Source organism: Psychrobacillus sp. PGGUH221, assembly GCF_042055255.1.
Lineage (GTDB): Bacteria > Bacillota > Bacilli > Bacillales_A > Planococcaceae > Psychrobacillus.
The window spans coordinates 1-57,671 of the sequence record NZ_JAQMHQ010000014.1; the positions used below are offsets into that span (position 1 = coordinate 1).

52 protein-coding genes and 1 pseudogene are annotated in these 57,671 nt (G+C 32.7%); 29 read left to right on the top strand and 24 right to left on the bottom strand.

Annotated features, from left to right (window positions below; translation table 11 throughout):
- Positions 1-125 precede the first annotated feature (125 nt).
- Positions 126-281, top strand: a pseudogene (locus PGC35_RS20185) (JAB domain-containing protein); the annotation flags it as partial.
- 122 nt (positions 282-403) lie between these two features.
- On the top strand, positions 404-796 hold the full coding sequence (locus tag PGC35_RS20190) for a hypothetical protein (protein ID WP_375220443.1): 393 nt from the start codon (positions 404-406) through the stop codon (positions 794-796).
- A gap of 566 nt (positions 797-1,362) precedes the next feature.
- Here the strand turns inward: PGC35_RS20190 and PGC35_RS20195 are convergent.
- The 5 genes from PGC35_RS20195 to PGC35_RS20215 form a co-directional block, all read right to left on the bottom strand.
- Positions 1,363-2,382, bottom strand: coding sequence for a DUF4179 domain-containing protein (locus PGC35_RS20195; protein ID WP_375220444.1), 1,020 nt, complete (start codon positions 2,380-2,382; stop codon positions 1,363-1,365).
- Positions 2,372-2,899 carry a sigma-70 family RNA polymerase sigma factor gene (locus PGC35_RS20200; RefSeq protein WP_375220498.1) on the bottom strand — a complete coding sequence of 176 codons (528 nt, stop codon included), beginning with the start codon at positions 2,897-2,899 and terminating at the stop codon, positions 2,372-2,374. Before PGC35_RS20200 ends, PGC35_RS20195 begins: the two co-directional genes overlap by 11 nt.
- A 233-nt stretch (positions 2,900-3,132) precedes the next feature.
- A complete protein-coding gene (locus tag PGC35_RS20205) occupies positions 3,133-3,546 on the bottom strand; it encodes a hypothetical protein (protein ID WP_375220445.1) in 414 nt (137 codons plus the stop codon).
- Positions 3,547-4,197: 651 nt separating this feature from the next.
- On the bottom strand, positions 4,198-4,785 hold the full coding sequence (locus PGC35_RS20210) for an AAA family ATPase (protein WP_375220446.1): 588 nt from the start codon (positions 4,783-4,785) through the stop codon (positions 4,198-4,200).
- 339 nt (positions 4,786-5,124) lie between these two features.
- Positions 5,125-5,814 carry a hypothetical protein gene (locus PGC35_RS20215; protein WP_375220447.1) on the bottom strand — a complete coding sequence of 230 codons (690 nt, stop codon included), beginning with the start codon at positions 5,812-5,814 and terminating at the stop codon, positions 5,125-5,127.
- 2,159 nt (positions 5,815-7,973) lie between these two features.
- On the opposite strand from PGC35_RS20215, the gene PGC35_RS20220 reads away from it, so the two are divergent.
- From PGC35_RS20220 to PGC35_RS20265, 10 genes are all read left to right on the top strand, one after another.
- Positions 7,974-9,788 carry a dynamin family protein gene (locus PGC35_RS20220; protein WP_375220448.1) on the top strand — a complete coding sequence of 605 codons (1,815 nt, stop codon included), beginning with the start codon at positions 7,974-7,976 and terminating at the stop codon, positions 9,786-9,788.
- 15 nt (positions 9,789-9,803) lie between these two features.
- Positions 9,804-12,092 carry a dynamin family protein gene (locus tag PGC35_RS20225; RefSeq protein ID WP_375220449.1) on the top strand — a complete coding sequence of 763 codons (2,289 nt, stop codon included), beginning with the start codon at positions 9,804-9,806 and terminating at the stop codon, positions 12,090-12,092.
- Entirely contained in the window at positions 12,089-12,556 is a 468-nt protein-coding gene (locus PGC35_RS20230; protein WP_375220450.1) for a hypothetical protein, read from the top strand. The genes PGC35_RS20225 and PGC35_RS20230 overlap by 4 nt, the downstream gene beginning before the upstream one ends.
- Positions 12,557-12,561: 5 nt before the next feature.
- Positions 12,562-12,807, top strand: a complete 246-nt coding sequence (locus PGC35_RS20235; RefSeq protein WP_375220451.1) for a hypothetical protein — start codon at positions 12,562-12,564, stop codon at positions 12,805-12,807.
- Positions 12,808-12,859: 52 nt separating this feature from the next.
- Entirely contained in the window at positions 12,860-15,988 is a 3,129-nt protein-coding gene (locus tag PGC35_RS20240; RefSeq protein WP_375220452.1) for an ATP-binding protein, read from the top strand.
- On the top strand, positions 15,988-16,518 hold the full coding sequence (locus PGC35_RS20245; protein ID WP_375220453.1) for an HNH endonuclease: 531 nt from the start codon (positions 15,988-15,990) through the stop codon (positions 16,516-16,518). The genes PGC35_RS20240 and PGC35_RS20245 overlap by 1 nt, the downstream gene beginning before the upstream one ends.
- Before the next feature lie 20 nt (positions 16,519-16,538).
- Positions 16,539-16,961, top strand: coding sequence for an SMI1/KNR4 family protein (locus tag PGC35_RS20250; protein ID WP_375220454.1), 423 nt, complete (start codon positions 16,539-16,541; stop codon positions 16,959-16,961).
- Between the two features lie 302 nt (positions 16,962-17,263).
- The gene (locus PGC35_RS20255) at positions 17,264-17,479 is read left to right on the top strand and encodes a hypothetical protein (RefSeq protein WP_375220455.1); all 216 of its coding nucleotides are present in this window, start codon (positions 17,264-17,266) and stop codon (positions 17,477-17,479) included.
- 40 nt (positions 17,480-17,519) lie between these two features.
- Positions 17,520-18,989 carry a PDDEXK family nuclease gene (locus tag PGC35_RS20260; RefSeq protein WP_375220456.1) on the top strand — a complete coding sequence of 490 codons (1,470 nt, stop codon included), beginning with the start codon at positions 17,520-17,522 and terminating at the stop codon, positions 18,987-18,989.
- 516 nt (positions 18,990-19,505) lie between these two features.
- Positions 19,506-19,802: a hypothetical protein gene (locus PGC35_RS20265; RefSeq protein ID WP_375220457.1), complete on the top strand. Its 297-nt coding sequence runs from the start codon at positions 19,506-19,508 to the stop codon at positions 19,800-19,802.
- 600 nt (positions 19,803-20,402) lie between these two features.
- On the opposite strand, the gene PGC35_RS20270 is transcribed toward PGC35_RS20265, so the two are convergent.
- From PGC35_RS20270 to PGC35_RS20300, 7 genes are all read right to left on the bottom strand, one after another.
- On the bottom strand, positions 20,403-20,933 hold the full coding sequence (locus tag PGC35_RS20270) for a DUF4269 domain-containing protein (RefSeq protein WP_375220458.1): 531 nt from the start codon (positions 20,931-20,933) through the stop codon (positions 20,403-20,405).
- A gap of 360 nt (positions 20,934-21,293) precedes the next feature.
- Entirely contained in the window at positions 21,294-21,566 is a 273-nt protein-coding gene (locus PGC35_RS20275) for a PqqD family protein (protein WP_375220459.1), read from the bottom strand.
- Between the two features lie 10 nt (positions 21,567-21,576).
- Positions 21,577-22,380 carry a nucleotidyltransferase domain-containing protein gene (locus PGC35_RS20280; protein ID WP_375220460.1) on the bottom strand — a complete coding sequence of 268 codons (804 nt, stop codon included), beginning with the start codon at positions 22,378-22,380 and terminating at the stop codon, positions 21,577-21,579.
- A 191-nt stretch (positions 22,381-22,571) separates the two neighbouring features.
- On the bottom strand, positions 22,572-23,351 hold the full coding sequence (locus PGC35_RS20285; protein ID WP_375220461.1) for an ABC transporter permease: 780 nt from the start codon (positions 23,349-23,351) through the stop codon (positions 22,572-22,574).
- Position 23,352: 1 nt separating this feature from the next.
- Positions 23,353-24,129, bottom strand: coding sequence for an ABC transporter permease (locus PGC35_RS20290; RefSeq protein ID WP_375220462.1), 777 nt, complete (start codon positions 24,127-24,129; stop codon positions 23,353-23,355).
- Positions 24,122-25,084 carry an ABC transporter ATP-binding protein gene (locus tag PGC35_RS20295; protein WP_375220463.1) on the bottom strand — a complete coding sequence of 321 codons (963 nt, stop codon included), beginning with the start codon at positions 25,082-25,084 and terminating at the stop codon, positions 24,122-24,124. Before PGC35_RS20295 ends, PGC35_RS20290 begins: the two co-directional genes overlap by 8 nt.
- Entirely contained in the window at positions 25,077-25,805 is a 729-nt protein-coding gene (locus PGC35_RS20300; RefSeq protein ID WP_375220464.1) for a CPBP family glutamic-type intramembrane protease, read from the bottom strand. Before PGC35_RS20300 ends, PGC35_RS20295 begins: the two co-directional genes overlap by 8 nt.
- Positions 25,806-26,229: 424 nt before the next feature.
- On the opposite strand from PGC35_RS20300, the gene PGC35_RS20305 reads away from it, so the two are divergent.
- The 10 genes from PGC35_RS20305 (at position 26,230) to PGC35_RS20350 (ending at position 37,813) form a co-directional block, all read left to right on the top strand.
- Positions 26,230-27,114: an NAD-dependent epimerase/dehydratase family protein gene (locus PGC35_RS20305; protein WP_375220465.1), complete on the top strand. Its 885-nt coding sequence runs from the start codon at positions 26,230-26,232 to the stop codon at positions 27,112-27,114.
- Positions 27,111-27,959, top strand: a complete 849-nt coding sequence (locus PGC35_RS20310; RefSeq protein ID WP_375220466.1) for an AAA family ATPase — start codon at positions 27,111-27,113, stop codon at positions 27,957-27,959. The genes PGC35_RS20305 and PGC35_RS20310 overlap by 4 nt, the downstream gene beginning before the upstream one ends.
- The gene (locus PGC35_RS20315; protein ID WP_375220467.1) at positions 27,956-29,260 is read left to right on the top strand and encodes a DegT/DnrJ/EryC1/StrS family aminotransferase; all 1,305 of its coding nucleotides are present in this window, start codon (positions 27,956-27,958) and stop codon (positions 29,258-29,260) included. Before PGC35_RS20310 ends, PGC35_RS20315 begins: the two co-directional genes overlap by 4 nt.
- A 152-nt stretch (positions 29,261-29,412) precedes the next feature.
- Positions 29,413-30,870 carry a hypothetical protein gene (locus tag PGC35_RS20320; RefSeq protein ID WP_375220468.1) on the top strand — a complete coding sequence of 486 codons (1,458 nt, stop codon included), beginning with the start codon at positions 29,413-29,415 and terminating at the stop codon, positions 30,868-30,870.
- A gap of 14 nt (positions 30,871-30,884) precedes the next feature.
- Positions 30,885-31,541, top strand: coding sequence for an NUDIX domain-containing protein (locus PGC35_RS20325; protein ID WP_375220469.1), 657 nt, complete (start codon positions 30,885-30,887; stop codon positions 31,539-31,541).
- Positions 31,542-31,553: 12 nt separating this feature from the next.
- Positions 31,554-32,831: an ATP-grasp domain-containing protein gene (locus tag PGC35_RS20330; RefSeq protein ID WP_375220470.1), complete on the top strand. Its 1,278-nt coding sequence runs from the start codon at positions 31,554-31,556 to the stop codon at positions 32,829-32,831.
- Position 32,832: 1 nt separating this feature from the next.
- The gene (locus tag PGC35_RS20335) at positions 32,833-34,287 is read left to right on the top strand and encodes a hypothetical protein (protein ID WP_375220471.1); all 1,455 of its coding nucleotides are present in this window, start codon (positions 32,833-32,835) and stop codon (positions 34,285-34,287) included.
- Between the two features lie 30 nt (positions 34,288-34,317).
- Positions 34,318-35,418: an amino acid--tRNA ligase-related protein gene (locus PGC35_RS20340; protein ID WP_375220472.1), complete on the top strand. Its 1,101-nt coding sequence runs from the start codon at positions 34,318-34,320 to the stop codon at positions 35,416-35,418.
- An 82-nt stretch (positions 35,419-35,500) separates the two neighbouring features.
- Positions 35,501-36,859: a dihydroorotase gene (locus tag PGC35_RS20345; RefSeq protein WP_375220473.1), complete on the top strand. Its 1,359-nt coding sequence runs from the start codon at positions 35,501-35,503 to the stop codon at positions 36,857-36,859.
- Positions 36,860-36,886: 27 nt separating this feature from the next.
- Complete coding sequence (locus PGC35_RS20350) at positions 36,887-37,813, top strand: PEP-utilizing enzyme (RefSeq protein ID WP_375220474.1); 927 nt, start codon at positions 36,887-36,889, stop codon at positions 37,811-37,813.
- A gap of 86 nt (positions 37,814-37,899) precedes the next feature.
- Here PGC35_RS20350 and PGC35_RS20355 read toward each other — a convergent pair whose 3' ends face one another.
- From PGC35_RS20355 to PGC35_RS20365, 3 genes are all read right to left on the bottom strand, one after another.
- Positions 37,900-38,604, bottom strand: a complete 705-nt coding sequence (locus PGC35_RS20355; protein ID WP_375220475.1) for a site-specific integrase — start codon at positions 38,602-38,604, stop codon at positions 37,900-37,902.
- 870 nt (positions 38,605-39,474) lie between these two features.
- On the bottom strand, positions 39,475-40,371 hold the full coding sequence (locus PGC35_RS20360) for a P63C domain-containing protein (RefSeq protein ID WP_375220476.1): 897 nt from the start codon (positions 40,369-40,371) through the stop codon (positions 39,475-39,477).
- A gap of 5 nt (positions 40,372-40,376) precedes the next feature.
- Positions 40,377-40,817, bottom strand: a complete 441-nt coding sequence (locus PGC35_RS20365; RefSeq protein ID WP_375220477.1) for a transposase — start codon at positions 40,815-40,817, stop codon at positions 40,377-40,379.
- A gap of 430 nt (positions 40,818-41,247) precedes the next feature.
- Between PGC35_RS20365 and PGC35_RS20370 the strand changes: the two genes are divergently transcribed.
- Genes PGC35_RS20370 through PGC35_RS20380 form a run of 3 tightly spaced genes read left to right on the top strand, consistent with a single transcriptional unit; the run spans position 41,248 to position 42,767 of the window.
- Positions 41,248-42,261, top strand: a complete 1,014-nt coding sequence (locus tag PGC35_RS20370; RefSeq protein WP_375220478.1) for a hypothetical protein — start codon at positions 41,248-41,250, stop codon at positions 42,259-42,261.
- 52 nt (positions 42,262-42,313) lie between these two features.
- Entirely contained in the window at positions 42,314-42,481 is a 168-nt protein-coding gene (locus tag PGC35_RS20375; protein ID WP_375220479.1) for a hypothetical protein, read from the top strand.
- Between the two features lie 43 nt (positions 42,482-42,524).
- Positions 42,525-42,767, top strand: coding sequence for a hypothetical protein (locus tag PGC35_RS20380; protein ID WP_375220480.1), 243 nt, complete (start codon positions 42,525-42,527; stop codon positions 42,765-42,767).
- Between the two features lie 371 nt (positions 42,768-43,138).
- On the opposite strand, the gene PGC35_RS20385 is transcribed toward PGC35_RS20380, so the two are convergent.
- From PGC35_RS20385 to PGC35_RS20405, 5 genes are all read right to left on the bottom strand, one after another.
- Positions 43,139-44,308, bottom strand: coding sequence for a restriction endonuclease subunit S (locus PGC35_RS20385; protein ID WP_375220481.1), 1,170 nt, complete (start codon positions 44,306-44,308; stop codon positions 43,139-43,141).
- A 58-nt stretch (positions 44,309-44,366) separates the two neighbouring features.
- Positions 44,367-45,920 (bottom strand): type I restriction-modification system subunit M, encoded by a 1,554-nt coding sequence (locus PGC35_RS20390; protein ID WP_375220482.1) that lies wholly within the window; start codon positions 45,918-45,920, stop codon positions 44,367-44,369.
- Positions 45,907-46,512 carry a restriction endonuclease subunit S gene (locus PGC35_RS20395; protein WP_375220483.1) on the bottom strand — a complete coding sequence of 202 codons (606 nt, stop codon included), beginning with the start codon at positions 46,510-46,512 and terminating at the stop codon, positions 45,907-45,909. The genes PGC35_RS20390 and PGC35_RS20395 overlap by 14 nt, the downstream gene beginning before the upstream one ends.
- Before the next feature lie 126 nt (positions 46,513-46,638).
- Positions 46,639-49,386: a type I restriction endonuclease subunit R gene (locus PGC35_RS20400; protein ID WP_375220484.1), complete on the bottom strand. Its 2,748-nt coding sequence runs from the start codon at positions 49,384-49,386 to the stop codon at positions 46,639-46,641.
- Positions 49,387-49,557: 171 nt separating this feature from the next.
- Positions 49,558-49,692, bottom strand: a complete 135-nt coding sequence (locus PGC35_RS20405; protein ID WP_375220485.1) for a hypothetical protein — start codon at positions 49,690-49,692, stop codon at positions 49,558-49,560.
- 119 nt (positions 49,693-49,811) lie between these two features.
- On the opposite strand from PGC35_RS20405, the gene PGC35_RS20410 reads away from it, so the two are divergent.
- Positions 49,812-50,276 carry a hypothetical protein gene (locus PGC35_RS20410; protein WP_375220486.1) on the top strand — a complete coding sequence of 155 codons (465 nt, stop codon included), beginning with the start codon at positions 49,812-49,814 and terminating at the stop codon, positions 50,274-50,276.
- Entirely contained in the window at positions 50,277-50,885 is a 609-nt protein-coding gene (locus PGC35_RS20415) for a hypothetical protein (protein ID WP_375220487.1), read from the top strand. It abuts the gene before it with no gap.
- A gap of 103 nt (positions 50,886-50,988) precedes the next feature.
- Here PGC35_RS20415 and PGC35_RS20420 read toward each other — a convergent pair whose 3' ends face one another.
- Together PGC35_RS20420 and PGC35_RS20425 are read right to left on the bottom strand one after the other, a co-directional pair.
- Entirely contained in the window at positions 50,989-52,536 is a 1,548-nt protein-coding gene (locus PGC35_RS20420) for a zinc-ribbon domain-containing protein (protein ID WP_375220488.1), read from the bottom strand.
- Entirely contained in the window at positions 52,470-53,072 is a 603-nt protein-coding gene (locus PGC35_RS20425) for a zinc-ribbon domain-containing protein (RefSeq protein WP_375220489.1), read from the bottom strand. The genes PGC35_RS20420 and PGC35_RS20425 overlap by 67 nt, the downstream gene beginning before the upstream one ends.
- Positions 53,073-53,298: 226 nt before the next feature.
- Here PGC35_RS20425 and PGC35_RS20430 point away from each other — a divergent pair, with 226 nt between their 5' ends.
- Positions 53,299-53,844, top strand: a complete 546-nt coding sequence (locus PGC35_RS20430) for a hypothetical protein (RefSeq protein ID WP_375220490.1) — start codon at positions 53,299-53,301, stop codon at positions 53,842-53,844.
- Positions 53,845-54,073: 229 nt separating this feature from the next.
- On the opposite strand, the gene PGC35_RS20435 is transcribed toward PGC35_RS20430, so the two are convergent.
- Together PGC35_RS20435 and PGC35_RS20440 are read right to left on the bottom strand one after the other, a co-directional pair.
- Positions 54,074-55,405 carry a hypothetical protein gene (locus PGC35_RS20435; RefSeq protein WP_375220491.1) on the bottom strand — a complete coding sequence of 444 codons (1,332 nt, stop codon included), beginning with the start codon at positions 55,403-55,405 and terminating at the stop codon, positions 54,074-54,076.
- 16 nt (positions 55,406-55,421) lie between these two features.
- Positions 55,422-56,750, bottom strand: coding sequence for a replication-relaxation family protein (locus tag PGC35_RS20440; protein WP_375220492.1), 1,329 nt, complete (start codon positions 56,748-56,750; stop codon positions 55,422-55,424).
- A 698-nt stretch (positions 56,751-57,448) separates the two neighbouring features.
- Here PGC35_RS20440 and PGC35_RS20445 point away from each other — a divergent pair.
- The gene (locus tag PGC35_RS20445) at positions 57,449-57,544 is read left to right on the top strand and encodes a putative holin-like toxin (protein ID WP_375220493.1); all 96 of its coding nucleotides are present in this window, start codon (positions 57,449-57,451) and stop codon (positions 57,542-57,544) included.
- Positions 57,545-57,671: the final 127 nt, after the last annotated feature.

The following is a 57,671-nucleotide window of genomic DNA, read 5'->3' on the forward strand; positions in this document are numbered from 1 at the left end:
AACATAAGGGCAGATAAGCACATTTTTTTAAGTCGAAAGATAAAGTAAGTTACATAACAGTGAAGACATGTAGTCAAAGCAAAGGAAGCAATTTCAATGTAAATTCTACACTTTACTATTGATAAAACCCATCGCCTAGTAGCGAAGATATCGAAGTCACAAAACGCATACAAGAAGCCGGTATCCTACTAGGAATTGAACTACTTGACCATATCATTGTGACTCCAAGTACGTTCTTAAGTCTAAAAGAAAAGGATATATGTAAAAACAAGAGGGGGTAATCCCCTCTTGTTTATCTGTTTATAAATTCAATTACTTTGTTAGTTCATATAAAAAATCTACTATTTAGATACTATTTATGCCTAATATGCATATATTAATAAAAAATCAAAGGGTGAAGAACATGAATGTTAAAATTAGAAAAGATAGTTGGACTGCCGATGAAGACAATATCCTTAAAAAGATAGTTTTAGAAAAAATAGAAAAAGGACTAACCCAAATTTCTGGATTTGAAGAAGCAAGCATCTTGTTAGGTCGCTCCAAACAGGCTTGTGCATTCAGATGGAATAAAAATCTTCGCCCATTCCTTATTAAGAAAGAAGCAACTCCTAAAGAAACGCCACTTAAAGAGAGTTCTGGTTCATCGTCTATTCAAAACCATTTGGAGCTGGCAATGGAAAGTTATGACGAGATGAAACAATCGTATGCTCAAATCTCTCAAGAATACAACTTATTAAAAAGAGATTACGAGCAATTAGTAAATTGGGTCAAGCAAGGAATTACGCAAATAAAATAAAGAAGCACACTATCTTAAATTGTGTGCTTCTTTGTATAGTATATTTAAAATTTATTATAAATCAAAAAGATTGGTTATTTCGGAAAGCGAATCTTCAACTAAAGCACCCGTTAGTTTAAGTGCAATGGTTCACAATCTTTTTTTATTTAGAGGGTTCCAACATAGCAGTACATTAAAGCAAAGATAAAAATAAACGTTAAGACTGCTCCTAAAATATTTTGGTTATGAGTGCTTTTTCCACTCTTTAAGTTCTTCAAAAAAGTAGTAAAATTTAAAAACCATAAAACTCCTAATAATGGTACTACAAGCAAAAGCATTAATAACATAAGTTAGTCCGCTCCTTCCCATTTACAGAACCTTCTTAAACTAAACGCACCCATTAGTTGAATAAGAAAAAACATTATTGTATTTCTGTCGCATTTGTTTATAGTTCAATCTATGAAACAATATTATCTGGGTCAATAATGGCTTTCAGAGTCTTTAGTTCTAATTTCTTAGCCAATTCAATCTAAGCAACCCGTTACTTTAAGTACAATACCTTCCATTTTTTCAACACTAATTCATTATTATTTTTTTAAGTCGATGACAATAGGCTCAAGCTCAATTTCGAGATGACCTTTTCCATAATTAAGACTTGCAATTTGAATAGGCTGAATGATGAGTTTACTAGCTCCCTCTTGAATTGTACCGAAGTCGCTTGTTCCTTTATATGTTTTGTAGTCATTAGTTGTCTTTCCACCGCCACCAGTTCCATTCACATACACATTACCGAGGTCATCTGTTACATGGAAAACAGGTGTCACACTTTCCCACTCTGTTAGGAGTTCATCAGTTACCACTTGTTCATAGCTAATAATAGTGGATACATCAGTGTACTCAATAGATTGAAGCGTAAAGCTCACATTTTCCTGCTGTACGGTTTTATTCAACAACTGTAAATCACCTTCTAAACGATTCAGTGTAAAGGCAAATGACCAATCCCCTTTTACTTCGAAATCATTTGAAGGACTGTAGAAGGATTCTGGCTTCCAAGTGACTTCGATTTTTTCTGGGTGTTGATTATCTTTGAAATTTGGGGTGAAAGTTGATAATCCCGCATAGCGATTCTCACTAATTTTCGTAATCCTAAATGTGCCGCCACTACCACCTGCTTCACGAACGTAAAACCAATTTGGTGCTCGTACATCCATGCGTTCATCAAAATTATAATCGGTTTCAATTGCGAAAGACACAGTAACATTTGTGCCGTCATAAACCGCATTGTCAATCATTACCGTAACACCATTACTTTTTTGTACGAGACCGATTTCAGTCGAGAATTCCCCAAAATCTTTGTAGTGTTGCTCTTCATCATTAAAAAAATTAATGACATTATCCATAAATGGAATTTGTGATGCAATAGACGGAAAAGCAAAAGCAACTGAAGTAATAGATAACCCTAAAATCATTGCTGCCGCTACTAATGGATTTTTAAATCTTCTATTTTGTTTCTCTGCTTTGGCTTTTTTTACACCAATTTTAGACCTTTCATATAATTCTTTTGGAATCTCTATTTTTTGTAATTCTTGATTTATTTTATTTCTCACAAATATCAGCCTCCTTAAATCCTTTGCGAAGTTTAGTTAATGCACGATATAATACTGATTTTGCCGTCCCAAGTGGTATTTCCAGAATCTCTGATATTTCTTTTAATGTATGATAATGATAAAACCTTAGTAGAACAATACTTTTTTCATCCGCTTCCAATGCTTCTATCAAGTCTTGTAATGATATAGAAAGAGGTATATCCTCACTAACTGTTCCTATAAATTTCTCATGCTCTGGTTTTAACTGAACCACTTTTTTATTCTTTTTAATTATATTCATTGCACAGTTCATCGTAATTTTCATCAACCATGTTTTAAAATACTCTGGTTTTTCCAATGTAATTATCTTTTTAAATGCTTGAAATGCTACTTCTTGTACAACATCTAAAGCATCGTCTTTGTTTTTTACATATACATAAGCCATTCGATAAATATCTTCTTGATATTGCTGGAAAAGCTTTAAAAAGGCTTTGTCATTTCCTTTTTGAGCTTTTTTTACTAATCTAATGATTGTAATTCACCCTTTCTCATTTTGTCCTACATCTATTAGACAAACCAAAGTCTAATTTGGCTTAAACTCTTTAAATTTTTTTAAACAAAAAAATCGTCCAAATTAAGGACGATTATTTTATCCATTTTAATAGCCTTCTTGTTAAACTAAACTGCCCCGTTGTTTAAGTATATGACTTCACAATCTAATACTTAAAATGATTTCACAATATCATTAAAATATGAGTATGTTTAATAACATTAATCCTCATTTGAACTATGCATTCTAAATTCCCCAATTATAGTATTACCATCTGATTTATACAGTGGGATTGAAACGTAACCGACAGTTTTTATCGTTTCTTGTTGAGCTAAAGCTTCTTTCGGTGATGAAAAATTAGGTGTTAAATCTTGAGCTTTTACATATCCTACCAACCCATTTTCACCTTTTGTCTTAATTAAGTCTGGCTCATGACCTACTTCACCGGGTCCAGAAGGTATAATTGGAGTTCCATAAGTTTGTCCTTGCTCATTGATAGCAAACTCAGTATTATTTTCATTGCCCGTAATTATATTTTCCGTTGATTTTTCAAATTTAACAACAAAATTTATTATACCTCCAATAAGTACCATTGCCGTGATTATCCATACAATAGATCGTTTTCTCAGTTTCATATTCACTCAATCCCTTTCTTAAATATTCCCATGATATTATTAACCCTAATACAAGTTGAAATTCTCAATTCCCTTTTTTTACATCAAATATTCTTTCAACTAAACTGCTGCGTTAGTTGAAGTACAATCATTCACATACTCTTATCATTACTCTGCATGTTGTGGTACAATTCCACTCTCTTCTACCGATGTGCTACTTCCTGTTTTCTTTGATAACTTGCAATGAATTAGCTACCCAAAAAAATTATTGTAATGATTGCAATAGTAAATATGTTAGGTTCTATATCTGAAATAATAGTATATAAAATCAAAAACCTAAGAAACATAGCCATACTACTAATATTTGTACTTGTAAAAAGTTTAGAAAAAATTTTCAATAACAACACTCCACTCTATTGATTTACGTGTTGTTGACATTAACTTTTTATTCAACTAACCAGCACCATTAGTTCAAGATAAAAGTGCCACCCCCAGACTGAAAGTAAAGCACCCCTTTTGTTCAATAGTTTACATATATTAACTTATTCAACACAATCGACGAAAAACCTTCTTCTTCAACTAAACTGCTTTGTTAGTTCAATAAGAAAAAAGAGCTGCCTAATCAACTCTTGATTTTTAACTAAAGCACCCGTTAGCTTAATAATGAATTTCTTACAGAAAGTTATTTTTCTTTAAAAATTCCAATGTCCATTCTACCACCTGTTCAGATGTTTTATTATTCACGTCTAAGAATTTAGTGTTAAATTGCATAAACCAGTCTTTTTCAAACTTGTATAGTTTAATATTTTTTTGAAATGCATTTCTTCTTTTGCCAAGGTCACTATGTTTCCTTTTGTATAACGTTTCTTCACTAGCATCTAAATATATAATAATATCCGAACGACACCTACGTAATTCTTGAAGTTCATCTTTCAATAGTTGTTCAATATCCCAGTTAAAACCATTGGCGATAGGGAAATGTAAGGTATAAAACTCAATATCTTCTGGACCTCTATCAAATATAACTTTTCCATCTGGCAAATTGTTAAATCGATTAATTTCTGACTCAATAAATAATCGTTGGTTTTCAACAAACCCATCTTTTGTATAAATATCAAGATTCTTATTCTCCCTTTTCTCAACTATGGGATAAGGGTTTTCATATGTAAAATATAAACCATCAATTTGTTCCTCTAACTTTTTGGTTAAGGTTGTTTTTCCTCCCGCCATTCCACCTTGAATTGATAAAATCCTTTTCACATTTACACCTCCTACCGTTATAAACTTCTTAAACTAAACTGCCCCGTTAGTTTAAGTGAAACATTTCACAATCTCCCTACAATATTTAATCACGTATCGTTTTTTCTGAGTGATAGTCCAAATAATAAAAGCCATTTCCTATCAACTGATAATGAAGCAATCCCACTAAGAAATTCTTCAGCTCATTTTAATTTCATAAATTCACTACTATCGTACTCATTTAAAATACTTGATAGTCCTTTTTTGCTTGTTCCATAAAGTCCTTCATTATCATACGATCATTCCTTTTAAAATGATTATCATAACTATGTTTGATTCCATATACTCAAGTAGCTTAAATTATTCTTTCCTATCCTCAAAGTAATTCCTTACAAATTCTCTAATAAAATTTTCTCGCTTCAGTAAATCTTCTTCCTTCCGGAATAGACCTACCTTTTTAACCCTTTGCTCCAGGGGCAACTTATCCCATTCAGCTATCGCTTTTTCTTCTATTTCATAGCGCTTTCGAACAGATGAAATCATGATATCTGTCTTTTCAGCTCTTATCTCTTGTGCTGTTTTGGGAACGGGCAGCCTATTTAAGAATTGTTGTTCTAACTCTTTTTGTTTTGTATCCAACTCAAGAATTAATCTTTCTTCCACTTCTTTTTGCATTCTTGCTAATTGACGACTAATTTCTTGCATCATTAGTGACTCACTCACCCATGGTGAGTCACCAAAACCTTCAGCTGGAAATGTCCTTACTTCTATATGTTCTGAGAGCACATTAAAAATGGCGTCCAAACTCCACTTTAGAGTTCTCTTATTTATAATAAATATGGCAATGGCTAAGTCTAATTCATCGTATACCTTCTTATTCGTTTCTGCAGTTCTTTGAATGTAATGAATGCCTTTGCTTTCGAGTTCTTTAAACCATTTATCTACCGTGTTATAATGAACGGACTCTTTAACAGTCGTTTCTTCTTCGTATCTTTTTTGTATCTCCTCGGTAAAATCACGTATTTGCCAAACTGCCTCTTTTAACTCCATCAACAAACCTCCTACATTTAAAATAAGAATAGTTCACAAATGGCTTGTTCCTCATTAATGAACTAACCGTAATGAACCAATGAACAACTACAAACCATAACTCTTATCGCACTAATAAATCTTTAACCACTTGTAGAACACTTAAAAAATTTATTCATATGTTCACTTGTGGAGCACTAACCATCTGTAGACAACAAATACTTAACATCAAAATAAAATGAAACCAGCTTACAAAAGCTCCAGCATCCAGATAATTTCACATTAAGAAAGACTAGTGATTCACTAGTTACCGGGGAATCCTCACCAAGTTTTGTATTGGAACACCTGTGGATCATTGCCCAATTATAGGCCATAATTGTTATGAAATTATGAATCACTAATGAATTCCTAGCCACTTATAGAACACTACAAGATTTATTTAAAGCTTCACTAGTGGGGCATTAACCACTGATAGATCACAAATATCAACTTATAAACTTAAATGGCACAAGCTTGTAATATCTCAGACACCCCAAGAATTCGATTTTAACACCATAAGTGATCAATACTCACCGATGAAACATCATAACTCTTTTATAAATTATCCTTCGTGAATTATTGCCCACTTATAGACCAGAATTGTTTTGTAATTATGAATTAGTAATGAATCCCTAACCATCAGTGAATCACTGTATTTATTTGAATCCCACTAAATAATTCTAATTCGACAAAATAATAAAATCCCCTTTAATTTCAAGAGATTATTACTTATTAACCTTACTTCATTTCACGATGTAGTAGAGCTCTATAAATGAGATATTTGTTAATCTAAATCACGCTGTAACGTTTTATGCCAATCTTCTAAATACATTATGTTGTCGGGATAAAAACCGACTCTTGAACTGTCCATGCGGAAGAATTTTTATATTAGTAAAGGAATCAGAAGAAACCTCTAATCACTAATGAAGGGTTTTTAATACGGAACCTATATAAAAGTTAACTTACTTCTTTATAGTAGTTATCTACACTCCCAAACACGGGTTTAGTGAAGTATAGAAAGGGAGTGTATACACCATACCACCCGTATATGAGTTTTTATTCAGTCATCACACGGATTTGGAATATAAATTAGAAGGTGGTCAGAAAAATAACAAAATAGAGTATGTGATTCTATGTAATTGAAATTCCTAGTTTCCGGTTAAATACTAATAAGAACTTAATGCGGTAATTATTGCGACATTGATTGAATCAAATACGCCATCATTGCTGCATTAATTGCTTCCATGAGGAAAGTTGCATCGAATTTCTGACAATCCAGGGAAAACAATACATGGCTTTTGAAAGAACCGAAATATGATTATCTGCATAAAATTGTTTTATCGAATCACGACACACTATTATTTTTACGCGCAAAGACATGGAAACGATTAAATAATTCCCCCAACTTGCAGGGGAGACTACCGCTATTATACAAACAGGTAGTACAAGTCAGAGCGGAGGCTTCGACTGGGAAGTAGAGTGCCAGTTCTAGTTAGTTGGAACAATATGTGAAAAGACCATTAATACCTGAAGGGGACTTATCCAACATTACAAAAGACACTAGCAATCTTTTTATAAGTGGCATGTTCCCTATGAAAATCGAAAACCCTTGGCAATCTGAAGTATTTAGAAGTTATGAAGCGTAGAAAGGAGGAACCAATCTCTACGACTAATAGAATAGTAGACTCACAAAATGCAACAACTATCACCAACTTGCATTACTCCCAAACTAATTATTTTAGGTGCTTTACGAAAGGAAAGAACGGAGATTTAAAGAAGATAGAAGAGGTTGTCCAAAATGTAAATTAAAAACGACTTTTTGAAGGTAATCCTCTCTTTTACTTTTCCGAAAGTGTATAAGGTTGAAGGATATTCTTCTCATATCATAAGCTTGTAGGATGTAAGAGGAAGTGCTAATATAATCGAATTTTCACAGAAAAATTCTTAGCAATTGGGGCAACCACCAAATAAAATCACAACCAAGAGATATTCTTGTGTAAAAAGGAATGCTCCTTATATTATAATCTGTTGTTTTAGTCCTATAAAAGGAATTATAAAAACATATCTAAAGGTGTTTAAATTGTAAAATAAATGTATAATTACTAATAGTATAAAGACACATAGATAAAGGTTGTGTAAAATTGGCGAGCGAAGGTTTAATACCTAGTATAAAAATGGAACAAAAAAAGCAGTTAGTTAATATTAAACTATATGAACTATATCTTGAACTTGAAAGTTTCATATGCGAAGGTTTTCTACTAAAAGACCGTTTAAGAAATAAGATGCCTAAAATACTAAGAGTAAAAATATTACGCGAATTAAATGAAAACTTATTTGTACAATACTATTTATTTGAAGAAATATCCTTTTTTAATGAAAAGAAAACATGGAATAAAAGTGTAAATAATGAAAATCGTATAATATTGCGTGATGAAGATAGGGTATACCTCCTAAATAAATATGGAGTTAGTATTCATCAACTCAAATTCGTAAATATTTTAGCGGTTGAACTGGTAATAAAAAAATTCGATAAAATAGGATTACTCGCTGCGTATCACATGGAATACTCAAGATTTCTAAAGCAGCTAGAGATAACAGAACATCCATTAGGGACAATGGATATTCTGTTCAAAGAGAAGTATTTGAAAGCACTTGTTTACTTGCTAGGCGAACTATCATTAAGCGAAACGAATTTCGAAGATAGTTTAAATATTTTTGCGAAGAAACTAGATATATCTGTGAAATTCCCCCAAAAAAATATGAAAGAATATCATGACATTACAAATGTGGAAGAAGTTTGTACAACTAAGTACGTTTTAACGAGTAAAAAAATTACAGTTGAAAATTGGAATTATATTTTACTTGCGGATCTATTACTATTATGTCGTGGTATTTTTGAGGAATATATGTTTGAAACGGAACTTCAAAAGCTTTTCAAATTATTGAAAATGAGTCGACATGAGTTTAATGAAGTTTGTATGTTTATCAATGAATTAAAACTCGAATCATTTGAGACATCAAATGAATTTTTAAAAATTACTAAATATGAAAAGCTGAGATTCTTATACAATCAATTTAAAGAAAATGCATACAAATTACATAGGCCTAATCGAATTGCACTCGTTGTAGGGACGATGAGTTCAGGAAAGTCAACACTCTTGAATAGTATTATTGGAAAGGATTTTTTCCCGTCAAAAAATGAAGCTTGTACCGCCAAAACATACCACTATTTGTGCCATACATATCGCAATGACTTTACAGTAACATTTAATGGCTCTAGCAAAGTAGAAGTATTTGATAATTTGACGAATTTGGTTTTAGAGAACTGGAATAATTCAAATGATGTTCTGCAGGTTAATATTGAAGGTCCAATAAGCCCAGTATTTAATGTTCCCGAGAAGTTAACTTTTATAGATACTCCAGGACCAAATAACTCTGGCGAGAGTAAGCACGCAATTGTAATGGAGAATGCATTAAAAATGGATTATCATACAATAGTTTATATAATGAATGCGACGCAGATTGCTACTATTGATGACTATAAGTTGTTGAAAAAAATTCAGGAACACTTGAAAAGTAATACTCATCAAAACATTATTTTTGTTGTAAATAAAATTGATGAGTATGAAAATAATGAAATCGAATCCTTGATGGAGTTAAAACAAGAGGTACTTATGTATTTAAAAACAAATGGGTTTGAATCTCCAAATGTCATTTTTGTATCCGCATTAGCAGCAAAGCTTGCACAAAAGGCACTTTCACAACAAAAGCTCACACGTAAAGAAAGAGCGAAACTTTCTTCGTTTGAAGATTTATTTTCAGATGAAGCGTACTACCTACCAAATCTTTCAACGGTAAATGTAAAGCAAGATAATCTTCAAGGAAACAGTAAACATCAAAACTTAATACAAATTATTGAGCATTCAGGTGTCGCACAAGTGCTGAAATGTATTTAAAGGAGACTATAAATTGTGAATATTTCAATGAAGTATAATCCGTACAAATTAGAAACAATGCTAGCAACAGCAGATTTGGATTTAATGAAAGAAACGAAATTTAGTAAATATCAAGGTGAACGACTCCAGGTATGGGTAGAGCATATATTTCCATTACTCGAAGAAGTATTAAACGATGATACTTATAGATTAATTTTTACTGGTACATTACCTGACTTTGAAGATGTTCTTTTAACTGCACAACGATACACTGATACATATGGAGATGTTTCGATTGATGTAGAACATATTGCTGTAGAAGAAGTAGAAGATAAGTTCACTGTATTGGAAGAACTTGTTGATTTGATGCAAGAGGGTCCATTTGAAAAGTTACGAGATCCGAAAATTCAACATAACTTTGAAAAAGCATTAAATAGTGAATTTGAAATTGCTGTTATTGCAACGATGAGTTCTGGGAAATCAACACTAATTAATGCAATGTTAGGCCGCGAGTTAATGCCTTCAAAAAACCAAGCGTGCACAGCTAAAATTTCGAAAATCCGAAATAGTGCAGCCGATAACTTCTCGGCTATAGCATATGATACCGACGGTTTGGAGTTTAAGTCTATTAAGAATGCAACTGTAGAAGATTTCAAAGAATTTAATAACGATTCGGCGATCTCTTTAATCGAAATTGAAGGAAATATTCCATCTATTAGGTCAGGAAAGATGAACTTAGTATTAGTAGATACACCAGGACCAAATAACTCTTCTGATTCATCACATCGTCTACACACTTTATCTGTTATCAAGAATGATGATAAGCCCATGGTCTTATATGTACTTAATGGAACACAACTAGAAACAGATGATGACTTAGAACTTTTACGTACTGTTGCGGAGGCAATGGCAGTAGGAGGCAAGCAATCAAAAGATCGTTTTATATTTGCTATAAATAAAGCCGATGAGTTTGATCCGGAAAGTGGCGAAAATTTAGAAGATATTATTTTTAAAGTAAAAAGTTATCTTGAAAAAATTGGTATATATAATCCTAATATCTATCCGATTTCTGCACAAATGGCAAAGGTGATTCGTAAAAGTCAAAATGGTCTACCGATGACAAAAAAGGAATTAAGTACACTAAATTCACTGAGTTTATTTACGGATCAAGAAGCAATGCACTTCAATAATTATGCTCCACTTAGTCCTTCTTTAAAAAATTCCATTTATGAAAGAGTATTGGAAGCAAGAACAAATAATGATGAACAAATTGAAACACTATACTATACTGGTGTGCCGAGTGTAGAGGCTGCGATTAATGAATACTTAGATAAGTATGCAGTTTCTTCTAAAATCACGAATGCTGTAAATACATTTAAACGTATCGTTGAACAAGAGAAGTTTATGCAAAGTTTACAGGAAGAACTAGAAAATAATGAAGAACAACGAGAGCAAGTGTTAGCGTCAATGGAACGAATTGAAGAACAACTAGCTCATGGCGTTCAAGCGACACAGTTTAAAGAAAAAATTCGAAAAATGAACTTCAATGTAGCCCAATACTTCGATGATTTAAATGAAAAAGTATTCGGAGAGAGAGTAAATCTGTTAAACGAAGAATTACGTGGTGATCGGATGCGCAAAATTGAAGCTGATACCCTTTTATATAAAATGGAAAAAAATATTTTAATGTTGCAAGACGATGCGGTAACAGATTTAGAAAAAATTATTTCTACTTCTTTACGTGAAAATGCTGAACGGTACTTAAATGAGTATCAGGAATATGTTTCGGGAATCATGGATTTCGAAATGAGCTCGATACAAATTGCAAACTGGGATAAAGCAATTACAGCGGACACACCAGATATCACGAGCTTATTGAATGATTTTTCTTATATAGAAGAAGAAGTAGTCGGAAAGCGTACAGTAGTAAATGAAAATAAAAAGTGGTATAAGCCATGGACTTGGCGTGAGGAAAAAGAATTTGAGGTGGATGTTTATGGCGATGTAGAATATGTAGACCTAGCAGAAGTACGTGACTCATTTATGGTGCCAGTTATAAAGTCACTTCGTACAAACTTTAAAAATGCCGAAAGTTTTATGGAGAGTGAACTAAATAGACTTCAAAAATTCTTTATCGAAGAAATTGACCGTTTAGATAAAGTAATGAAAATACGTGTAAAAGAAATCAAAAAGTTATCACTAAACAGTAAAATATTAGTTGAAGAAATGGAACAAAAACAAAAACAAAAAGAGTGGCTAAAGCACTTTACAGAAAGATTAGACAAAGTATTAGAACTAGAAGAAAAGGTAGGGATATCTAAATGAGTACACGTCTACAAGAAGCTATTCAACAAGTTGATATTGAGAATATACAGACAGCTTTATTAGCCTATATTACTTCAGATCCGTTAGATAAATCCGGAGAAATAAATTCAGCATTACAACATATTGATGAAAAAGGAATCAACATTTGGGATACACATAATAAACGTGATTTAATAATAAACCCAGCTGAATGGACCAAAAGCTATTTCGGAAAACTTCAATCTCATCTTATTACCAATTTTTCAAAAGAACGTTTTGAACTTTTGATGAAAGTTGGTCGAGAAGCCTATAAAGAAGAGTTAAATCATCAAGAACCTGTAAAATCACTTCCAAAAAAGTCACAATTGACAAATGAAACTCATATCACAGGTGGTTCATCTGGTGTGGGAAAGTTTCTAGTGACCGGGGTAACAATCGTGGCTCTGGCGGCTATCGTATACCTAGTCGTAAAAAAAATACTATAGAGAAATTGATTCTTAAAACAAAAGAAGGATTTTTTGAAGGTTTGTATGGTGGTAGGGATCTAGAGCGTGAAATTAATTATTTTAAAGATATAAACGTAAAGCTTGAAAACACAGTTGATACATATAAAAAAAACCTGAATGAAGTAAATTCAACTGTTGAACTATATAAACTTGAAATCAAAGCAAAAAATAAACGTATTCAATATTTAGAAGAACAATTACAAATATTAAAAGACTCGAATCAGTCATAAATTAAAAGTCCTCGTTACTGACGTAGGGCTTTATTTTTAAGGGGTGTATTAGATGGAAATAATGACTTTACGTGAAGTGCGTCAACTACAACAATCATTAAATATAGCTTCACTCTATTTAGAACGCAAACACTTACATAGTTTACCAAAGCGCGAAGTACTAGCAATGCCAAATCATATTGCAAAAATTACAGTACAACAAAATATACGCCTATTCCAAGTAACGAAAATAATTTACGACAAAAATGAAGACGTAACAGAAAAACTCGTGAATATATATAACACTGTTGGAAGCTTAGACAGTTCACTTATTCTTATTCTTGATAGTGACGGAGAAGAAGTGTCACTTTATATAGGTATACAATCTAAGCATGTTCTATCAGCACAGGATGCTCTTGAAAAAAGTTTTAAAGGGAATTTTCCTGGTACAGAATTAAAAAACCTGAGAAACGCTCAAATTCAAGAAGTGATGGATGAAGTACTTGAAGGAAAAAATGTAAAACATCATCGTTCGATTTGTAGTGTAACAGGGGTTCCAGCACTAAAAGATATTGAAAATAAAGGCTATATTCAAGGTCTTGAAAAACTAATCGATGCTATGAGAGGCGAGAAATTTTCAGCCCTATTTTTAGCCAATGCAATTCCACAAAATGAAGCTTCAACAGTTCGTCATGGATATGAAGAATTGTATTCAAGTTTAGTACCATTCAAAACAACCGATTTAACTGCCGGGAAGAATGAAAGCTCTGCATTAACCAAAGGTATCAGCGAGGGGATAACGAATACGATTAATGATAGCCTGACGAAAACACAAAGCTATACAGATGGTGCTTCAAGTGGGATATCTGACACATTCAATGAAAATAATGGCGTAAATATGTTGAAAGGAATGTTGACAGGTATTTTTGGAGGAAAAGTAGGTAGTTCAAAAGGGATAACGACAAACAAAAATACAAATGAATCAATAACTAATGGTTCGTCAGCGACAGAGGGAACTTCGAGCGCAACTTCAAAAACGGCAAACTCCAATAATACTTCTACTGAAGGTATTTCTAGTACGATGCAAGTACACTTAGAAAATAAGACAGTTTCGGAAATGCTTGAAAAGATTGATAATCAATTAGATCGTTTACAAAGTGCTGAAGATTTAGGTTTATGGCATTATGCATGTTACTTCATTGCAGATGATGAACAAACCGCACGAGTTGCTGCCACAAATTATCAATCGCTTATCCGCGGAGACAACTCGGCGATTGAAGGTGCAAGCATTAATATGTGGAATAAAGACCACAAAAATAACCACAAAATCTCAGGTTACTTACGTAAATTTAGCCATCCGCTATTAAATATGACAGATGACTCTACAAGCTTGCCACAAATGACAGCTGGTACACTCATTAACGGTCGAGAACTTGCAATTGCCTACGGGTTACCTCGGAAATCTGTGAGTGGAATACCTGTAATCGAAATGGCTGAATTTGGTCGAAATGTACTTCAATTGGGGGTTAGTATAGAAGAAACAAAAATTCAGTTAGGCAATATTTATTATATGGGACAAACAGAACCCTCAAAAGTTAATTTAGATCTAAAAAGCTTAGCAATGCATACTTTTGTTACTGGTTCAACGGGTTCAGGAAAATCTAACACAATTTATCAAATGCTTGGTGAACTGAATAAACAAAACGTGAAGTTTTTAATTATTGAGCCAGCTAAAGGTGAGTATAAGAATGTCTTTGGTGGTCAATCAGATGTAATAGTACTTGGGACAAATCCAACGTATGCACCATTGTTAAAAATTAATCCGTTTCGCTTCCCAGAAGAAGTACATGTGCTTGAGCACATAGAGCGATTAATTGAAATCTTCAATGCTTGCTGGCCGATGTATGCAGCTATGCCGGCAGTATTAAAAGAAGCTGTTGAACTTGTATATGAGCAAGTAGGTTGGGACTTAGAAAGCTCGCAAAATTTTGAAACATATCCAGTTTATCCTACTTTAAAACAACTTGTAGAAATATTGCCAGCTGTCATTAATGAATCAGGCTACTCAGAAGAAGTAAAGAGTAACTACATAGGAGCATTAGTAACTCGTGTAAAATCATTAACAAATGGCCTTATAGGAAAAATACTTACTGATGATGAAATTGACAACGGTCTGTTATTTGACAGTAACTGTATTGTCGATTTAAGCCGCATTGGTTCAACAGAGACAAAATCGTTGTTAATGGGAATTTTATTTATGCGTTTGCAAGAACATCGCATTGCAAAAAGTTCAGGGATGAATGAACCTCTTAAACATATTACTGTTTTAGAGGAAGCTCATCATTTATTACGTAAAACCTCAAATGGACAGTCGGATGAAGGAGCTAATTTACAAGGGAAGTCAGTTGAGATGATTACGAATGCCATCGCTGAAATGCGTACATATGGAGAAGGATTCATTATTGCAGATCAATCACCGAATTTACTCGATACCTCAGTTATTCGAAATACGAACACAAAAATTATTATGCGCTTACCAGATGGGCAAGACCGATCTGAAGTCGGGACATCAGCAAGTCTAAATGAAGAACAACTAAATGAAATTCCCAAGTTAGAAACGGGTGTGGCAATAGTTTATCAAAACAACTGGTTGCAACCAGTGCTATGCAAAATTGAGCATTACAACAAAGATCGTACATTTAACTACTCATATGACATCAAAAAAGAATTAAAATCTAAACGAGGTGCAACGACTCTGCTTGTAAAATTGCTGTTACTAAATGAATCAATCGTTAAAATCATCCCAGATGATGAAACTATTAACAGCTGCATCGCTAGTTTGGCAACAACAAACTTACCAACCCATATCTGTACACAATTAGTACATCAACTAGAAGTTTTGCGTGATAAAGGGGAATTTTATTTTTGGCAACAAGAAGCTTATGATGAACGCGCGCAGCTGATCAGTCTTTTAGTAAACGGTCAAAAGATTTTAGCCTATGCAAAAGTGGGGCGCAATATCGATCAACTCCATCAAAAATGTGAGCGTGCGCTTGCACGTTATGTAGAAACAACAGAAAAATCATTTGTAATGAATATCATTCAAGCAATTTTATATGTTGCAGGATTATCTAATCGAGCTGATGAACTGCTATATCATGAATGGTATAACAATAAACAAGAAGAGGTGGCGAATATCTAATGATAGAATCTTTAGCGGCTGTAGAAGCAGTACAAGAAACAACAGGCGAAGTAAAAGATGTTAAAGAAAGCGTACAAGAGAAACAAACAGATATGAAAAAAAGCCCAATTACACATCTTGAAACACGCAATCAAAGCCTTGAAGGAGGCATTCACCCAATTACAGGAGTTCCATTTGAATACAAACAAATAGAACTTCCGAGTGGCGAAAATATAGAAGGTGTATTCCCGGAATTCGAAACAAAATTTGAAGCAAAGCTAGATGAATCACAGTATTTAGAAAGTGACGCACGTCATTTTAAGGAAGTAAATAGCCAACTTAAGGAAGCAGTAGAAAGTGATCAGTTAATGGGAGATACTTTCTCTGAAGAACAACTTCAGCTAATTATGGCTGATGAAACACCAGAGGGCTATGTATGGCATCATTCGGAAGTACCGGGTGAACTGCATTTAGTTGAGAAGACAATACATGATTTAACCGGTCACACAGGTGGAAGATTCCTATGGGGTGGCGGTTCTGATTTTAGATAATTAAATTTGGAGGCGATTAGATGGAATGGATACTTCAAAAACCATTACAATCATTACAAGAAGTAAAACGATTTGAGGAAAAATACGAGGTAAAATTCCCCAAAAGCTTTAACGACGTAGTTATAGCATACAACGCAGGCAGACCGCGACCAAACGTTTTTGACACAACGACAAAAAAAGAGATTGTGGCAAAGGCATTATTATCATTTGATGCACACCATCTCGAAAACATTTGGGAAACGACAAGTAACTTGCAAAAACGCTTACCAGCTAATATTATCCCGTTCATGAGCGACCAATTTGGTAACTACATTTGCTTCGAATTTGATCCATTAGAAGACGAACCCCTAGTAGTTTTCTGGCATCACGAGCTTGGCTTGGATCAAGTCCAACAAGTCGCACCAACATTTCGCCAATTTTTAGCTAATTTTTATGGAATTTAAGTAAAAACATGTAGACGTTCTATTACTAGGTGTAGGTATACATGGGGATATAGGTATTAATGGACTTGGTACATCGTTTTCAAGTAAAGAAGCCTGGTGAAAATATGAACTGACCTAGCGATATGAGGCACATATAAAAAACACCTATTTAGGCTAGTCCATTCACCTATTACTCTATACAACAGGCCTCAACATATAATAATGCTTTTCCATAATAGATGCTAAAGTTAAAGTACGCCATAGGATTTATTAAAAATTCAATTGAGATGAATTTTAATATAAAAGTTGGAAATAATTTAAACATGGATAAAAACGTACAATTTGAAACCAAACAGCAAATTATAAGTTGTTATAAAATGATATTAGACAAAACTGGTGAATTCCCTGAATATTCTGATTTAATTAATGAAAACTGCAAAGGAATATTAGGGAAAATAATTGAGTTTGGAGGTATTCAATTCGTATTTGACGCATTAGATTATAAAAAAAAAACTGAGGCCATACAAATATTGGAATGATATAACTAATTTACTTAATGTTTTAGGGGAAATTACAGAATTGATAGGGCATTTTCCAAGCACCAATGATTTAATTAAAATTAAGGAAAATGGGATTATTAGTGCCATTCATCAACACGGCGGACTTTCAGCAATCTATAAAGAGATGAATGTTACCGTTAAGAGAATGAGATGGGAGACATTAGAAGATGTCGTTAATGTATATAAAAATTTATATGATGAATTAGGGAGAATGCCCACTTTTCATGATTTAAAAGCGAGAAACCTTCAAAGTATCCGTAATATGGTAAAAAAATTTGGAGGTATTCAAACAATTTATAAAAAATTATGTATTGTACCTACAATAAAACCTTACGGGTATTGGAATGATATTGAAAATGTGATAAAAGAACTTCGAAAAATTGAAGAAGAAATCAAACACTTTCCATCTTCAGATGAATTAAAGAAAATGGGAGGGAATACAAGCTTAATAACTGCAATTCAAAAAAAACATGGGGGATATAATAAGGTCCGCGATTTTTTTTCTGAACCTAGTAAGCATGTTCCCCCCGCATATTATTCTGATTTTGAAAATGTCTTAGCTGTAATAGAAATCTGCACCCAAAAAGTTGGTCACTTTCCAACAATTGTTGAATTAGAATCATTTCGTCCAGGAATTAAATTTGGAATACTAAAATATCATGAGGGATATAAAAAGGTTCGTAATCTACTAAACCAAAAACATCTATCAGTACCTCCAGGGTATTGGAAGAATTTTGATAACATTCGTAATGAAATAGAATTACTTATAGATAAACTAGGAGGATTCCCTACAATTAAAGATATGAACAGGTATGGACCCCCAGGTTTGAGCACAGCTATAGCTGTCCATGTTGGTGGAGTTACTATACTAAGAGAAAAACTTGGTATCCCTCCACGATTTAAATCACAATTTGAAAAAAGAATAAAAAGTATTCTAGATGCTTATGTAGAGGATATAACCTCTATTGATAATAGAAAAAAACAATTAAATAATGACTTTGGAATCAATTTAATACACCCTATAACAAAAAACTATATGGAACTTGACAGATACTATCCAGATTTTAAGGTTGCCTGTGAGGTCCAAGGAACTCAACATAATGAAGAGGTAGAATTTTTTGCAAAACAGAAGGGGTTAAGCGCTAAAGATTACCTCGAACAAATTAGACTTGTTGACAAATCCAAGAAAGAACAATGTGAAGCACAAGGAATACAATTAATCTATTTTTACGATTGGATGACAGTGGAAGACATTATTAGTGTAGTAGAAGGTTTCTTACCTTTACGTAAAGTACCATCTAAAATTGAAATATTTCCAGAACTCAGAGATACTAAGGAAGAAATATTAATTGTATTAAAAGCGTTAGAGAACGAGACAGAAGAATTAAAGGCAAAAGATATTAAAAATTTTTCGAGACCATTCTATGAAAGAATGTTATCTATTTTCGGAACTACTGCTAATGCAATAAAAGCTGTTAGATTAAAATGAGTATTAGCTACTGTTTTTATCGACTGGAACAAGCAGAATCTGTAGCCTATATCATGTCAAAATACTATGGATTAGATACAGACCTAACTTCGACTGGCTATATTGCTACATGGACGTTATGTCTATGCAGAAAAGCACTTTCAAAGGGTTTTTCTGCATAGACCTTTTTGGGGTAAAAAGGATTAATAAATGGCTAAATTTCATGAATCCCAATAAATTTTTTATAGCTTAGTTTACATAACATCAGAATCATGAAGTATTTATCTTAATTCTGATAAATAAAAAAAGATCGGCTACCCTGTAAGATAGCCAATCTGTATGAATTACCCGCCAATTTTAAATGGAATTTAATTTTCATAAAACGAAGAAGAATTGATCTTAGTTGAAAACGATCAACTCCTTAAAGAAGGACAATTATATTTATTTGTTACAAAATACTTGGAAGAAGAAAATTGGCATACGTTAGTACCTGTTTATGGGACAAGCTTCGTAAAGATTTGAAGGGAGAGAGTGTATATGAGCAATAAAATTATACAAGAGATGAATAGAATCGAAATACCAAAAGAACTTAGTGAAAGAAGTAAAATAGGGGTTTCAAAGGCAAAATTAGAGATGGGAAATTCTAGATTTAGATGGTCTTATATTATTGGACCTGCAATAGTAGCTTCATTAGCTTTAGTAATTTTTATGCCTAGCTACTTTACGAATGATTCGTCGCTGGAAAATCCTATTATTAAAACGATTGAATATAGTAGCACCTTTGACTTATCGGATACTGAGGATGAGTTTAAAAAACAGATAGAGGCGATATAGGAGTTCATCCAGATGGGAGGAGTATTCAGTATGTAAAAAGGATTCATAAATGGATGCTTGTGGGTGTGCGAATTAAAGTTAGTGGAAGTTTAGTAGTAAGAAGCTCTTATACTCTCTAATTGGCGTTTGTTTAGTAGGTTCTTCTCTCTTATGAAGAAATGGGCGAAGATATTTATTCCATCTAAATGCACAAGCTATTTTGGAGCGACCTAGCAAGAGGCTTGCCTCTTCAAATCCAGAAATTTGCGTTAGTCCTTGTTCAACTTTTTTTTAAACTATCTCTTTAAGAAGAATGTCTTCATTAACAGTCCAACTATCTTTTCTAATTTTAACATTCATGTTTTTCACCCTTTGTTTTTTACTAATATATGCTAAGTGGGATTAAAAGAATCTTAATATTAGGCTCTTTTTTTCTACAACTAAAGAGTCAAGTTAGTTGAATAAGCAGTAGGAATTCAACCACTGAGGAAGATATTTTTAGCCCACTGAACGTATTACTTGACAAGAGCATTATTTTTAGCAGAGAAGAGAGGTTTTATATCGCAATTGACAAAAAGTGTAGACTAGACAAGTTAGGTCTTAAATAGCATTTAAGATTAATTAAATAATTTCTTTATTTTTTCCGAATTCTAAAAGGGCAGAGTATGGATCGCCTTCTAAATTTAAAAGTTTGCAAAAAGCATGTTCCGTTTTAAGCCCTAGTTTTTTTAGAATAATTACTTCGTCTCTAAAACTAGGGTAATACTTCAGTATTGAATTTTCAATTATCATATGGAGATATGCATGTTGTTCTTTTACTGGTTGAGGTTGACCAAATAGTTCAAAGTCGAACTCTTTAAATCTAAAATTTGCTTTAATTACTGGAATATTTCGGATTGATAGTTCTTTTAGTGAGAAATCTTTTTGGTCTCCATATAGCGCAAACACTTTTTTCTTAAAAGAAGGAAAATCTACAACATTCATAATAATATCTAGATCGGAACTTTCTATATCAATTTCTAAAGGTAAAGTACCACAAAGAATGGGGGAATACTCAGATAAATTATCCATGATTTCCAAATTTTTGATAACTAAATAAGCTCTCTTTTGTTTTGTATTGCCGAATTGTAAGTAATCAATTGTTTCAAACATAAAATTCCTCCCATTAAGGACATTTAATCACATATATTGTTAATTGTCATCGGATCTTATTGTTAGCTGATAAGTTATTTCTGTAATAAACATTTCGAACAGAAAGTCATAGAGAGAGGGGACGTATTAACTAACCGGGTAGGTTAGTTGAATAGAAAGAGGGGCATTAAATTGGTTATAGTTATATTAATGATAATTAAAGGGATTGATACAATTATCTAAAGATCATTAAATATAAAAAAGCTGATTTTCTGTCCCTTGAGAAAATCAGCTTTTTGGTTAAATTATTGGAAGAGATTTACCGTTCTATTATTGGCATTTCATTTATAACAATTTATTTTTGGGAAATAATTTGTGCAACTAATTACATTCTTCTATAGCATTGATTTCTTTTAAAAAGTTAATGTAAGTGTGTACATCCTTTTTAATAATTTCTTCGTTAATATCATATTGACTATTTACTTCTTGAACTATCTTTTCTGAAGAAATTTTATCTTCTAACAGATCCCATATAGTTAATCCTAATTCATTTAGCTCAAAGGCATTACCACCACTAAGTAGCAGGTGCTTATTAGCAATATTCCGTACTCTAAAATCCATATTTTGGGTATAATATATAGTAGAAATAACCAACACTCCTATTTCATAATTTATATTTTCTAATTAATTTATTTATAAACTTTATCCGTTTCTTGCAATTCTCTTCTATTTTTTGAAAGTCTTCTCTCTCAAAAAATAACTTTTGAAATTCTTCTAAAATGGTTTTAGTTTCAGGGTCGATAATGCTTAAATTTTTCATATTTATATATGCCCATTTGTCTCTATCAGTACTTACACCTTTATATGATAAATAACTTAATAATGATTTTATCATTGCCGTATTTAAGATGATGTAGGCTGTTTCATATTCACCTTTCTTCATGTTACCTACTATATCTTCATACATGAGGTCGATAATATTTACATTCCAACGATTTAATAAAGTAAAATAATTATCTTTATTAAGGCTATTTAATAAATCATTAAAGCCTTTAAAGTTGATTAAAGGTTGTCCCATAATGAAGCGATGAAAGAATGAAAAGATAGATTCAATATTTATATTTTCATAATTTAAGCTGTTTGCAGTTCTTAATTTGGTGTCTGAAAGATTAATGCTGTCCAGTTGTTGAAGTATAGAGTAAATAGCTGTGATGTCCCAAATTTCAACATCACATTGCAATTCATTGATTAAAAAGAACTCAGTTTTTCGATGTTTTTTCTCGTATTCAGTTTCGCGATAACTATTAAATGAATCGGTCAAAATAAAAACATCAAGGTCTGACTTTGAATTCCCTATCCCTTCGATAAGAGATCCACTTAAAAATATAATGTCACTTTCCTTATATTCTATGCGCTCTAGAATTTCTTTCGTATTGATTGTATGTTCACCTATTTCAAATACTTTCATATCTTTTCCTCCTAGTCACAATGGGATCTTTTTAAAAAAATCCCAAAAGGTCAATCATGATGTAGTTGTGAATATTTAGACACAACATGTTCATCTGTTAATCTTAAATCTTATTATTTTTGTTTACTCAATTTTGAACTTTCCTTATGAATTAGTGCCTAAAATTAGAGACTCTGAGAGGTACAAGGATTTTAATAAATATCAATATTTCCTCTTATTCTTGCTAATCTCTCGGTTATTATAAATGAGAGATAGCCTAAAAACGTGTATATTAACCCTATAATAAATTCCTTAAGTAATAAGTGGACTACATCACTAAACGGTACACCGTCTACAATTGCTCTACCTGCACTTAACCCATTTGTAATTGGAATAAATTCAGAAATATATTGAAGTGGTTCTGGCAAATAGGAAATTGGAAATATGGCGCCTGTAAAAAGCATAAGAATAAAAACTAAAAAATTTAAAATTAAATTTAAATCAGTTAATAGTAAACCGACACTACTAATTAATAAGCCCATCCCCATAGAGGCAAACATAGTTATTAATATGCATATTAATAGATGGATAAAATTTGTATTTGAAAAATCTAAATCGAATATTAGGAATCCAGTAAAGAGTCCTAAAAATACAGTAAGAAGGGAATCTAAAATATGTATGAAGCCTCTACTTACAAATAAATAAAAATTGTTCGTAGGAGAAGCGATGAGTGATTTTAAGGTTCCAAAAGAACGTTCACTAACTAAAACGGCTCCTACTCCAAATAAAGAATTATACATACTAAGTAATAATGCATTTCCCAACACCCAAGGTGTAATATCATTTGAATCATAAACATGTTTTGCTATCAAACTAAAAAATAAAAGTTGAAATATAGGAGTAACAACTTTAAATAAAAGATACAATTTGAAATCTAAATAGCCATACAATGCTTTATAAGATATAAACGATTGATAAAAAAACCTTTTCATGTCAATGTACCCCCAAACTACCTCTTATCTTAGTCTCATAATCAATCTTCTTATAAAGAAAGTGAGAAACAATGAAGAAAAAAATAATTAAAAATACTAAAATTACTAAATTTAATATAAATAAGTTTGTATTTTCAATACCAATTATACTTTCTCTTAATAATTTTGCAGACCAAGTAGGTGGTAATATATATGAAAATATCCTTAGGAAGCTAGGTAAAAATTCAATAGGTACCATAATTCCACATAAAATATATACAGGATATTCTAATATGTTCATAAGTAACCTTGAATTTCGAGAAAGCGTAAATAGGTAACCCATCAACATTGATATTACTGAAAAAGCTAATATAGTCAAAAGAAGTGAAAGTAGAAATGAAATAGGATGATTTATAATAATGTCTAATGAAAAAATAAATTTTAGGACAACAAAGCTTAACAGCATAGAAAAAATGCCTAATAGCAGGTTTCCGATTACCTTTCCTAAGAAGATTATTCTAAAATCAGTTGGTGTTATATAAATAACCTCTAATGTACCCATATATCTTTCTCTTTCAATATCACTGGCGGAAGAATTGATTATGGTGCTCCATAAATTAATTAAACCAACACTTACGATAATATATTCACCAATGTTGATGCTTTGATTTTCTTTAAGTATTAAGAAGAATAGGCATGAGTAAAGTACCGGTTGAAATAAAATAATAAACTTAAAAGTAGGTCTTGCAAAGGATTGCTTTGCTTGGAGTAATGTACTAGCCCATATAATATTAAACATATTGTTCAACTTCTTTCACATAGTGAATATATACATCCTCTAAAGATGTATTTTTAATTGTTAAACTTAAAATACTTAAATTATTTAATTGAGAAGTAATGTTATTAATATTTTCATAAGGTCTATAGCATTTAATGTTTAACTCAATTGTGTTTTCATCTATTTCTTTTTCTATTACCTCTATAACATCATTATTTTCAAGAATAATATCTTCTTTTAGAGAATCCTTACTTAATTGAATTTCTATCGTTGAATAAGTATCCATATTTTTTTTGAGGTTTTCAGGGGAATCTAAAACTTTTATTTCACCTTTATTTATTATTGCAATACGATCACAAACTTCATCTGCTTCTTCCATGTAATGAGTTGTTATCAGTACTGTTGTACCCTGAGAAGCAAGGTCTTTAACGATATTTCTTAACTCTTTTGCACTAATTGGATCCAACCCTATAGTTGGCTCATCTAAAAAAAGGATTTTAGGGTTATTGATTAGGCCACGGGCAATTTGTAATTTTTGTTTCATTCCTTTAGAGAAGGTTTCTACTCTCTTATCTCCTTGATTATTGAGACCAACTAATTGCAATAAATCATCAACACGTCTTTTTTTAATTTTTTTATCAATTTTATATAAATCAGCAAAGTAATTTAAATTTTCTCGAGCAGTTAATCTCCAGTATAAATTTCTTTCTCCACCATAAACAAAATTTATATGGGGTCTAATTTTTTTGTCTTCTTTTAAAGTATCATAACCTAGGACTTCAGCAGATCCAGAAGTTGGAGAGAGTAATGTAGATAATATTTTAATAATTGTTGACTTTCCTGCCCCATTTGGACCTAATAAACCAAATATTTCACCTTCGTTTACAGAAAAAGAAACATTTTTAACTGCATAATTTATCTCTGTTTTAGTTACATACTCTCTAGATAAGTTAGTTATTTTTATTACTTCATTCACGAATAGTTGCTCCTTTTGAAAAATAATATATACGATATTCTTTTATAACATGAAATAAATTAAAAGAAAGATGAGCAATAATAGAGGGGAAGATTGACCATGTAAAAATAAATAATAGAGCAGAAAAAACTGAAAAACATAACTGGATATAAAAATCTTTTTTGCTAAAACTATCCCCCCACTTTGTTCCGAAATGAGCAACGATGAATAGAATTATACTCAGAAAGAATCCTATAAAAAGATTTTCTCTAAATAAATAAATAATAAAAACTCTAAAAAACATTTCTTCAGCTATAGCTCCAAAAATAAACGTATATGTATTCATTAGAAAGAAAAACTTATTTGGTTTATTACTCATGAATTCTAATTGCATTAGGATAAAGTCTTTATTTAATGAATAGAGCCAAGTTTTATAGTCCAATATTATAAATAAAAGCCCCAATAGGCTTGCCGTAATCACTTCAAGCAAACTTATTTTTAATAGATTAGATCCAAAGCCTAAAAAAAAGAAAGGAATAAGATAGGGAACAATATACATACTTCTTCTAAAAAAAACTATGGTTTTATTGTATCTTTTGCTGTACATCTTTTTGGCATTACCTACAAAAATAATACTAATCACCCAAAATAATATTAATATTTTAGATTGTTCAGTAAAAAAGCAATTAGTAATACATAAAAGTAAAATACTTGCCCATAAAATATTATCGCTCTTATTCAATTTAATTCTCCTAAATTCTCCTAAATTAATATAGAAGAAGAACTTGAAATTAATTCTTCGTCCTTCTTCCATACTACAAGATTAAGTATTTACATCAGTTTCCTTTTAATTCGATAGCTAATGCTGCAGGTAATACGATCTTTTTCGCCTTTGGCGCGATATACTTTTTCATTGATTTCACCTCCTTTAAATAAAATCGAAAACACTTATAAGTAATTTTATTACAAAATAACTATATTTTTGTATATAACTAAGATAATAGTATACTATCCGAAAAAAAGAAATAGTAAAAAAATTTGTTGATTATGACATTTTTTGTGATATGATGAAATTAATTTTCGAACTGTCTGTAATTTCTGTATTTTTAATATATTACATTATACATTTTTTTTCAATAGTGGATATAAATGGAGGTGGAAAGGGTATGCGGGTCTTAATTACTGGAGGGGGTGGCGCACTAGCACAAGTGTTAGCTCCCTATCTCTCAGAGCAAGGATGTATTGTTACACTACTTGATAATCGAAGAATTAATTCTGAACTTCAAACAATTACAGCAGACATTAGAGATAAAGAAAGTTTAAAGTTAGCAATGAAAAATCAAGATTATGTAATCCATACAGCTGCCTTACATGGTATACATATCGGCAAATATGATGATAAAGATTTTTTTGATGTAAATATTATTGGTACTTACAATGTGCTTAAACAAGCAAAATTATCAGGTATAAAACGGGTCATTTACGTGGGTAGCACATCTGTTTACGGTATTTCAAAACGAACTTTCTTAGAAGAGACTGTGTTAGTAAATGAAGATAATAAGTTTAGTCCCCTAGATATAAATGACTTATGTAAGGTGCAATGTGAACAGATATGTGAGTATTTCAGGAAAAATTTTAGCTTAGACTGCATTAATTTAAGGGTAGGAAGATTTTTTGTAGATAATTTAATAGATTTTAATTTAACTAAATTAGTTGGAGGTGTAGATCTATTAGACGTTTCTCAAGCAATTTATAAAGCACTTCGTATAAAAAATAATAAAAACCACACATTTTGTATTTCTTCAAAAGTACCATTTAACAAAGAGGATTGTGAAAAACTAATTACAGAAGCTGATGAAGTGATTGAGAGATATTATCCCGGTACTAAATCTCTGTTTTACAGTTTAGGAAAAGAACTTCCTAAAAGTGTCCATAGAATAGTTAGCATTGAACGGGCAGAAACGGAATTAGGATATTCTCCTATTTTTAACTTTGACTTATTTTTAGCTGAATTAGAATCAGAGATGATTGAGAGGAAAGTGTTGTTATGAGTAAAGCAATAATGTTCCAAGGTGTCGGTGCCAATGCTGGTAAAACAGTATTCACGAGATCATTAGTTAGGCTAATAAGTAATTTAGGTATAAAGGTCTCTCCTTTTAAGCCGGTATCCGTAGGGGAAAAATTTGAAACAGTAGATGGATTATTTTTAGATTTTAGGATGAGAATATTATTAGAAGCTGCAAGAAGTATACCAACTTCTTATAGTGCACCTGTTCAGATAATAAAACAAAAAAATAATATTGGTAGACTATTTGTAAATCAAGAGGAAATAGGGGACGTAGAAATATATGCGAAAGATATAGCACTTTTACATAAGCTTCCTAAGGATAATCTAGATTTAATCAAATTAACAATAAAGAATTCTTATGAATCGTTATTAGCAGAAAATGAGATTCTAGTTATTGAAGGAGCTGGAAGTCCTTTAGACTTAGGAATTCATGATATTCCTAATTATTATACAGGTATTTTATCCAACGCTCCAATTATCTTAGTAGGAAGTGTAAGCGCGGGTGGGGCGTTTGGAAGTCTTCAGGGGACATTGTTGAACTTTTCTGAGGAATTGAAAAAAAACATAATTGGATTTGCACTAAACGATGTCGGATTTGGCCTAGAAATAGCTGAAAATCATGCTAAGAGATTAGAGGAAATTACAGGTATAAGGTATTTAGGGAGTTTTCCACATTGTTCTATATATGATGAAATACCATTGGGTAAGAGTTCTAGTTTAATAAGTACTGAAGCGGAGTATGAGTACCTGGGTAAAAACTTTGAGCAATCAATCAATACGGAATTAATTTATAAAGCAATTAATATTACCAAAGGGGCGAGAGTATGAAGAATAGTACATGCGCAATATTTGGAGGACAAAAAGCGGTAAGCGGTAAGGTTTTAAAATGGCCACCGGTTGAAATAGAAGAATACGATGTTGTTAAAAATATGTTAGAGAGAAAAGAACTTTCTTATTATGGTCGTGAAGGTAAGATATTAGAGTTGGAAGAAGACTTTAAAAAATACCATAATATTAATTATGCCTTAGCTACTAGTTCCGGAACAGCGGCTTTACATTCTGCGTTTGTAGCATGCGATATAGGCCCAGGTGATGAAGTAATAGCACCAACACATACTTTTTTAGCAACAGTTACACCAATAATTGCTACAAACGGCATTCCAGTTTTGGTTGATTGTGAGCTGGATACAGAAAATATTGATCCAAAAGGAATTGAAAAAGCAATAACAAAAAATACAAAAGCTATTGTTGTGACACATTTATGGGGTCACCCTGTAGAAATGGATCCAATATTAGAATTAGCTAAGAAACATAATTTAAAAGTAATTGAAGACTGTTCTCACGCCCATGGTGCAACTTATAAAAATAGAAAAGTAGGGACTTTGGGAGATGTTGCGTGTTTTAGTTTGCAAAGTAAAAAAATTGTTTCGGCTGGTCAAGGCGGAATGCTCATTACTAATAACCAAGAAATTTATGAAAAAGCAGTTTTATTTGGTCATTTCCGAGTTCGATCTGAAGATTCAGTAGTAACCCCAAGTCTTAGACAATTTTCAGACACAGGGTATGGATTGAACTATCGAATGCATAGTTTGGCGGCAGCAATGGCTGTTGTGCAATTTGGAAAATTAGATGAAAGAATATTTATAAGACAACAAAAGCTTGATTATCTAACAAAAGGATTAACGAGTATAAAAGGCATTACACCACCACAAACTCGTGAACATGTAACACGAGGAGCCTTTTACGGCTATAAACCTAGATATAATTCAGCTGAATTGGGCGGACTCTCATATGACATGTATTTGAGAGCTTTACAAGCTGAAGGCGCTAAAGTAAAGTCTACTGGATCTAAACCTTTACATCTTTCACAACTATTTTCAGGAATAAATGATGGACTGGATAACTTCTCCGCTTCACTTCCGAGTAGCAGAAAAAGTTATAAACTAGGGGATTTACCAGTAAGTGAATTTGTACAGTCGATTTCTCTAAGTTTACCTACTTTTACTTATGAACCATATTCCTTAATTGACGAATACCTAGAGGCTTTTTATAAAGTTTCAAATCAATGGGAAAATCTATTAGATTTAGAAGAGAGCCAAAATAAAACACTTGTTTCTGATATTCTCTAAGTAATTTGCTTCCTCTTTATGTTAAAAAGCAAAATTTATATGAGTAGTAATTAGAGTAGATATTATAGATCGTAATACTATTTATTATTCCAATATTCTTGATGTCAAATAAGCCACATAAAAGAATGTATTTCGAAAGGATGTGTGCAAAAATGCAACAATTATCAGAATTGAAATCGGTAGATTTAGAAGAAAAATCCGAAAGTCAAATCACAGAGAAAATTAAAAAGCTAGGTTTAGTACGAGAAGCCTTTGCAGCAATACAGATAGACATGAACCCTGTGAGTAAAAAAGTGGGTGATGTAAAGTATGATGCAACTCTTTGTGATCATAATTGTACAACAGTATTAAATGGGGAACCCACCGGTGGAAATTATACATGCCCAGCTGCTATTTCGTTAAACAAAGGTTTGAATCCAAAAGACCTAGCTCCAACCGAGAAAATAATACAAGGTTTGAAAAGCAGTTTAAATGGTATTCTTGCCTCTCGACCTGAATTCTTTTCTACTATATTTCCACTATATTGTATTGAAAATAAAATTCCCTCCCACATATCGAAAATATATGAAAGTATTCTTCAAGAAGAAACTATTGAGGTGAATTTGTTTGGTGGAAGCCCTGAAATACATCCTGGAATTTTATCAATAATCCAAGATATACAATCCGGTGGACATAAGGCCCACTTAACAACAACTGGAAAAAGAATGATGACTAATCCGAAATTTTTAGAATCTTTCTTAGAAAATCCTTCAGATTTATTAGCATTTGGCGCAGATGACTTTGAAAGTGTTGAATTTCTAAAAGGTTGTTTTTCTATGAGTCTAGATGATTTAAAAGATAATTGGAAAAAAACTCCTTGGTATCAAGGTCAAAGGAAAAAAGCATATGAAGCAATTTATATTACTAGAATTGCAAAAGATAATAAAAAATTTCCTCCTATTTTATATAACTTGGTTGTCCACCCTGGAAATCTTAACGAAATATATGAAATCTTTGATTATCTTACCGAACATGCACCAAACGTTGTATTAAACCCATATCCTGTCCAAACTGCTTTCTTTGGAAGTGAAAGTGAATATAATGAGAGTCATTTACAAGATTTAGAAAAATTAATAGATACTATCATTGCAGAACATATTCATTATGCTAATGGTGGTCAATTAAGATGGAATATAGTTACTAGAGTTCATTATTGGCTCATGTTGAAATCGGTTTATTTAAACTTTAATAACACTAAAGAGCGAGCGAATATGATAGGCGGGGAAAATCTTTGGACTTGCTACAAGGCGCCTGGAGCTGGAAGGTGTGTTCAAGTGGCAAGTTCTCAAACAAAGTATGAAGAGGGTAAAGATATTCCAGGTGGACATTTAGGGTGTTTTTGGAATTCAAAAACAGTAAATGACAACAGACAAATATGGAATATGAATGAGAATGAGATTAAAAATTGGATTTTTGATGGAAGAGTAGAGTTGGGTAATACAGCCAAAAATCCTTGCAAAGGTTGTGGCTTTCCTAGAATGTCATTCGATTCAATTAGTTTGGAAATCGGTTTAGGAGACACTATACGAGACACTTATTTTAAATTACGAAAAGAAAAGATAGGATTCTAAAAGTGAGGGAAACTATGGAAACGAAAATTAATATTAAAGAAGTAACAAGTCAACAACCATTTTGTGCAGGGGTAATCATTACAAAAGAGGATAAAATTCTCGTAACACTTAATACTGACGGGCTACCTAAAAATCTTAAAGGTATTTCATTGAGAGTTGGAGGGGTCGGTGGTGGACAAGAACCCGATGAAAATATCCTAGAATGTGCTATTAGAGAAGCGAAAGAAGAAATATGTGTTGATGTAGAAATTATGCCCTCAAAGTCAACTTTTTTTCATAATATTGATGAAAGCAAAATTGAGGAAATAGACGTAAAAGATGAAATTCCCCCTTTGTTATTTGAGCGTGTCTCGAATCCGCGACCTAATGTACCTTTTAAAGAAGGTTTACCAATCGGTCCGTATATCTATTTTGGTTTGTATGAAGCTAAATTAAATAATTGGGACGAGATTAAAGCAGGAGATGATGTTCAGGGCCTATTACTTCTTCCTATTAAGGAATGGAATAGTTTATTAGATGGAAATTGTACGATTGCTGATGTGAAAAATAGAGGTGCTGAACTTATCCATAATAACTTAGATGAAAGCACAAAACTTTGGGTGTCACCTCAAGAATCATTTGGAACCGTCAGTAAATTATTATTAAAAAGAAATCAGTTAATGGGTTTTTAAAGGAGAGATAATATGTCAAATGAATGGATCTTAACAATTGGGAGTACTAGACAATCTGGAGAATTTCAAGAAGCAACAAAAAATGATTATCCTTGGCGCATCAAGCATGTGGTGGAAGAACTAAAACCATGGACATCGAAATCTTTGGATGAAATTATGACAGAATGTATAGATATAATTGAAAACATGGAATTTGGACCGATCGCAATGATTAACTTTGGTAGAGCAAGTGTACCTTATGGAATTGATACAATTGCCTTGTGTTTCGAAAAATTGAAAGAAAAATATGCAGAAAAATTAAAAGAGACTAAAATTATTGGACCAACAGCTGAGATGGCACAAATTTTTAGTGACAAATGGTTAATATTCAAATCTCTTTCCAATCTCAACTTACCTTTACCACGCACTCTAAAAGTTGATAAAAAAAGTCTTAATAAAGTAAAAGAAGAAATTTTGGAAGGAAAGATATCGCTTCCAGCTATCATTAAAGTAACAGATTTAACAGGTGGATCTGGCATGGAATATCTGGACAGTATTAATGAAATAGATAAAACAGTAGATATACTTTCTCAACTAGACAGGGATTTAATAATTACTGAATTTGTAAATGGAGATGAAATCTCATTTGACGTACTTCGTTTAGGAAATGAGTGTTTAGTATTTCCACCTGGCGTTAAAACAAAAACTGATACAAATCTAACTCATGCTGACCATAAAATTAAAGTTAACGGATTAGTCAAGCAAATGGATAGCCTTGAAAAACAAGTAAAACAGATTTCAGAATACTATGATTTACAAGGTTTTTTTTCCATAGAGGGTGTAGTGACAAATAACAATCCAATAGAGTGGAAAATATTGGAGGGTGCAACTAGAGTAACAAACAACTATCAAATGCAAAATCATTCAATTGGTTTTGATTCATTTTTAGCAATATCACGGTATCTAAGAGGTTTAAGTTGGATGCCAGATGAGAACAATTTTATGCGTTTATCTCTTTCTATTCCGATATATGTGCATCGTCAAAATGAATCACTCAAATTACTTCAAGATCAATCATGGGTTCTTCAGGTTAAAATAGAAAATCTAAGTGAAATGCCATTATCCAGGGATTCTCGTTCACGTCTAACAATTAAGATGGAAGCCGATAGAGACTTAGATGAAAGACTATCTTATATTGAAAAAGCCACAGGTGATAGTGAACTAATCAAACGTGTCAATAATGAACTAAGAAGACAGTTGGAATATTACATTTGTGAGTCTCAAAACTACGAAAATAAGGTGTGGAATTAGTATGAGACAGCAGGTTTTAAATAAAGAGTTAATATTTTCAGATGAAAAATCTAATCTGTTTTCTAAAGTGGAGTCGCTAGGGTTATTAAACAAAATGTTTGGTGGAATTCAGATTGATGTAAATGCTGCATTAAAAAAAAACAATAATGAACTCTTTGAGGCGCACATGTGCGACCATAACTGTACCATTAAGTGGAATGGTGTAGAAACTGGTGGTAATTATGATTGTCCAGCTGCATTTTCTCAAAACTTGGGAATAAATAAAAAAACAATTGCTACTGGAGAATTAATTGTTAAAGCAGTGGAAAAAGTAGCTAATTCTATTAAAGATTTAAAGCACGATTTTATACTTAATAAGCTGGATTCCTATGGGAAAGAGTTTAATGTTCCTGCTCAGGTCTTAGAAGTATATAAAGATTTCATAGATTGTGATGACATTGAGGTTGCATTATTCGGAGGTAGTCCTGAAATTCATTCTGATATTTTGTGGATGATAGAGGAACTCAAGAGCAAAGGCTATATAGTTACTGTAACCATGACAGGAAGAAGATTAATGTTACAGCCGAGTTTTGTAGAAAAATTAATGGAAAACCCACCACATGTTATTGCTTTAAGTGCTGATGACTTTGATGGAATTGAACAAATAGAACATATTTCAAACTTGTCTTTAGAAGAAATAAAAGCAGAGTGGGCTAAAATACCAAAACAATTTGGACAAAGGCAAAAAGCATATGAAGCTATATACACCATTAAATTAAGGGAGCAATATGGTGACAGATACCCGAAGCTCTTGCTAAATATAGCACTTCATGATCAGAATTTAGTAAATGTCAGTGAATTTATAACACGTTTATCAAAGTGTTTACCAGATGTAGCTCTTAATCCTTTTCCTGTGCAAAGTGGCTTTATGTATAGTCCAAGTCCTCTCTCTATTGAAGGTATAGAATATTTAAATAATTTTGTGGACGAAATTATTGAATCGCATTTTATAGAGGAAACAAAAAACAATAAATACTCGGCGATTGTTCCACGTTTACATTATTGGTTAATGTTAAAATCTGCTTTGGTTAGATGGAGAGATACTAATAAAGCCTCTGATGTAATTAGTGGTGATGGATTTTGGAGATGTTATCAAGGTATTGGGTCTGGCAGATATATTCAAATTACATCGAGCGACATTGTAGATAATAACCAGAAAGTTGGGGGAGGATGTCTTTCTTGCTTCTGGAATAAGAGTGTTGCGGATTCAAGAGGTAAAGTTTGGGATTTATCAAAAGATGATGTTACTTCTTATATTCTAACTGAGCGTGAGAGTGAAATTCAAAAAGCAAGTATGCCATGTCCAGGTTGTGCTTTCCCAAGGCTTGTTTTTGATGTTATATCAGGAGAAGTTGGGTTAGATAAGTCACTTTTAGATGACTATCTTAAATTACGAAAAAAATACGTTGGTTATTAAAATTTATATATATTATGGAGGTAAGTTAAATTGATTAATACTACAAAAAGCCAATTAAGTCAACTAGACTTAATATCGAAAGTTCAAAACAAAGCAATAAAAGCTGTTAGTAATCACTATGAAGAGAAAGGGCTACTAGAAGTTCCAGTTCCAATTTTGGTAGGTATCACTGGTGCTTGTGAAAATGTTTCTACTTTATTTAAGTTAGGTGATGACTCTCGTATTCATTTAACTCAAACAGGACAATTAGCATTAGAGCAAGCACTTCAATTTGCAAAAGGAGTCTACTGTATTACAAAGAGTTTTAGAACAGATTTTATTAGTGAAAGGCACCTAAACGAATTTACCTTAATAGAAGAGGAAATTTCTTGTAGTCATAAAAGTATTGGCATGAATTACAATGAATATAGCGAAGATGAAATGTTTGATCACTTATTACAGAATATTTCAAATTCTATTAAATCTATGATAGCTAGTGTTTTAAAATATTGTAAGGAAGATTTAATCGAAAGAGGAGTAAATATAAGTCGCCTTGAAACAGCGGTTGACTTGCCATTCCATCGCATTACTTATACTGACGCAATAAAACTATTAAATAGTAGTGGAAATATTGGTCATGTTGAATGGGGAGAAGATTTGAAGTCAAAGCATGAACTTCTATTAATCGATTTAGTAGCCAATAGAGAAAATACCATTCCTTTACCTACATTTGTAACGCATTATCCGAAAGAAATAAAGTTTTTTAATATGAAGGAACATGAACAAAATAGTGAAATAGTAAACAGTGCAGACTTACTTTTGCCAGGAGTAGGAGAGGCAGTTGGAAGTGCGGTACGTGAGCATAATTATGAGAAATTGATAGAAAGACTTTTGAACTCTGTTATGTTTCAACATATACAAGAGAAAGGTCTTGCAACTTTAGAAGACTTTAAGCCTTACCTGCAAGTAATAGAAGATAAGCGTACTGATCCTCATGCAGGATATGGTATAGGGCTAGAACGAGTTATTCAATATATATTAGGTGAAAAGGATATACGAAAATGTTCTGTATCATATCAATTAAATGAGTTAATGGGATTTAATAAAGAGTTACAATTAGCACAGACCGGAAGTAATGCTCCTGGATTCTAAACATATTCAACTATGCGTAATTATTTCATTCGAAATAATTACGCGTTCTTTTAATTAACTTAATAAAAAGGGAGAAAATTATATGGATCTTGTAATAAAAAACGGGATTTTAGTTACCCATGAGAAAACCTACAACGGAGTTGGAATAGGAATAAAAGATGGAAAGATAGTACAAATAGCAAAAGATGAAGAATTAGGCCCTGCAAAGAAAGTAATAGATGCAAATATGAATCATATTCTCCCGGGTATTATTGATGCACATGTACATTTTAGAGAACCTGGAATGTCCTATAAAGAGGATTACTACACAGGTTCCATGGCTGCTGTATATGGTGGTGTAACTTGTATACTTGATATGCCTAATACAGATCCACCTTTAGATAGCCTCGAAGAGCTTGTTGCAAAAGAAAAGTTGATAAACAATCGTTCATTTGTAGATTATGGTTTAATAGGTTTGGTAACAGAATCAAATATAAATAAAATACAAGAATTAAAAAAAGCAGGAGTAGTAGGTTATAAATGTTTTATAGGACAAAGTGAACAAGGAAGAGCTTGTCCATTACCACTAAATGATGGATTACTATTAGAATCACTCGAGGAAGTATCAGCAACCGGATTACGATATGCTTTTCATGCCGAAAATCATGAAATACTCTTACATAAAATTAATAAACTTAAAGAAAATAATGTTAATGGTTGGGAAGCTCATTTATTGGCTAGACCAATAGTTTCGGAAGTAGAGTCAATTCAAAGAGTTGCACTCTATGCTCAAACTACGAAAACAAAAATTCATATATGTCATATTAGTTCATACCAAGGAATGAATATGGTAAATCAGTGGTCTGAAAGAGGGGTTGATATAACTTGTGAAACAGGAGCGCAGTATTGTTTCTTATCTGTAGAAGATATGGAATCTATCGGTGGAGTTATGAAAGTGAACCCTCCAATCCGAGAAAAAATCCACAACAATAAATTATTATCGGGCCTTTGTGAAGGTAAAATTCAAATGATTGCTTCGGATCATGCCCCCCATTCAATTAAAGAAAAAGTTAATAATTCTAATAACATCTGGGAAGTTAATGCGGGAATGATTGGCGTTGAAACTACTTCCCGTTTATTTTTATCTGAAGCAGTTAATAAAGGTCAGATGAGTATAAATCAATTTGTATACCTAACTTCTTATATGCCTAGTTTAATTTGGAATATTAATCATCAAAAAGGTGAAATCAAATTAGATTATGATGCAGATATTATTATTGTAGATTTAAACAGAGAATGGACTATATTAAATGAAGAACTACATAGTAAAAACAATATTACAGCTTTTCATGAAAAAAAAGGAACCGGCATTCCTGTCACTACTATAGTTCGAGGAAGAGTCATTGTAGAAAACGGAAAACTAATAGGTCCCCCATCTGGAAAAAGAGTAACACCAGTATAAATAGTTCTCTATTGGAGTGTGAAAATTTTGCTTAAAAATAATTCGAAAACACCGTATTTAAGTAAGTCGGCTGGATTATTATATTTAAAAAGTTTAGGTGTTAATATTCCTACTACTTATTTTGGTCTAGAAAATTTTACACCCCAAGAGGAAAGAGAATTAAATCAGCATATAAACAAAGATTTAACATGGATTGTACGTTTTGATGCATCTTCGGAAATAAGATTTTTACTTAAAGGAACAAAAATTAATAGTGAAAACATGGTAGAAGAAATAAAGAACATTAATCAACATAATAAAGCTTATAAAGGAAAATTTAAAATGATGTTACAATGTTGTTTAAACTCCTCAGTAGAAGGTGTAGCAAAACTATTGTCCGATGGAAAAATTCTTTTAGAAACAGAAAAAAATGACAATGGACATTTTGTACGGGACGGTAATGTTCCTTATCGTTATCTTATAGCACCATTTGAAACGGAAGTAGATCATCCAAAATTAACATCTCGAAATATAGAGAAACTCCATTCCGAATTAATTAAAATCGGGCAAAATTATGTTGTAGAATGGATTGTTACAAAGCAAGATGAATTATTTATTACAGATGCAAAATATGTTCCTGATTCATTTTTAAAAAACATAGAAAACAGTCACAAACTAATAATTAAAGAAGGAATTGCATGCGGTAAAATCAATCATGCCATAAATATGAATAAGACAAATCATATACTTTATTTAAGTAAAACTTCAATTGAATATCTACCTTTTATTAACAATTATACTCAGGGTATTATATTTGAAAGTGGCGGATTACTTTCCCATTGCGTTGTATATCAGGCTGCTAAAAATATTCCCATGTTAATAGGTATAAATGCTGATACAATAAATGAAATTATAAACCAAGAGGTCTGTATGGAACTCAATTTTACGAAAGATGTACAAATTTTTTCTCTCTAAGACAATTTTATAGTTGTTATTGTTTTAATAGAAATAATTTTAAAAAGGATTGCATTTTAATTAGCACAATCCTTTTTAAAATTTACTTAAAGGCCAATGCCACTTGCTGCGTTGTCCTCGAAAATCGTCCCATACTTAATGTAACGTTGAAGAGAAGTTGACTGCCTATGCCTGGTTTGACGCATAATCTGATGTTCACTTTTCCCCGCTTTGGCTGCGGTCGAACAAAATCCACTCCGTAGACTATGCGCCCCATAAGAATTTGCTGATAACCCTGCTTTATCACAGTACTTTTGCACAATCAATCGCACAGACTGTGCCGTTAACCGATCGTACATATTTCCGTGTCGGTCCATTCGTCTAAAGATAGGACCACTTGTGATCCCCGATTTCGACATCCACTCCTGCATAGATCTTACTGGACATGTCGCCCGATTACTTCCATAAGGAAGAGCAATTAATTGCCCAGCTCCTTGTTGATCCGTTTTACTATGCTCAATGGTGACCACTAATCCATCACGAGTGAACCGAATGTGCTCCACATCTAAACCAATCAATTCGCTCCGTCGAAGGGCCCCGGCCCACCCAGTCACTAATAATGCGCAATCACGAATGCCGAGAGGTGTGCTCGGTAGAACGGATACAAGTTGGCGTAAATCGTTCAACCACAATGCCTCTTTTCCAGTCTCTTTAATTCCAATTGTCCTTTGTATACCTTGCCAGACACCTTGCACAAGGGGCGTCTTCGTAGGACTTTCAAAGCTTGCACTTTCATGACGCTGCGAGATCACCGTCATCTTCCGTTTGATCGTCGATGCCTTGCAGGTCTGCCCAAGAAACGTTAGGTAGTAGACCATCGTCTCTGGTGTCGTGGGAAGGGCTTGAAGTTCATTTGCTTCACACCACTGGGCAAATAGCTGCCAATCGGATGTATACGCCTTTTTCGTATTGTCCGCTTTTGAATTGGCGAGATAGACCTCTGCCTTTTGATGCAGCTGCTTGACATCGGCAGACAGTTCACTCGATGAGCGGATGATGATCGATTGATTTTCCACAGTTTGTTCCTCCTTTACACTTCCATTTCCAAAATGCAGGAAAATGTAGTTTCTTCTATTTAAATAGTGCGTTTATTTTTTGTTCGTTTTCTTTTCTTATTATACCATTTCTAAGTAGCGATAAGAATGGTTATCGATACTTAGAATCTAATTGTTTTTTTCTTTTATCAAAGTCTCTTAAAGTAATATTATAGTCTACAAATCAGATTTTTTTTATTTTGTGTGTCCAAATCTAATAATAATAAAAGAGGTTATTTTGTCTAAATCAAGTTCGTAGTGCTTAACTTCGGCCTCTTACAGCCATGCTTAATAGATTTAATACATGGTATTAGGGTTACTTACAAATGAAGTCTTTCAAATGTTTTGATTAAAAACGTAAAAAGGGACAAAGCTTAAAAGCTCTGTCCCATGTTACACCGGAAACACCATTAAAAATTTTGGATATGATATCGTTCAATAAGTCATGTATTTTCGACTATTTTATTTATTATATACATCTAACATTTGGCTTACTATAGGAGTGTGAAGATATTACTAGATGTACACGTTTTCTAAGTAGTTCTAAATGTACATCATTTAAGGTATCGCTTAAACTATACCTGTTTTTCATTTGAAGTTTATTTCTATCTGTTCGTTTACTCCAAAAACACGATTAAACTTTTTAATGAATTCATTCCAATTATCTGAGGCCTGCATTAAGGTTATAACTTTAATTAAGTGTTTCTCTAAGTGGATATTACCAATGTCTTCAGTCAAAAATTGATGATGTTTCCACTTTCTTCGTCCAGGGGAAACAGAGGGATTATTTTTTTTGAGCTCCTCTTTCACACCTGGCGGTAAATGATCGTAAACAAATTGATTAGTGTAAGTACCTACGATTCCTGGCCTCTGACCAGAAGGAGTAGGATAATTCCATTCTCTTAATCTAAACATTTCTTGATAAAATTCATCGGGAAATCGCTTGGTCCAAGGAAGTAGCTCTTTAGAAATATACTTAGAGAGTAGTCTCTGCAGATCATCTTTATCTCTTTCTGCTTGATAACCAGTTGCTTCATCTACTAGCGCGACTATACCTAGTTTAGATAAACTTCTGACAAGAATTTCACTTGCTATAGCCAAATTTTCTTGTTGCTTGGTTAAAACATTGTCCATTCTTGCAGAGAGATAAACATCACACATCAAAGGAATAAGTTCAGCTTTATATCCTTCAACCTCTCTACCATTTTGCGCTTTATAAACTACGGGATTGAATAAAAATTCTTTTACTTCTCCATTAATATATTTCGCTAAGTTATTGGCATCAATAAAACTAGGTAATTCTGGCATATTAGCAACTCGAATCTCCCCCTTTTTTCTACCTCTTTTTGTTCTTCCAAATGCTCTAAAAACTGCACTTCTGGATATTATTCTAGAGCCATCTTCCAAGACTGCACAGGTTAGTTCCTTTTCTCCCAGATTTAATTTACCAAAATGAGTAGCTTTTAATATTTTTTGTTCATCCATCATTATCAGCTCCTTCTAGTATCGATTAATAACATTAATGACATTATTTCTATAACATCCTTTTTCAACCCAGATATTTTTAAAATAAGTAAACGGTGTCTTGAAAAAAGAAGTTGGATTCCATTAACCATTCTATAGGCGGTGTTTTTATTTACATTTATTAATTTGGTTAGTTTTCTATAGCTTAATTTTTCATTATTTAAATAAAGATATAAGGTTAATAACCACTTTCTTAATTCTACTTTGGTATTATGCATTACAGTTTTAGCTGTTAAACTGTAGGTTGTGTTGCACAAATTACAATGGAACCTAAAAGTTGATCTGATTCTAGTATTTCTATGAGATCCGCAAAAGGGACATGTTATCTTCCCTTTCCACCTTAAGTTTAAGAGATACTTTTTATAGCAATCATCGTCAGGAAAATCGAAGTAAATTTTTTTATACATTTCTTCTCCTTCCTATTTTTAACTTTTCTTAATATTAGCACTTTTCTTTTTAAAAAACACTACCAGTAAATGGGTCAATTTTACAGAATGCTGACAAACGTGAATTAATAGTACATACATTTTAGCTTGAGGAAATGATTCCTCAACAGGGAAAGTATTACTGCATACAAATTCCATGAGTTTTCTTTCAGTGATTCTTCAATCTCATTTAAAAAGCCTATAAAACCAATTGAGCAGGGCCTTCTTAAGTGTTGGCGTTTTTCTTTTCTTGAAGAAATTTATTTTCATGGTAGGTAAAGTAATTATCGTCAATATACTACATAAAATTATTTTAAAAGTTATTGTAGAGTTATAGAAATATAAGGTAAACTATTTATATTGTGGAATTTTACTGGATTACCCTTTTATAAAAAAAGAAAGAGGTGAGTATATGATTAAATTAGTATTTTTTGGAGTAATACTGCCAGTCCTTGGAATTATTCTTTGGAGTGTATTTGCACAGGACCTTGTTTTTTCTCCACTATTGAAACCATTGATGAATTTTTTCGAACCTATAATGTTAATCGATGTAAATATGAGTGTTGGAACAATTATTGGCGGAATTGCTCTATTAGGGTTAACATTATACCTCTTTAGACAGCAATTAAGAAAGGTATTTCTCAACAAAATTAGTGTAGAACTGGATATGAAACACTTTATTAAGAGGTTTACGGAAGAGGCTAACAAGAGTCACTATGTCATCGCCACTCAAATTTACCGCTATCACTTTAGTAAAACCTCAAGCATACTTAGGATTAACTATCAAGATGGATACGTGGTTGAGGAAGAACCTTTAAATGCAGTGATTCAAGAGAATTTCCGGATTGAAAAGAAGTTGTATAGGACATTGGAGAAGGCTGTTAAGAACGTTCAAAGAGATGAAAACGACCTCGTATTGCTGGAAGATTTTATGTATCAGCAAATAGCAGAACTTGAAAAAAGTCCAACCATAGTAAATATCAATAAGGAATTGAACCAGTTTAATTTTTTGATATTGGCCATTCAATTCTTTCTTAATATAGGGAACAACAGTAGAAAGTTTCTGGAGAAGGAGAACAACCTGGTAAGCGCCTTAAATAATCAGCAAAAAGAAGACAAACTGTATACAATGTCACGTACGGGGCTGATTAGATCAATATTAAATGCTGAATTAGGGATGTCCGCCCTTTATAGTTTTCGTCATATTGGCGAGAATGAAAAAAAGGGACGTGTATATTTGACCATTCAAGTGAAGAGAGAAAAAGAGTCGAAACCTTATATTTTCCTAATCACTGTTAGTCCAGAGATTAAGGACGAAGATGACCAAATTAAGATTTTTACCGAGATTTTAGAATCATTTATCAAAGTAATAAAGTCCGAATTAGGTGAAGCGGAAATTGTGAATCTAAGAAGTTTAGTTGTGTAATCTTTTGGTAATATGTATAATAATAAGACAAATCTCTATTGGAGGGATGAAGATGGTCAAACTAGAAAATTCACGAAATGAAGCAAAATACGAACAAGTCCTCTCAAACTTGAAGAGATTAGGCGTCCGTGTTGAACAAACTAAAAAACCATTCTCCAATGAAAGTAAAAATACATCACTCATGGGGAATTTTGAAAAGTGTATTGTGATTAAATCCTAAAGCCGGCGATTTTGCCGGCTTTTTTGTTTTAAGTGATTAAGCATTGGCTATACTGAATATATTAATCCAAAAGGAAGAGAATATGCAGGAGCCAAATAAAGTAACGTATAAGAATGTGTTGGAAAAACTGGAGAAGATGGGAGTTCAGGTAACACAAGAAAAAGCCCCTTTCGGTAAAATTAAGAATGCTTCCATAACGGTTGGTAAGTACAGACCCATTATAGTAAAGAAAAAGTCTTTATTTGAAAAGCTTCGTGAAATACTTATTAACATTCGAAAACGCTAATCATTTATGTACGTTAGTTACATATGTGTTTTTTTCGCACGAAAAGCAATCTACATTTTTCTTTATAAAAAACAGTTCGTAAAATTATTGAAACATTTTATGAACGTTTACTATTCTTCATACACTTTTACGAACACTTTTGAATAAAAGAAAAACAAAGTGAGCGATAAATATGTTTATTACAAAAAATTTGGCTACGTAGGAGTCAGCGGCAAATTTCAAAGAAGGACAACAATTGGAGGATATGAAAAAATCAAAGCCAAGATTGTACCCATGTTCAGCTAGTATTTTTAAATTCATCTTTTATTTATAACTTCTATATAAAGTGTTAAAAATGAGCCATTCCAAAGTTAGAGAATGACTCATTTTATTTAGGTAAACATTTGCTGCATGAAAGCTTGTTTTTGGGCGATAAGGAATTTTTGCCTTTCCTCTTCTAATTTCACCTGTGAATCTAGTTTTTTATAAAAGGCTATTATTTTATTTTGTTCCTTCAATGTAGGAATTTTAATAGTAGCCTCCATTAACTTTGCTTTTGAAATATTGTATCTAGTAGAACCCTGCGCTAGAAATACAATCTTTTTCCTCATATAGTCACTTCTCAATGAGATAGCAACAAATTCTGGATGTATATCTTCTGTATTTATTCTATATCCAAAACAAAAACTATTTAAGTGTAGATTTTTTGACTCATGTATCCAAATAGATGCCATTCCAACTTCATTTGGTGTTTCAGAAGATGTTGTAAAAAGAATATCATTTTTTTCTACATAGGACTGAGTTTCTTCATCCTTAACATTTACTTTTTCAATCTGTTCTAATTTGGCATACAAATTATTAAAGACATTAGTATATGTGATAAAACTATGCTCACCAAATCCAAAATCATCTTTAGTTTTTCCAGATAATCCAGTGTAATTGGTTCCAATGTTTCCTAAAGCCTGTTCAACCCAATTAGGAAATTCCTGTCCATTCTCATTCTTAAACCGCAATTCTTGACTAAAAATCTTCTGCATAAGTCCTTTTTTCTGTTGTTTCAACAACTCCACTTTTTCTTGTTGTTTTTGTATTTTTTTATCCAGAGTAAAGAAGAAATCTCCTATTTTCTTTTGTTCACCTGCTAAAGGAACTTTTATTTCTAAGTCCCTTATAATTCCAAGACCAATAAACTTTTGTGTTCCTCCAGCTTGGCTCAAATGAAATTGTTTAGCTATACTAGCACTTCTTAAATAGTGAATTAAAAAAGAATTGTAACCTTTTGAGTTTTTAATTAAGGCTACATTCTTTATAGCGAAGTTATCCTGAAAAACCATAACTGGATTGCCGATAGTGCCTATCATACCAAATAAGATGTCTCCTACATCAACTTTGGAACGTTTATTTATTTGATTAAAGTCGTCTTCATTAATTAATGAAACATTGCTCAAATCCAACTTCCCATTTGCTTGAAGGTTTTTGGAGGTAATAAGCATTTTTCCATTTGAATAATAACTTGGAGAATCGTGCGTACCGTCTCTAACGTCCGCTATTTCACTTAACACAACTGATTTCCACGGAATATTGTATTCATTGAATCTTAACTTAGGTGCATTCATCCCTTCATACCCCCAACTCTTTAAAATACTTCGCTAATTCCACATCAATCTCTGCCATCTCATCATCAATTTGTTTTAATCGTTTTGAAACAACTTCTAAATCAATTGCCTCTTCTTCTTCAAATGTATCTACGTAGCGAGGAATATTTAAGTTATAATCATTTTCTTTGATTTCATCTAATGATGCTGCATATGAGTATTTATCAATCACTTCTCGACTTACATACGTTTCTATAATCTTTTGTACGTTTTCATCTGTTAAATTATTTTGATTTTTACCTTTTTCAAATTCATTAGAGGCATCAATAAAAAAGACATTATCCCCGGCTTCTCTACATTTCTTAAATACTAAAATACATGTAGGAATCGATGTACCAAAGAAGACATTCGCTGGTAATCCAATCACGGCATCCAAATAATTCTTGTCTTCTATTAAGTATTTACGAATAACCCCTTCTGCGGCCCCTCTAAATAGAACCCCATGAGGCAGTACAACAGCCATTGTTCCGTTATCATCTAAATGATGAATCATATGCTGAACAAAAGCGAAATCAGCTTTGGATTTTGGTGCAAGTTTTCCGTAAGCACTGAAACGTTCATCATCCAAGAATTTCGCTTCTGCACTCCAGTTAGCACTATACGGCGGGTTAGCTACAACAGCTTCAAACTTCATATCTTGATGGTGAGGTTCTTCTAATGTATCTGCATTTTGAATGTCAAAGTTTTGATAAGACACATCATGGAGCAACATGTTCATTCGTGCCAAGTTATATGTTGTTGAAGTAAGTTCTTGTCCATAAAATTTACGTACATTCGTTTCTTTTGCAACCCGTAATAGTAACGAACCTGAACCGCAAGTTGGGTCATACACATTTTTTAAATCGGATTTTCCATAAGCCACGATTTTCGCCAAGATTTTCGATACTTGTTGTGGTGTATAGAACTCCCCTGCTTTTTTCCCCGCATTTGCCGCAAACTGTGAAATTAAATACTCATAAGCATCCCCAAGTACATCAATATCCACATCATCATGTAGGAATGGAATACTATTTACGCTTACCATAATTTTCGAAATTAGCTTAGAGCGAGATTTTACATCACGGCCTAATTTAGATGATGCTAAGTCCATATCATCAAAAAGGTTTTGAAAATCTTCTTGGCTTTCTGTACCAAGAGTTGACTCCGTTACATTATTAATTGCTTGTTGTAACATTTCCGTATCGAAAATACCTTGTTCACCTTTTTCAATTTCTTGGATCATGTTGGAGAAAAGGTATTCTGGTTCGATTACATACCCAATTTGTTGTAGTAGCTCATCGATCAATGCTTCTTTCATTTCAGGGTCATTCCACGCTTCTGCGTATGATACATTATCTTCTTCTAAAAGCTTATCCGCACGATCTTCTGTTTTTTCGGACAGGTAACGATAGAAAATCAAACTAAGAATATAGTTTTTAAATTCATAGGCCTCCATTTGGCCTCGAAGGTCATTTGCCATATCCCATAACTTCTTATGTAAGTCTGCCTGTTGTTTACGCTGTTTTTCACTTGTTGTCATTATGTATATCTCCTATCGCATTTATAATGGTGTAATTCATAAATTGTTCTTCTAATTGCTTCTGTTCCTTCTGTAAAGCCTGTTTCCTTTTTATTCCCCTATACATCTTTCCAATCAGTTCCTGTTTATCTACTGGAGGCATTACAATTTCTAGTTCTCGCAGCATCTGAATGGATAATGGAGAAGTACTCGTTCCTTGTTGTGCAATCAGCAATTGCTTTCGGCAGAATGGATGTTCATTAAAATACCATTCAAAGTACAGAGGTGAAAAGTGTTCCTTTCCTTCAATAACTACGAAATTAGAAGGAATTAGTAATCCGGAGTGTTCTGCACGAATAGCTACCGCTTTTTGTGAAATTAAATTCACTACGACCATTTTTTCTGATGCTAGTTTTAATTTTGATAATTTATTCGTTTCAATCGGAATGGATGTCACACGTTCACTATCTCCACGGTAATCCATACCAAGACTTTCGTTCATTTCTTTCATCGTATAGAGGTTTACCACCTGAGCCATTTTATCTTCAGGACTTGTTTCTACACGAGATAAAATGGCTCCCTGCGTTACCGTTGCTACATCTATAAGTCGCACCAACACACCTCCTTTTTGTTATTTTTAATAATAGCTATAGTTAGAATAACTCATATAAACCTTCACTGTCAAATGCTATTTTTAAAAATAATAAAAGTGGTATATCGAATGATATACCACTTTTGGTTATCCAAATCGTTTGGTGTGTTCTAAGATAAAGTCAACAATTCGTTGGGAGTATTTACGTTTTTTTAGAAGCCCGCCCTTTATAGAGTCACTGATCTCAGACTGTTTTATAATATTACTATACTCATATTCTTGAATATAGGTTTTCAATAAATCTTTCTTTAATGCCACTTCTTCTGAAAAAGATTCGATTTCTTTTTCTCTTTCTTCCTCTTCATACGTGTTGTACGTATCATCAATCGAGTCTTCATTCGTAAGTGTTGGGACTACACGTTGTAAGAATCCTTTGACTAGATCCACTTTCAAACGCAATTCTTCGTTATCTGCACGATCTAATTCATCTTCTATAAACTTCACTTTCTTCTTCACTTCTTCTGCATCATTAAAATCAATGTCTTTGAGTAGATTCATGATGTAACTTACACCAATACGGTCTGTATGCATGAGCTCTAGTGCAAAATCAATGTCTTGTAAAATGGATACTTTATCTACATCTTTTTTGGTCTTTTCATATAGCATTAAATATTTACTTTTGTAGTCTTCATAGTCTTGTCTAGTGATGTTCAATTCTTCTGGCGTGAAGGCAAACTCAGTGAAGGTTTGGAGTTTCACCAGTACCTTTGTTAGTTCACGGAAGCTTTCAATATACGCTTTTTGCTCTTCTTCTCTTTGCAATTGATCCACTGCAGGGGGAGTCGCTGCCATTTCACGTACTTTTTTCAAGCTGTCATGAAATTCATTTAAGTATTCCTTATAACTTCTCATGAGTACATCATCTACCGAATTGGTTTGAGAGAACAATCGAACGGCTTCATCGGTTTTCTTTTTTAGACTGCGATAGCAAACGATATTTCCATACGGTTTCGTTGCTTTTTCTACACGATTGGTACGGCTATATGCTTGAATTAAGTCATGGTACTTCAAGTTTTTATCTACATATAAGGTATTTAAAGTTTTACTATCAAAGCCTGTTAAAAACATATTTACAACTAGTAAAATATCAATTTGAGCTGATTTAACTCGTTTGGAAACATCAGAAAAATAACTTGCGTATGTATCCGTCGTATAATTGGTTTTGAATAACCCATTATAGTCCTTCATCATTCGCTCTAAACTATCTCTCGAATGTTCATCTCGTCCTTCGCTTTCTTCATTCGCACCATACGTAAAGATTCCTGCTATTTTAAAATTATGATCATAGGTTTTGAAAAGATCATAGTATTTGATGAGCATAGGAATACTTTGAACCGTAAAAATCCCAGTATACCCTTTGCTACGGGATTTTCGCTCATGATTTTCCAAAATATTTTCTAGGACTAGCTTCATTCGATCTTCATGGGACCATACTTCATCGGTATTAATTGCTTCTACCCGTGTGTCGTCTTCTTCATCTAACTTCGAATCAAATGTACGATGGTACTCTACAGAGAAACCAAGCACATTTCCATCATTAATGGCATCTTTAATTAAGTAGGTATGTAGACACTTCTCAAATAAATCAGCTGTAACACGACCATCTTGGCTTTTATTTTCTTCGAAACGTGGTGTTCCAGTAAATCCAAAATACTGGGCATTTTTAAAGTGACGAGAAATAGCCGTATGCATCTCCCCAAACTGACTCCGATGACATTCATCGATAATGAAAATAACACGATCATCTTGATACAGTTCCATAATGGCAGCATACTTTGGATTCTTCACCGCATTAGCCATCTTTTGGATGGTCGTCAGGATAAGCGGCTTTGTCATATCTTGTACTTGTTCTACCAATTTATCTGTCTTATCTGTGGTATCTACAGATCCTTTTTCAAATTTATCAAATTCGGCAATAGTCTGACTGTCTAAATCTTTACGATCTACTAAGAAAAACACTTTCTTAATATGAGGCTCATTAGCTAAAATCTGGCTAGCTTTAAACGAAGTTAAGGTTTTACCAGAACCGGTTGTATGCCAAATATAGCCGTTATTTTTCGTTTCTAAGGCACGTTTCACTAGTGCTTCTACCGCATACACTTGATATGGTCTCATAACCATCAGTAATCTATCACTTTCGTTTATCACCATATAACGTGCAATCATTTTAGCGATATGGCATTTCTCTAAAAAAGAATCAGTAAAGTCACTCAAATTCGTAATACGACTATTCTTGTCATCGGACCAAAAAAACGTATAACCAAATAAGATATCGCTATCGCTATTGGCGAAGTACTTCGTATCTACACCATTGCTGACCACGAAAATTTGTAAGTAACGATACAATCCCTTATATGAATGTTTTCGATATCGCTGGATTTGATTGAATGCTTCTTTAAAATCAAGCCCCCGCCTTTTTAATTCTATTTGAACGACTGGCAATCCATTGATCAGTAAAGTAACATCGTACCGATTCACATATTTTCCTTCCACCGTTGTCTGAGTTGTTACCTGAAATAGATTTTGACACCACTCACGTGTATTAAACAGTTCTAGATAGACCTCTGAACCATCATCTCTCTGCAGTATAACTTTATCTCGTAAAATTTTGGCAGAATCAAAAATGCTTTTCTTATCAATACGAGTCATCAATCGATTGAACTCATTATCTGAAAGAGGCATCTCCGCTAACTTGCTTTTATTAAATTTATTCACTTGTTGCCGGAAATTCGCTACAAGAGCCTCATAATCAGACAGGACGACTCGTTCATAACCTTTGCGAATTAATTGGTCAAACATATTCTTTTCTAATTGAGCTTCCGATTGATACGACATAACATATCCCCTTATATTTATCAAATCTATATAAGCCAATTCTATCATATATCAAATGTCTTATTATCTTATTTAAACATTAGATATCACATGTTTAGTTATGTTTTTACAAGCTTTTTTAAACTCTTCAATTTTTTCTTCAGTAGTTTGAAATGTTTTATATTTTTTTAATTATGCTTCCATTTTAAATGCTTCTTGGAATACATAAATCACTAATCCTATTGCTTGTTTTTCCCCTATTGCAAAACCTTGGGTAATTCCTGTGCTAGCTAGTATCATCGTTTTCATAGATAAAATATATGTCAATAATAATATTACACCCTATGGATTCCATAGGGTATTTTACGGTTGACAATATTTGAATTGTGTTTTATATTTATATTCATAAAGAACCTTAAGGAGTGTTTAGGATTAAAGTATATCAAATGAAGTATAGACCACATGGGATTAATCGTTATAAAGAATTTATTAAGGATGATGTACTCGGGATTGGCTGGCCTGATATTGGTGACCTAGGGACACAACAAAAAAATGAAATCAAACAGAGCCTTCAAGATATTTACCAATTAGACGGTGCTCGATTAGGAAATGCTTTAGGTGCGATTTGGTGCTTTGTCCATACTATGAAAAAAGGGGACCTCATTTTTGTGCGAAACGGTAAAAAGGTTAGTATTGGTATTGTGAGTGACTATAAATATGTTCCAGCACTAGATAATCAACATGACGGTTTCTGTCATCAACGAAGTGTAAAGTGGTTAGAAACGGATGAACTACTTTCACAGTATAATGATGCTGTTCGGGCAACAGTTCGAACCCCCGGTATTGTGACTGGTTCAAGTTATAATATTGATGATCTGAAATTAAATAGCCTAATTAAGGAGACGATATAAATGAACTTATTCCAACTAAAAAGTAAGCCTCACGGCATTGAAAGGCTTCCTCTATTTTTAGAGGATAACTTTATTGCAATTGGTTGGCCAGGAATCGACGATTTAACAAATGTATCAGCAGAGGAAATCGAAAAGCGTTTAGAGAAGGCTTATCCAGATTATCATGGGCAAACTATGGCCTATCATAAAGGCATGGTAAATGCCTTTGTGAATACCATGGAAGAAGGTGACCTTGTCATGATTGGTCAAGGATATTACACTCATTTTGGACAAGTCGGACCTTATAAATATATTGCACAATTTGACAATGATGATGATGGTATGTGTCACCAACGCAACGTAAAGTGGTTAGCAATGGTGGAAAAAAACTCACTAAACGATAAAGTACAAGAACATTTAAGAAATCGTGCTACGATAACTAAGTTTAAGTATCCTTTCCAACTGGCAGAAATCGAAACAATTTTAGCTGGTGAACACGATTCAACGATTCAATCGTCAGAGAAAGCTCTAGTAATAGAAAAGGCTTGGAACGTCTTAAAGGATGCCTTAGAAAGTAATGATGCTCATATTCGTGTATTAGCGGCAGCAGCCATTATTCAAAATAAATAATAGATAAACTAATCCGAATAAGTACCTCTTGGGTAATGTGAACCTAATCTTAATTCTAAAATGTACTGGACTCACAATCAGAAGCAAACTTAAAAGTTTTCTTTTATGTTTGTTTCTTTTTACTTTTGTGACATATTGAACAGCCACCCCTCTTGACAAACTGCCAGACAGTTTCATAAGTAGGATGTTGTTGCTCACAGAGAAACCAAATTTTCTTACCACTTCCCGCAACCACCTCATAAGGTGAGAGCGTATTTTTATTAACATCCCAAGCTGTTATAAGATAAGGGTGTGTTGTAGCCAAACAATTCCTTGCTGTTACCTTCTTATTTTGACATTCTGGACAGGTAGCTTTTCTCCTTGAGCTAATCACTGCTTGCCACTCATGCTCAGGATTCTCGATACAAATCCACCAAACCTTCCTATTAGATTTTTCCCTTAACTTCTCAGGTGAAATTGAATTTGTTAGATGCCACTGTCGCATTAAGTCTGGACGTTTTGACGCAAGACTCTCTTCCGGTAACACTTTCTTATTAGCACAATAAGGACAGTTTCTACCATTTACTCTCTTATTGACACTTGCTTTCCACTCATGTTTTGGATTTTTACTACATTGCCACCAGACAATTTTCGTGGATCCCGCCGTTACTTCATTCGGTAATACCTTATCATTTAGAGTTGGATGCCATTCTTTTAAAAGATTTGGATGAAGTATGGAGAAGGCATTTTCTTCATTTACTTTCTTGCCATTGCAATCTGAACAGCTTGTAGGTCTAGCTACCTTTTTCGAAACGCTCATTTCATGCTCATGTTTATTTGAACAAACCCACCAAACTTTTTGACTTGTTCCTGGGAAAACTTCTTCGGGTCTAAGGGATAAATTTTTGAATGGATGCCACAGCTTCACTAAGTCAGGATACCGGTACGCAAAAGACGTTTCCTTCGTAACCATTTGATTTGCACAATATGGGCAACCATGTTTTAGATGGGACCGATTACTAATGATCGCTGGCCATTCATGCGCCGGATTGTCTTTGCATTGCCACCAGACCTGTGATGTAGGCATAAACATATCTGGTTGTAAATTTTGATTTTTTGTCTGATGCCACTCCTTTGCCAACTCTGGATAAAGCTTGAGGAGGGAATTTTCTTTTTGACGATATACAAAAGCATTCATGATTTTCACTTGATCAGACTCAAACTGAATCATACTAGAATCAAACGAAACTGGTTGAATTGTTTGTAAAACCCTTATAACTTGTTCAACTAGTGAATTGATAACTTTCGATTTGGGTGAGTATTTGAAGGGAATTGTATGCTTAGCTTCAGGTGATAAAGCGGGAAGTCTCGTTTCACGAATACGTATTAACTGTATCGATTGTTCTTGGCAAATTGAATTTTTTAATTGATCATTCTTTATAGATGATTCGGGATTATGAAAAAAACCATCATACTCAATAGCTGTCTTAATGGAAGGAATATAAATATCAAACTCAATTTTTTTCTTCTCTTCAAAAGAGTAAATATAGCGATTTTGTGCATCTGTAAATGCTATTCGAATGTAATAAAATAATGTTTGCTCTATTAATGAAGTATGGACTTCAGATTTACATTTTTTACATCCCGCAAAAGGATTGATACGTAAATCCACCAAGCCTTTTTCGAATTATTGTAGTTAATATTATCTGTAAGATCATTATTCTTTGTAGGATGCCACTGAGCAGCAATTTCAGGCTTCATCGTCGCCAAACTAACTTCCTCTGAAAACTGCATCCCACTACAAACTGGGCACTTCCCTTTTGTTAAATCAGCTGGTTTTGAATGAAATGCGTGTTGTTTATTAAAAATAAACCAATACTTTTTCGTAGAAGTACGCATAACCATGGCTGGGGTTGTTTCACCATTCTTTATTGGATGCCAAAGTGCGGCAATCTCAGGTGCTATTGCTGCTAAACTATTTGTACTGCATACACGTTTTCCTGAACAAAAAGGACAAATTTTTTCTTTTTTGATCCTATTATTTACAGCCATTTCAAAACTATGTTCCAAAAATCCTTTTGGACATTTCCACCAATAGAATTTTGCACTCCTTTTTGAAACTTCGGATGGAGATACAATATTTCTACCGGAGTCCCAATACTTCGCTACATTCGGGTAAACAAAAGCTAAAGAATTACTTTGATTCATATTCCCTCTCCTTTTCATCAATTTCCATACTCATTCTTACCAAAATAAAGTATTTTAATGTTATTGGAGAAATAGATTAAAGAATTTTGTCTATGTAAAACAGCTTAATATAACAGCCTAGTGTGAAATAAAATTATTACATTTCATATTTTCTTGACTCGTATAATATTCTTTAAATACAAATAATATAATTCCAACAAGTACATTATAGAATCGGAGTGTAAAAATGGATCGTTTTGAAAGTACTATTACTATTTCTGTAAGAATAGAAGGTGAAAAAATTATGAGGGATAATGGACAACCTCTTCCAAAACTATCTGTTCCTACATACGGTGATTTAGTAATACCTTCAATTTTTCTTAAGGATGTAGAGGACAAAATAAAATTTAGGGAAAAGGAAAAAAAGAAGGTTTTTACGAAGGAAAAAGAACTTTTTTTTGAAATGAATCCTAATTACTTTTCAAATAATAAAAACAACGATGCTCATCTAATTAATATTAAAAAAAAGCACTTTGTGAATGTAATTCTTAAAGAAGATCTATATCTAACAGCACGTTATCAAAAGAAAGCGAAATTTGATCCTTGTAAAAGTTACATACCATGTATAAATAAAGATGCTGACAGTTTAAATCATGCATATACATTAATTTCACAAGAGTATGAATCTAAGAGAAGGTCACACACAGGGAATGTATTTAATAATGGTTACTATATAGATAAAGACGATTTTATAATGTTAGAAAAAAAAAGAGAAGAACTCTTTAATTACTGACGTTTTTTGTATTAATCTACATTATACGCCACTACTTCTTCTGTGAAGTACTTCCTCTACACCCCCTTCACGCTATAAATTAGAAGAAGCAAGAGTAGAGTGGAATAAACTAGATCCGAAAGAAAGAATTCCCCCAAAATTGGGAGTAATTCTTTATATTAAACCCCCGTTTATTAATGAACGGGGGTTATTTTACACCATATTTTTTATTAAACCCATCTTTTCATTATTAAAAATAAAAAAGTAGGTTCTTCCTCTTTTGCAGTCCAACCAAATGATTAAACTTGAGATTTCTAAGAGGTTCATTAGCAAGCATATTCATGTATTGAAAATTAGTAATCCATATATTTCGACCATAACGGGAATTAATAATATCGTTGTCTTGGTTTCCCTGGTCCGGGTATATTACGATTAAATGAGTTGGCATCTGGTCATACGAGTATCCTTTGTTAAAAAGTTGCCTTTCGTGAGAAGCTATTGTTTGATATGTTTTAACAGAACCCTCAAGAGCTGCCATTGAGATAATATGGCGAGTATCTTCTTGGTTTTTTATAAAATGAAAAGTTTGAAATCTGATCTTATTTTTTTCTGAAAATGTGTTAATCGGCAAAAAACGTTGTAGAAAATCTTCCTCTTTTTTTTGCTCTAGGTAATATTGAAAATTTCGAGGCATTAAATACTTGTATCCGGCTTCTTCTTCAACAAATCTTAGTAAAGATTCGATTCTCTCTTTAACGCGGTCAAATGCTAATACATAGACTTCTAAATTTGGATGCCACTGTGTAAAATATGGCATCCATGCTTTAAGTGTATAAATTATATCTCGAGTATTCGTTGTTTTTATATTTGTATATATGTTTCTAAATTGATCAGTAACTGAAAAGATAACTATACAGTGTTTTTCTTCTTGAGCTAATTCACGCGCAAATGAATTAAGGATATTATTAAATATACCAATCATGTGAGAAGGACCATGAATAGTGGCGTTTAGAATTAGCACAATAAGTTGGGTTTCACTTTCAAATACCCATGCATTTGAGAATATTTTATTACCTATTGTATTAGACGAAATAGATAACCAATGATCCTTGAATTTAGCATATTGAAAATTATAATCACTTCGGATGCTATTTAAATAAATATCATTTGCCAGTGTAGATAAGGCAATTTCCTTATTAGTAGGTACATACTGTGTTTGACCATCTTCTTCAAGTGAATGTAGAGAATAGGGGTCTAGAAAGAAGAACTCCGTTAATAATTGATATCCATTCTCTCCAAGCTTATAGTAGTACTTTGTTTGTATAAAATGATTCATTGTAAAAGATTCTTCTATACGGACCAAAATATCGTATTCCACAAATTTTCTTATTCGATTACTAATTGTCGTACTGCTGAAAGACGAGTTAACAAGACTTTTAAATAAATCATGTAAAATAAAACTATTGATTGTCTCATGTAAAAGTATTTGGCGTAAAAGTAGCAATTCTTCATGCTTAACTTCTATATATTTTCTGGCGGATATTTGAATGCGGTATTTATCTACGTTTTTAGAATATTTCATGTCGTACCTCCGTTAATCATTCTTGTGTAAAAGGACCTGTCACTTTTAACATCCTGGGTAAGTTATTGGTTTGTTGCCATGTAATTAAATCGGTCTTATATACTTTGAAGGATATATCAATTCCAAGAATGTCCTCTATTGACTCCATGGAATTTACATACACTAGCACCAGAATTATTTCTGATGTTTTTACCTTTGTATTAATATCAGAAATTGCTTGATATACAAATTTAATTGATTTATAACTTTCTACATTTCCTTCTAAAACAAAAATCGGAAGAAGGTATTGTGACCTTTGATTAAGAGTTAATTTTAACAATGGAAGGTCTAGAACATCATTTTGTACTTCTAGAAGTTCTTGTGGCAACTCTTCTGGGTCATGAATTTGTTCTACCAGTAAATTTTTCTTTGAACTTATGACTGTTTCTGCCATGTTTAGCCAATGACATGTAAGTTCGTATTTATCTATTTTCAAATTAGTTAATATCTTTAGAATTAGATAAGAAGCACGTTTTGCAGATACAGCAAAAATTGAAAAGCAGATTGAACTAAGGTTTTGTTTTAAAGAGGCGACACGCTTGGAACGGTTCTGTTTTTTATTTTTTTGTACTACATCGATACTGTTATCTAAAACTGCAAATACAAGAGACATGGTGTAACCATTCTTTTCTAAGAAAATTTTATTAAGACTTTCATAGTTATCAATTTTTTCTCTAATCATTTTCTGTTCTTGACTACCTGTGTCGAGCTCAACAAAAATAAAATGCTTTTCTTGTAAAAAAATCCAGTCTGGAATAGCATAATTCAAACCTCTTATTCCTAATTCTTGACCCTCTGATGTAACAATTACTCCTTCCACCCCTCTCATATGAGTGAAATTAACATACGATTTTGAGATACTATGCAGATAAATTTGATTTGCTAAAATTGACATGGCATCTGTATGTAATCTAGGGACTTCACTTTTTCTTGAGACTTTAAAGATATTAAAATTCTCCTTTGTGTTCTCTATGCGCTTTAACGATACAAGACAACGATATGCTCTTAAACCTAATTTGTAGTAGTACCTAGGAACATGAGCTCTCGTTACACTAATATTTAATGTCACACGTTCTAATATTTTTGCTTCTACTAAGCGTCTAAGACGATTACTTATTGCGTTACTATTTAATTTTTTTCCAGCTAGTTGGCTCAGAAATAAATGTATTGATTTTGAATGCATTATTCGATGGATCATTAATTGCTCTAATAATGATATTTCAGAGTCTTTTAGTACAATACTATTCTCCTTTCCCACCTGATAAAGAGTTTCTGTTTTTTTTATAATTTCCCTCTCCTTTTGCATTAAAAAAACCCCGCTAAAAAGAACGAGCATTAGTATCTCGTTTTTTAGCAGGGTATTCCTGTTTGCTTAAATTTAATTAATTTGAGTATATCATTTTTTGAGTTATGTTTCTATAAATCTTATATTGTTTTATATGAAAATACTCAAAAAATAATTAGGAAATGAACATATTACTTATACCTGTAAATCTATACGATCCCGTTGTTCTTCTAGTGAATACACCTATGTCCCCACTCATACCAATAACTCTAGTTTTTTTCTAAATAATTTATGATGTATGTGTCCACTCATATAGGAAGAGAGCTTCATACATGCCATTCCACTCATAAGTGAACTAATCCCTCCTTCACTATTTAACAGTAATTGTGAGTATTTCAAATTTTTTAGAGAAGATTAACGAGCTACACTATGAGGAAAAAGAAAAGAATAGGAACAAACGAAGAAAAGAAATTCAAGAGCAAATACTCCATTTTTTTGAAAGAGATGATGAGGATAAAAACTTTGGTGAGATTAAACAACTGCATACTAGCTAGATATGAATGGAGAAATTAAACACTTAGTTGGCTCTTGTTTAGAACGTCTGTATGGTATAATTAAAGAGTAATAAAATAGGATTTCAAGGGTGGTTGGTGCATCTTTTTTTCCATTACTTCCTAAAGTGGTTCTTACTGCTTTAGAAGGGAAAGGAGATGATGCTAATGACAGTTTTTCAAGCAATTACTATGATGATTAGTTTTAGTACACTAATCGTTACAATTCTTGCTTTGTCATATACTTTTTCACAAAAAAAGTAAACCGCCCCTGAGCCTCAAGCATGGGACGGTTTACTCACCTAATGCGCTATCGCCTTTGAAGCGATGCTATTTTATTACAAGGCTGTTCGGTGGTTGCACACCGTACAGTCTTTTTTAATATATGACT

What these genes read in the sequence shown, in the direction of transcription:
- PGC35_RS20190 (WP_375220443.1), top strand. Translation starts at nt 404, where the DNA reads ATGAATGTTAAAATTAGAAAAGATAGTTGGACTGCCGATGAAGACAAT.
- PGC35_RS20205 (WP_375220445.1), bottom strand. Translation starts at nt 3,546, where the DNA reads ATGAAACTGAGAAAACGATCTATTGTATGGATAATCACGGCAATGGTA.
- PGC35_RS20215 (WP_375220447.1), bottom strand. Translation starts at nt 5,814, where the DNA reads ATGGAGTTAAAAGAGGCAGTTTGGCAAATACGTGATTTTACCGAGGAG.
- PGC35_RS20230 (WP_375220450.1), top strand. Translation starts at nt 12,089, where the DNA reads ATGAGTACACGTCTACAAGAAGCTATTCAACAAGTTGATATTGAGAAT.
- PGC35_RS20240 (WP_375220452.1), top strand. Translation starts at nt 12,860, where the DNA reads ATGGAAATAATGACTTTACGTGAAGTGCGTCAACTACAACAATCATTA.
- PGC35_RS20245 (WP_375220453.1), top strand. Translation starts at nt 15,988, where the DNA reads ATGATAGAATCTTTAGCGGCTGTAGAAGCAGTACAAGAAACAACAGGC.
- PGC35_RS20250 (WP_375220454.1), top strand. Translation starts at nt 16,539, where the DNA reads ATGGAATGGATACTTCAAAAACCATTACAATCATTACAAGAAGTAAAA.
- PGC35_RS20255 (WP_375220455.1), top strand. Translation starts at nt 17,264, where the DNA reads ATGGATAAAAACGTACAATTTGAAACCAAACAGCAAATTATAAGTTGT.
- PGC35_RS20265 (WP_375220457.1), top strand. Translation starts at nt 19,506, where the DNA reads ATGAGCAATAAAATTATACAAGAGATGAATAGAATCGAAATACCAAAA.
- PGC35_RS20270 (WP_375220458.1), bottom strand. Translation starts at nt 20,933, where the DNA reads ATGTTTGAAACAATTGATTACTTACAATTCGGCAATACAAAACAAAAG.
- PGC35_RS20280 (WP_375220460.1), bottom strand. Translation starts at nt 22,380, where the DNA reads ATGAAAGTATTTGAAATAGGTGAACATACAATCAATACGAAAGAAATT.
- PGC35_RS20285 (WP_375220461.1), bottom strand. Translation starts at nt 23,351, where the DNA reads ATGAAAAGGTTTTTTTATCAATCGTTTATATCTTATAAAGCATTGTAT.
- PGC35_RS20290 (WP_375220462.1), bottom strand. Translation starts at nt 24,129, where the DNA reads ATGTTTAATATTATATGGGCTAGTACATTACTCCAAGCAAAGCAATCC.
- PGC35_RS20305 (WP_375220465.1), top strand. Translation starts at nt 26,230, where the DNA reads ATGCGGGTCTTAATTACTGGAGGGGGTGGCGCACTAGCACAAGTGTTA.
- PGC35_RS20310 (WP_375220466.1), top strand. Translation starts at nt 27,111, where the DNA reads ATGAGTAAAGCAATAATGTTCCAAGGTGTCGGTGCCAATGCTGGTAAA.
- PGC35_RS20315 (WP_375220467.1), top strand. Translation starts at nt 27,956, where the DNA reads ATGAAGAATAGTACATGCGCAATATTTGGAGGACAAAAAGCGGTAAGC.
- PGC35_RS20320 (WP_375220468.1), top strand. Translation starts at nt 29,413, where the DNA reads ATGCAACAATTATCAGAATTGAAATCGGTAGATTTAGAAGAAAAATCC.
- PGC35_RS20325 (WP_375220469.1), top strand. Translation starts at nt 30,885, where the DNA reads ATGGAAACGAAAATTAATATTAAAGAAGTAACAAGTCAACAACCATTT.
- PGC35_RS20330 (WP_375220470.1), top strand. Translation starts at nt 31,554, where the DNA reads ATGTCAAATGAATGGATCTTAACAATTGGGAGTACTAGACAATCTGGA.
- PGC35_RS20335 (WP_375220471.1), top strand. Translation starts at nt 32,833, where the DNA reads ATGAGACAGCAGGTTTTAAATAAAGAGTTAATATTTTCAGATGAAAAA.
- PGC35_RS20345 (WP_375220473.1), top strand. Translation starts at nt 35,501, where the DNA reads ATGGATCTTGTAATAAAAAACGGGATTTTAGTTACCCATGAGAAAACC.
- PGC35_RS20360 (WP_375220476.1), bottom strand. Translation starts at nt 40,371, where the DNA reads ATGGATGAACAAAAAATATTAAAAGCTACTCATTTTGGTAAATTAAAT.
- PGC35_RS20365 (WP_375220477.1), bottom strand. Translation starts at nt 40,817, where the DNA reads ATGTATAAAAAAATTTACTTCGATTTTCCTGACGATGATTGCTATAAA.
- PGC35_RS20370 (WP_375220478.1), top strand. Translation starts at nt 41,248, where the DNA reads ATGATTAAATTAGTATTTTTTGGAGTAATACTGCCAGTCCTTGGAATT.
- PGC35_RS20375 (WP_375220479.1), top strand. Translation starts at nt 42,314, where the DNA reads ATGGTCAAACTAGAAAATTCACGAAATGAAGCAAAATACGAACAAGTC.
- PGC35_RS20390 (WP_375220482.1), bottom strand. Translation starts at nt 45,920, where the DNA reads ATGACAACAAGTGAAAAACAGCGTAAACAACAGGCAGACTTACATAAG.
- PGC35_RS20400 (WP_375220484.1), bottom strand. Translation starts at nt 49,386, where the DNA reads ATGTCGTATCAATCGGAAGCTCAATTAGAAAAGAATATGTTTGACCAA.
- PGC35_RS20410 (WP_375220486.1), top strand. Translation starts at nt 49,812, where the DNA reads ATGAAGTATAGACCACATGGGATTAATCGTTATAAAGAATTTATTAAG.
- PGC35_RS20415 (WP_375220487.1), top strand. Translation starts at nt 50,277, where the DNA reads ATGAACTTATTCCAACTAAAAAGTAAGCCTCACGGCATTGAAAGGCTT.
- PGC35_RS20425 (WP_375220489.1), bottom strand. Translation starts at nt 53,072, where the DNA reads ATGAATCAAAGTAATTCTTTAGCTTTTGTTTACCCGAATGTAGCGAAG.
- PGC35_RS20430 (WP_375220490.1), top strand. Translation starts at nt 53,299, where the DNA reads ATGGATCGTTTTGAAAGTACTATTACTATTTCTGTAAGAATAGAAGGT.
- PGC35_RS20435 (WP_375220491.1), bottom strand. Translation starts at nt 55,405, where the DNA reads ATGAAATATTCTAAAAACGTAGATAAATACCGCATTCAAATATCCGCC.
- PGC35_RS20440 (WP_375220492.1), bottom strand. Translation starts at nt 56,750, where the DNA reads ATGCAAAAGGAGAGGGAAATTATAAAAAAAACAGAAACTCTTTATCAG.
- PGC35_RS20445 (WP_375220493.1), top strand. Translation starts at nt 57,449, where the DNA reads ATGACAGTTTTTCAAGCAATTACTATGATGATTAGTTTTAGTACACTA.